52 protein-coding genes and 2 pseudogenes (1 of these 54 only partly in view) are annotated in these 56,712 nt (G+C 74.6%); 23 read left to right on the top strand and 31 right to left on the bottom strand.

The genetic code is table 11. From position 1 onward, the window contains the following. The 4 genes from IEZ20_RS21765 to IEZ20_RS21750 form a co-directional block, all read left to right on the top strand. Positions 1–245, top strand: partial view of an adenosine deaminase family protein gene (locus tag IEZ20_RS21765; protein ID WP_189301292.1) — the end only. The gene continues 1,363 nt to the left of window position 1, outside the view; only the last 245 of its 1,608 coding nucleotides appear in the window; its start codon lies beyond the left edge, outside the window; the stop codon is at positions 243–245. A 139-nt stretch (positions 246–384) separates the two neighbouring features. Next, positions 385–1,041 carry a maltokinase N-terminal cap-like domain-containing protein gene (locus IEZ20_RS21760; protein ID WP_189301290.1) on the top strand — a complete coding sequence of 219 codons (657 nt, stop codon included), beginning with the start codon at positions 385–387 and terminating at the stop codon, positions 1,039–1,041. A gap of 246 nt (positions 1,042–1,287) precedes the next feature. Next, the gene (locus IEZ20_RS21755; RefSeq protein WP_189301288.1) at positions 1,288–3,144 is read left to right on the top strand and encodes a M1 family aminopeptidase; all 1,857 of its coding nucleotides are present in this window, start codon (positions 1,288–1,290) and stop codon (positions 3,142–3,144) included. Between the two features lie 93 nt (positions 3,145–3,237). Beyond that, a complete protein-coding gene (locus IEZ20_RS21750) occupies positions 3,238–4,089 on the top strand; it encodes a lysozyme (protein WP_373303953.1) in 852 nt (283 codons plus the stop codon). A 21-nt stretch (positions 4,090–4,110) separates the two neighbouring features. On the opposite strand, the gene IEZ20_RS39780 is transcribed toward IEZ20_RS21750, so the two are convergent. Both IEZ20_RS39780 and IEZ20_RS39775 read right to left on the bottom strand, forming a co-directional pair. Then, positions 4,111–4,344, bottom strand: a complete 234-nt coding sequence (locus tag IEZ20_RS39780; protein ID WP_229896179.1) for an alpha/beta hydrolase family protein — start codon at positions 4,342–4,344, stop codon at positions 4,111–4,113. Between the two features lie 184 nt (positions 4,345–4,528). Next, a pseudogene (locus tag IEZ20_RS39775) lies at positions 4,529–5,056 on the bottom strand (alpha/beta hydrolase fold domain-containing protein); the annotation flags it as partial. A gap of 377 nt (positions 5,057–5,433) precedes the next feature. On the opposite strand from IEZ20_RS39775, the gene IEZ20_RS21740 reads away from it, so the two are divergent. Further along, entirely contained in the window at positions 5,434–6,627 is a 1,194-nt protein-coding gene (locus IEZ20_RS21740; RefSeq protein WP_189301286.1) for a PP2C family protein-serine/threonine phosphatase, read from the top strand. Positions 6,628–6,931: 304 nt separating this feature from the next. Then, complete coding sequence (locus IEZ20_RS21735; RefSeq protein ID WP_189301284.1) at positions 6,932–7,447, top strand: molybdenum cofactor biosysynthesis protein; 516 nt, start codon at positions 6,932–6,934, stop codon at positions 7,445–7,447. Between the two features lie 25 nt (positions 7,448–7,472). Here IEZ20_RS21735 and IEZ20_RS21730 read toward each other — a convergent pair whose 3' ends face one another. From IEZ20_RS21730 to IEZ20_RS21720, 3 genes and pseudogenes are all read right to left on the bottom strand, one after another. After that, positions 7,473–8,576 carry an FUSC family protein gene (locus tag IEZ20_RS21730; RefSeq protein WP_229896207.1) on the bottom strand — a complete coding sequence of 368 codons (1,104 nt, stop codon included), beginning with the start codon at positions 8,574–8,576 and terminating at the stop codon, positions 7,473–7,475. Positions 8,577–8,681: 105 nt separating this feature from the next. After that, positions 8,682–10,118 (bottom strand): annotated as a pseudogene (locus IEZ20_RS21725) (heavy metal translocating P-type ATPase); the annotation flags it as partial. Positions 10,119–10,214: 96 nt separating this feature from the next. After that, entirely contained in the window at positions 10,215–11,372 is a 1,158-nt protein-coding gene (locus IEZ20_RS21720) for an FAD-dependent monooxygenase (RefSeq protein ID WP_189301280.1), read from the bottom strand. A 106-nt stretch (positions 11,373–11,478) separates the two neighbouring features. On the opposite strand from IEZ20_RS21720, the gene IEZ20_RS21715 reads away from it, so the two are divergent. Further along, positions 11,479–12,036, top strand: a complete 558-nt coding sequence (locus tag IEZ20_RS21715; protein ID WP_189301277.1) for a TetR/AcrR family transcriptional regulator — start codon at positions 11,479–11,481, stop codon at positions 12,034–12,036. Positions 12,037–12,053: 17 nt separating this feature from the next. Here the strand turns inward: IEZ20_RS21715 and IEZ20_RS21710 are convergent, their stop codons facing one another. The 4 genes from IEZ20_RS21710 to IEZ20_RS21695 all read right to left on the bottom strand — a co-directional run bounded on the left by IEZ20_RS21710 (position 12,054) and on the right by IEZ20_RS21695 (position 15,222). Continuing rightward, complete coding sequence (locus tag IEZ20_RS21710) at positions 12,054–13,241, bottom strand: AI-2E family transporter (protein ID WP_189301275.1); 1,188 nt, start codon at positions 13,239–13,241, stop codon at positions 12,054–12,056. A 225-nt stretch (positions 13,242–13,466) separates the two neighbouring features. Further along, positions 13,467–13,928 carry an ANTAR domain-containing protein gene (locus IEZ20_RS21705; RefSeq protein ID WP_189301273.1) on the bottom strand — a complete coding sequence of 154 codons (462 nt, stop codon included), beginning with the start codon at positions 13,926–13,928 and terminating at the stop codon, positions 13,467–13,469. Between the two features lie 129 nt (positions 13,929–14,057). Beyond that, a complete protein-coding gene (locus IEZ20_RS21700) occupies positions 14,058–14,486 on the bottom strand; it encodes a DUF2267 domain-containing protein (RefSeq protein WP_189301271.1) in 429 nt (142 codons plus the stop codon). Positions 14,487–14,730: 244 nt separating this feature from the next. Further along, positions 14,731–15,222, bottom strand: a complete 492-nt coding sequence (locus IEZ20_RS21695; RefSeq protein WP_189301269.1) for a DUF1360 domain-containing protein — start codon at positions 15,220–15,222, stop codon at positions 14,731–14,733. Between the two features lie 160 nt (positions 15,223–15,382). Between IEZ20_RS21695 and IEZ20_RS21690 the strand changes: the two genes are divergently transcribed. Next, positions 15,383–16,663, top strand: coding sequence for an FAD-dependent oxidoreductase (locus IEZ20_RS21690; RefSeq protein WP_256464648.1), 1,281 nt, complete (start codon positions 15,383–15,385; stop codon positions 16,661–16,663). A 15-nt stretch (positions 16,664–16,678) separates the two neighbouring features. On the opposite strand, the gene IEZ20_RS21685 is transcribed toward IEZ20_RS21690, so the two are convergent. Genes IEZ20_RS21685 through IEZ20_RS21670 form a run of 4 tightly spaced genes read right to left on the bottom strand, consistent with a single transcriptional unit; the run spans position 16,679 to position 25,361 of the window. Beyond that, a complete protein-coding gene (locus IEZ20_RS21685) occupies positions 16,679–21,547 on the bottom strand; it encodes an SAV_2336 N-terminal domain-related protein (RefSeq protein WP_189301266.1) in 4,869 nt (1,622 codons plus the stop codon). Positions 21,548–21,549: 2 nt separating this feature from the next. Continuing rightward, on the bottom strand, positions 21,550–22,668 hold the full coding sequence (locus tag IEZ20_RS21680; protein ID WP_189301264.1) for an AAA family ATPase: 1,119 nt from the start codon (positions 22,666–22,668) through the stop codon (positions 21,550–21,552). After that, entirely contained in the window at positions 22,665–24,218 is a 1,554-nt protein-coding gene (locus IEZ20_RS21675) for a VMAP-C domain-containing protein (RefSeq protein WP_189301262.1), read from the bottom strand. The genes IEZ20_RS21680 and IEZ20_RS21675 overlap by 4 nt, the downstream gene beginning before the upstream one ends. Positions 24,219–24,257: 39 nt before the next feature. Then, a complete protein-coding gene (locus tag IEZ20_RS21670; RefSeq protein ID WP_189301260.1) occupies positions 24,258–25,361 on the bottom strand; it encodes a 5'-methylthioadenosine/S-adenosylhomocysteine nucleosidase in 1,104 nt (367 codons plus the stop codon). Positions 25,362–25,718: 357 nt separating this feature from the next. Here IEZ20_RS21670 and IEZ20_RS21665 point away from each other — a divergent pair, with 357 nt between their 5' ends. From IEZ20_RS21665 to hypE, 9 genes are all read left to right on the top strand, one after another. Continuing rightward, on the top strand, positions 25,719–26,243 hold the full coding sequence (locus IEZ20_RS21665; RefSeq protein ID WP_189301259.1) for a hypothetical protein: 525 nt from the start codon (positions 25,719–25,721) through the stop codon (positions 26,241–26,243). Positions 26,244–26,496: 253 nt separating this feature from the next. Continuing rightward, positions 26,497–26,865, top strand: coding sequence for a hypothetical protein (locus tag IEZ20_RS21660; RefSeq protein WP_189301257.1), 369 nt, complete (start codon positions 26,497–26,499; stop codon positions 26,863–26,865). A gap of 66 nt (positions 26,866–26,931) precedes the next feature. Continuing rightward, complete coding sequence (locus IEZ20_RS21655; protein WP_189301255.1) at positions 26,932–28,701, top strand: hydrogenase maturation protein; 1,770 nt, start codon at positions 26,932–26,934, stop codon at positions 28,699–28,701. After that, positions 28,698–29,276 (top strand): hydrogenase maturation protease, encoded by a 579-nt coding sequence (locus IEZ20_RS21650; RefSeq protein ID WP_189301253.1) that lies wholly within the window; start codon positions 28,698–28,700, stop codon positions 29,274–29,276. The genes IEZ20_RS21655 and IEZ20_RS21650 overlap by 4 nt, the downstream gene beginning before the upstream one ends. A gap of 60 nt (positions 29,277–29,336) precedes the next feature. Then, entirely contained in the window at positions 29,337–30,152 is an 816-nt protein-coding gene (gene hypB, locus IEZ20_RS21645; RefSeq protein ID WP_229896178.1) for a hydrogenase nickel incorporation protein HypB, read from the top strand. Then, a complete protein-coding gene (gene hypF / locus IEZ20_RS21640; protein WP_189301251.1) occupies positions 30,149–32,488 on the top strand; it encodes a carbamoyltransferase HypF in 2,340 nt (779 codons plus the stop codon). The genes hypB and hypF overlap by 4 nt, the downstream gene beginning before the upstream one ends. 3 nt (positions 32,489–32,491) lie before the next feature. Then, the gene (locus tag IEZ20_RS21635) at positions 32,492–32,782 is read left to right on the top strand and encodes a HypC/HybG/HupF family hydrogenase formation chaperone (RefSeq protein ID WP_189301249.1); all 291 of its coding nucleotides are present in this window, start codon (positions 32,492–32,494) and stop codon (positions 32,780–32,782) included. Beyond that, a complete protein-coding gene (hypD, locus tag IEZ20_RS21630) occupies positions 32,779–33,915 on the top strand; it encodes a hydrogenase formation protein HypD (protein ID WP_189301247.1) in 1,137 nt (378 codons plus the stop codon). The genes IEZ20_RS21635 and hypD overlap by 4 nt, the downstream gene beginning before the upstream one ends. Further along, positions 33,908–34,990 (top strand): hydrogenase expression/formation protein HypE, encoded by a 1,083-nt coding sequence (gene hypE / locus IEZ20_RS21625; protein WP_308434677.1) that lies wholly within the window; start codon positions 33,908–33,910, stop codon positions 34,988–34,990. Before hypD ends, hypE begins: the two co-directional genes overlap by 8 nt. A gap of 19 nt (positions 34,991–35,009) precedes the next feature. Here the strand turns inward: hypE and hypA are convergent, their stop codons facing one another. The 10 genes from hypA to IEZ20_RS21580 all read right to left on the bottom strand — a co-directional run bounded on the left by hypA (position 35,010) and on the right by IEZ20_RS21580 (position 43,281). Beyond that, entirely contained in the window at positions 35,010–35,366 is a 357-nt protein-coding gene (gene hypA / locus IEZ20_RS21620; RefSeq protein ID WP_189301245.1) for a hydrogenase maturation nickel metallochaperone HypA, read from the bottom strand. A gap of 6 nt (positions 35,367–35,372) precedes the next feature. After that, positions 35,373–35,507, bottom strand: a complete 135-nt coding sequence (locus tag IEZ20_RS40420; RefSeq protein WP_256464647.1) for a hypothetical protein — start codon at positions 35,505–35,507, stop codon at positions 35,373–35,375. 151 nt (positions 35,508–35,658) lie between these two features. Continuing rightward, entirely contained in the window at positions 35,659–35,865 is a 207-nt protein-coding gene (locus IEZ20_RS21615) for a hypothetical protein (RefSeq protein ID WP_189301243.1), read from the bottom strand. 97 nt (positions 35,866–35,962) lie between these two features. Then, positions 35,963–36,553, bottom strand: coding sequence for a DUF5947 family protein (locus IEZ20_RS21610; protein WP_189301241.1), 591 nt, complete (start codon positions 36,551–36,553; stop codon positions 35,963–35,965). Continuing rightward, entirely contained in the window at positions 36,550–37,092 is a 543-nt protein-coding gene (locus tag IEZ20_RS21605) for a NifU-related iron-sulfur-binding protein (protein ID WP_189301239.1), read from the bottom strand. The genes IEZ20_RS21610 and IEZ20_RS21605 overlap by 4 nt, the downstream gene beginning before the upstream one ends. Then, positions 37,085–38,884, bottom strand: coding sequence for a nickel-dependent hydrogenase large subunit (locus IEZ20_RS21600; protein ID WP_189301237.1), 1,800 nt, complete (start codon positions 38,882–38,884; stop codon positions 37,085–37,087). Before IEZ20_RS21600 ends, IEZ20_RS21605 begins: the two co-directional genes overlap by 8 nt. Before the next feature lie 49 nt (positions 38,885–38,933). After that, positions 38,934–40,025, bottom strand: coding sequence for an NADH-quinone oxidoreductase subunit B family protein (locus IEZ20_RS21595; protein ID WP_189301235.1), 1,092 nt, complete (start codon positions 40,023–40,025; stop codon positions 38,934–38,936). Then, positions 40,022–40,567 (bottom strand): hemerythrin domain-containing protein, encoded by a 546-nt coding sequence (locus tag IEZ20_RS21590; protein ID WP_189301233.1) that lies wholly within the window; start codon positions 40,565–40,567, stop codon positions 40,022–40,024. The genes IEZ20_RS21595 and IEZ20_RS21590 overlap by 4 nt, the downstream gene beginning before the upstream one ends. Further along, entirely contained in the window at positions 40,554–42,155 is a 1,602-nt protein-coding gene (locus tag IEZ20_RS21585) for a hypothetical protein (protein ID WP_189301232.1), read from the bottom strand. The genes IEZ20_RS21590 and IEZ20_RS21585 overlap by 14 nt, the downstream gene beginning before the upstream one ends. A 229-nt stretch (positions 42,156–42,384) precedes the next feature. Then, positions 42,385–43,281 (bottom strand): NAD-dependent epimerase/dehydratase family protein, encoded by an 897-nt coding sequence (locus tag IEZ20_RS21580; protein ID WP_189301229.1) that lies wholly within the window; start codon positions 43,279–43,281, stop codon positions 42,385–42,387. Between the two features lie 146 nt (positions 43,282–43,427). Here IEZ20_RS21580 and IEZ20_RS21575 point away from each other — a divergent pair, with 146 nt between their 5' ends. Then, positions 43,428–44,390 (top strand): GlxA family transcriptional regulator, encoded by a 963-nt coding sequence (locus IEZ20_RS21575; RefSeq protein WP_189301227.1) that lies wholly within the window; start codon positions 43,428–43,430, stop codon positions 44,388–44,390. A 249-nt stretch (positions 44,391–44,639) separates the two neighbouring features. Here the strand turns inward: IEZ20_RS21575 and IEZ20_RS21570 are convergent, their stop codons facing one another. From IEZ20_RS21570 to IEZ20_RS21560, 3 genes are all read right to left on the bottom strand, one after another. Beyond that, positions 44,640–45,218, bottom strand: coding sequence for a hypothetical protein (locus IEZ20_RS21570; RefSeq protein WP_189301225.1), 579 nt, complete (start codon positions 45,216–45,218; stop codon positions 44,640–44,642). A 98-nt stretch (positions 45,219–45,316) separates the two neighbouring features. Continuing rightward, positions 45,317–46,555: a PP2C family protein-serine/threonine phosphatase gene (locus tag IEZ20_RS21565; protein ID WP_189301222.1), complete on the bottom strand. Its 1,239-nt coding sequence runs from the start codon at positions 46,553–46,555 to the stop codon at positions 45,317–45,319. Beyond that, a complete protein-coding gene (locus tag IEZ20_RS21560; RefSeq protein ID WP_189301220.1) occupies positions 46,552–47,655 on the bottom strand; it encodes an aromatic acid exporter family protein in 1,104 nt (367 codons plus the stop codon). Before IEZ20_RS21560 ends, IEZ20_RS21565 begins: the two co-directional genes overlap by 4 nt. A 264-nt stretch (positions 47,656–47,919) precedes the next feature. On the opposite strand from IEZ20_RS21560, the gene IEZ20_RS21555 reads away from it, so the two are divergent. Next, complete coding sequence (locus IEZ20_RS21555) at positions 47,920–49,458, top strand: hypothetical protein (RefSeq protein ID WP_189301675.1); 1,539 nt, start codon at positions 47,920–47,922, stop codon at positions 49,456–49,458. 54 nt (positions 49,459–49,512) lie between these two features. Here the strand turns inward: IEZ20_RS21555 and IEZ20_RS21550 are convergent, their stop codons facing one another. The 4 genes from IEZ20_RS21550 to IEZ20_RS21530 form a co-directional block, all read right to left on the bottom strand. Then, a complete protein-coding gene (locus IEZ20_RS21550) occupies positions 49,513–50,715 on the bottom strand; it encodes a class I mannose-6-phosphate isomerase (RefSeq protein ID WP_229896177.1) in 1,203 nt (400 codons plus the stop codon). Position 50,716: 1 nt separating this feature from the next. Further along, positions 50,717–51,130, bottom strand: coding sequence for an SRPBCC family protein (locus IEZ20_RS21540; RefSeq protein ID WP_189301218.1), 414 nt, complete (start codon positions 51,128–51,130; stop codon positions 50,717–50,719). A gap of 76 nt (positions 51,131–51,206) precedes the next feature. Continuing rightward, entirely contained in the window at positions 51,207–51,437 is a 231-nt protein-coding gene (locus IEZ20_RS21535) for a response regulator transcription factor (RefSeq protein ID WP_059247198.1), read from the bottom strand. Between the two features lie 176 nt (positions 51,438–51,613). Next, entirely contained in the window at positions 51,614–52,429 is an 816-nt protein-coding gene (locus IEZ20_RS21530) for a serine hydrolase (protein WP_189301215.1), read from the bottom strand. Between the two features lie 282 nt (positions 52,430–52,711). Between IEZ20_RS21530 and IEZ20_RS21525 the strand changes: the two genes are divergently transcribed. The 4 genes from IEZ20_RS21525 (at position 52,712) to IEZ20_RS21510 (ending at position 55,943) form a co-directional block, all read left to right on the top strand. Further along, positions 52,712–53,749, top strand: a complete 1,038-nt coding sequence (locus tag IEZ20_RS21525) for a permease (RefSeq protein ID WP_189301213.1) — start codon at positions 52,712–52,714, stop codon at positions 53,747–53,749. Next, on the top strand, positions 53,746–54,555 hold the full coding sequence (locus IEZ20_RS21520) for a TIGR03943 family putative permease subunit (RefSeq protein WP_189301211.1): 810 nt from the start codon (positions 53,746–53,748) through the stop codon (positions 54,553–54,555). Before IEZ20_RS21525 ends, IEZ20_RS21520 begins: the two co-directional genes overlap by 4 nt. 153 nt (positions 54,556–54,708) lie before the next feature. Further along, complete coding sequence (locus IEZ20_RS21515; RefSeq protein ID WP_189301209.1) at positions 54,709–55,311, top strand: Rv1733c family protein; 603 nt, start codon at positions 54,709–54,711, stop codon at positions 55,309–55,311. Positions 55,312–55,487: 176 nt separating this feature from the next. Further along, positions 55,488–55,943: a peptidoglycan-binding domain-containing protein gene (locus IEZ20_RS21510; RefSeq protein ID WP_189301207.1), complete on the top strand. Its 456-nt coding sequence runs from the start codon at positions 55,488–55,490 to the stop codon at positions 55,941–55,943. A 98-nt stretch (positions 55,944–56,041) separates the two neighbouring features. On the opposite strand, the gene IEZ20_RS21505 is transcribed toward IEZ20_RS21510, so the two are convergent. Further along, positions 56,042–56,712, bottom strand: a 671-nt coding sequence (locus tag IEZ20_RS21505) for a glutamine amidotransferase-related protein (RefSeq protein ID WP_444545260.1), incomplete at its 5' end; no start/stop codon positions are given.

Below are 56,712 nucleotides of genomic sequence, written 5' to 3'. Positions count from 1 at the left end.
ACCCCGAGCTGAAGGACCTGGCCCGCGCCTCCCTGGAGTACGGCTTCCTGCCCGGCGCCAGCCTGTGGCAGGGCAACCCCACCGCCAAGGGCTACCAGCGGGTCGCGTCCTGCCGCACCGAGCACCCCGGCCTCCCCGTCCGCGGCGCGGCCTGCCGCCATCTGCTCAGCCAGAGCGCGAAGGCCCGCCTGGAATGGCGTCAGGAGGCCGCGTTCCTCGCCTTCGAGGCCACCCACAGGAGCTGACGCCGCCTGGCCGACGCCGGGACCACCCCCGCCTGCCGGTCCCGGCGTCCGGCCGCCGGCCCGCGCCGGGACCCGGAGGAGGGCGATGTGGAAGGCTGAGCAGGGTCAGTATCCGCAGCACGGGGAGGCACCCGCCGGCATGGCCGTCATTCATCAGACCACCCTCAAGCCCACCAAGCTCGAACTGCTCACCGACTGGCTGCCCGGCCGTCCCTGGTACCGCGGCGGCCCGGACGCCCCCGTGCTGGAGAAGTCCGGCGGGTTCCGGCTGGACGACCCCGAGGGCGAGGTCGGCATCGAGTTCATGGTGGCCACCGACACATCGGCCCCGGAGCGCACGGCCTACCTGGCGCCGCTCACCTACCGCGGTGCGCCGCTGGAGGGCGCCGAGCACGCCCTCGTCGGCACGATGGAGCACGGGGTGCTGGGCAGGCGCTGGGTCTACGACGGCTGTCACGACCCGGTGCTGGTCGCCGAGTTGCTGGCGCTGACCGAGGGCAGGGCGCAGGCGATGGCGCAGAGCATCTCCGACACCCCCGACCACGAGGTGACCCGCTCCTACGGCGGTGCCCCGCTGGACCTGGCCGGCTTCACTCCCGAGCCGGCCGACGACCGTGACGGCACCCGCCTCGCCGTGCCCGGGGGCGCGGTCCTGCACGTCCACCGGGTGCTCACGCCCGTCGCGGAGAACCCGCCGCTGCCGCCGCGGGACGCCCTCGGCCATGTCGCGACCGGCTGGCCGGGCCCGGACGGCGCCCGGCTGCGGGCCGTCTTCACGACGCTGCGCGCCGCCTGACCGGGGGCGCCGTCCCGCACATCGGCCTTCAGGAGTGCGGGGCGGCGTCGCCCCGCTCCTCGATCTGGCATGGACCGGTCAAATCTGTCACTCTTTCGGCAGTCGCCGCCCCGACCCCATGAGGGGGCGACGGGCATCCCCGCACCGAGGTCGCGGGGGCCCCGTCCGCGGCCGCCCCGGCGCACCCCGGCCGGACCGGCGGCCTCCGAGCAGGCCGGGATCCCGGCCGCCACGAAGGAGTAGCGTGTGAGACCGACCCCCCACAAGGCCCTCGGCGCCGGCGCACTGACCGTCGCCGCGGTGGCCGCCCTGGTGCTCCCCGGCACCCCCGCCACCGCCGGGCCGGCCACGGCCCCCGCCGCCTGCACCCCGGCCCAGGTGGTCACCAACGGCGGCTTCGAGACCGGCACTTCACCCTGGACCGCCTCCTCCTCCACCGTGATCACCAGCCGCTCCGGGCAGACCGCCCACAACGGCAGCTCCTACGCCTGGCTGGACGGCGCCGGCACCACCCGCACCGACACCCTCAGCCAGAGCGTGACCATCCCCTCCGGCTGCGCCGCCGCCACCCTCACCTTCTGGCTGCACACCGACACCGCCGAGACGACCTCGTCCATCGCCTACGACAAGCTCACGGCCAAGATCGGCGGTACCACGCTCGCCACCTACTCGAACCTGGACGAGAACACCGGCTACGTCCAGAAGTCGATCGACGTCTCCTCCTTCGCCGGCCAGACGGTGACCCTGTCCTTCACCGGCACCGAGGACTCCAGCCTCCAGACCAGCTTCGTCCTGGACGACATCGCCCTCGACACCTCCGACGGCTCCACGCCGCCCGCCACCGACGCCACCCGCACCCCGGCCGCGCCCGCGTACACCGTGAACCTCAGCAGCGACACGAGCGGCACCGTCTGGACCGGGCACGAGAGCGTGACCTTCACCAACGCCTCCGCCACCGCGCTCGGCGAGGTGTACCTGCGGCTGTGGGACAACTACCACGGCAGCTGCGACGCGATGCCGATCAAGGTCGGCAACGTCACCGGAGGCACCGCCGGCGCCCTCTCCGTCGCCTGCACCGCGCTGAGGATCGACCTGCCGAGCCCGCTCGCCCAGGGACAGAGCGCCACCATCGGCTTCGACCTCGGCATCACCGTGCCCAGCGGAGCCGACCGCTTCGGCCACGACGGCGCGTTCAGCTTCCTCGGCAACGCCCTGCCCGTCCTCGCCGTACGCGACGGCGCCGGCTGGCACCTGGACCCGTACACGAACAACGGCGAGTCCTTCTACTCCCTCGCCGCCGACTTCAAGGTCACCCTCGACCACCCCAGCACCCTGCTGGTCCCGGCCACCGGCACCTCCACCGACACCCCCGGCTCCAGTGGCCGTACCGTCACCACGGCCACCGCCGCCAAGGTCCGTGACTTCGCGTGGGCCGCCGGACCCTTCACCAGGATCTCCGGCACCTCGGCCGCCGGCGTCCCGGTCAACGTCTACTCCGTCTCGGGAATCAGCTCCTCCAGCGCCCAGTCGATGCTCTCCACCGCCAGGACCGCGGTCGACGCCCACGCCGCCCGGTTCGGCGCCTACCCGTACGGCGAACTGGACGCCGTCATCGACAACAACTACTGGTTCGGCGGCATGGAGTACCCCGGCTTCGTCCTCGACCTGGTCAGCACCACCGCGCTCACCCACGAGATCGCCCACCAGTGGTGGTACGGCATCGTCGGCGACGACGAGTACACCAGCCCCTGGCTGGACGAGGCGTTCACCGACTACGCCACCGACCTCGCCCAGGGCAAGACCGGCGCGAACTGCTGGAGCAGCGTCTCCTGGGCCTCCAGCGCCGAGAAGATCAGCAACTCGATGGCGTACTGGGACGCGCACTCCTCCCGGTACTCCACCGTCGTGTACGGCTACGGCAAGTGCGCCCTGCACGACCTCAGGCGCGTCCTCGGGGACACCGCCATGGCCAAGCTGCTGAAGGACTACGCGAGCGCCCACTGGTACGGCGTGTCCACCACGGCCGAGTTCAAGGCGGCCGCCCAGGCCGCCACGAGCACGGACCTGACCTCCTTCTGGACGCAGCACCGCATCGAGGGCTGAGCGGCACCCACATGGGTCAACCACCGGCCGTGGACTGCTTCGTCGGGCGGTACCCGGGGTGCGGGACGGCCCGGCCCCGGGTCAGATGGGAACGTGCGAATCCCCATATCCCGTTTCCGCGGCCGGTCCCGCCTCTGTCTCACCGGCGTCCTGACCGGCCTGCTCCTGTTCGTGTCCAGCCCCCCGGCCGTGCCCCGGCCGGCCGGGGGCGCACCCGAGCGCGGCAGCGCCTACATGGGCATCGGTGTCCTCGCCCATGACGGCGACACCGGCACCCGGCCCCCGGACGCCCGCGCCTCGCAGACCGAGGGCGTCGACGTCTCCAGCCACCAGGGCGACGTCGACTGGCAGACGCTGTGGGACAGCGGCACCAAGTGGGCGTACACCAAGGCCACCGAAGGGACGTACTACACCAACCCCTACTTCACCCAGCAGTACGACGGCTCGTACGACATCGGCATGGTCCGCGGCGCCTACCACTTCGCCACCCCGGACACGACCGGCGGCGCCGCCCAGGCCGACTGGTTCGTGGACCACGGCGGCGGCTGGTCGGACGACGGCAAGACCCTGCCCGGCGCCCTCGACATCGAGTGGAACCCGTACGGCGACGACTGCTACGGCAAGTCGCAGAGCGGCATGGTCAGCTGGATCCGCTCCTTCCTGGACCGCTACAAGGAGCGCACCGGCCGGGACGCGGTCATCTACACGGCCACCAGCTGGTGGACCGAGTGCACCGGCGACCACGCCGGCTTCGCCCCGGACAACCCGCTGTGGATCGCGCGCTACGCCTCCACCGCCGGGACGCTTCCCGCGGGCTGGACGTCGTACACCATGTGGCAGTACACCTCCAGCGGGAAGACGGTCGGCGACCACGACCGCTTCAACGGCTCCCAGGACGGCCTGCGGGAGTTCGCAGGCGACTCCTCCGTGAAGGCGGAGGGGTGACGGGCGGCCGGCCCGGCCGGTTCAGGCGGTCAGACGGCGCCGCAGGAAGCCGACGCTCTCCGCGACCACGGCGGGCACCTCCGGGGAGCCGAGGAAGACGTGGTCGGCGCCCTCCACGGGCCGCAGGGTGACCTCCCCGCCCGCGGCCGTCAACGCCCGGGCCAGCGCCTCGCTCTGGCTGTAGGGGACGACCTGGTCCTCGCGGCCGTGGACCAGCAGGAACGGGGGCGGGGTGGCGCCCGCCGCGTACGTCACGGGGCTGGCCGTGCGGGCCCGGTCCCGCCGTTCGGCCGCGGGCCCCCCCGAGCAGGGCCTCGAACGGATGCGGGTACGGCGGCGCGTCCGGCGGGCCGGGCAGGGCCGGCAGGGGCCGCCCCAGCAGCGGCTCGATGTCGGAGACGCCGTACCAGTCGACCACGGCCCGCACCGCGCTGTCCCCGTCCGGCACCCCCTCCCGGCCTTCCAGCCCGGTCCCGTGGACGTCGGCGCGGACCAGGCCGGCCAGCGCGGCGAGGTGGCCGCCGGCCGACTCGCCCCAGGCGCCGATCCGTTCCGGGACCACGCCGAGGACGTCGGCGTACCGGCGCACGTACCGGACGGCGGCCTTGACGTCGTGCAGCTGGGCGGGGAAGGGGGCTTCGAGGCTGTGCCGGTAGTCGACCGTGACCAGGGCCAGGCCGGCGCCGAGGACGGTTCCGTGCAGCAGGTCCACCGGCACCGTCGGCGGCGGGTAGCGCCGGTCGCCCTCCAGCCAGCCGCCGCCGTGGATCCACACCACGGCCGGTACGGGGCGCCGGCCCGGCGGCAGGTGCACGTCGAGCAGGCGCGGCCGGTAGCCGGGCGAGGTGGCGTAACTCAGCCCGTGGAAACGGCGCACCCCGTCGGCGCCGGTCACGGCGGGCAGCGGGGCCCGGAACGGGGGCGGGGGCCAGTCGGCTTCGAGCCGGGCGGGGGCTGCTGAGGTCATGTCGGGGCCTTCCGTCGCTTCGGTCGTCGGCCGGGGCGGAGCCGGAGGCGCGCGAACCACCGGCACAGTCGGGGACGTTGCACGGGTAACTGCCTGTCGGGAGGGTCTGTGGCCATGGTGCCGGGCCGGTCGGGGCACGGCGGGGAGCCGCGCCGCGCACACGCTGCCGGGGCGCGCGCACGGCGCCGCGGGGGCGGGGCGGGCACCGTGCCGCGGGGCGGGGCGGGGCGGCCGCCGCGACGGGCCACGCGGTACGGGTGCGTTCTGGCAGTGGGCCGCGCGGTTCGTACGGGTGCGTTCTGGCAGTGGGCCGCGGTCCGTTCGGGTGCGTCCGGACTGCGTGGCGCGGTGCGGGCGGGAAGACTGCCAGCAGGACGATGGGTGGTGATGGCCAGGTGACGGCAGAGCCGAGCGGGGCGCCGCTGGAGGAGTTCCTCGCCGATCCCGCCAACTGCATCCTGGACCTGGCGACCGCCGTGGCCCACTGCGCGAAGTCGCTGGGCCTGCCGCACGCCGTGGTCTACCTCGCCGACCTCCAGCAGCGCCATCTCGTTCCGCTCACCGACGTGGCCGCCAGCATGCCCGTCGACGACTCGCTCGCCGGGTGGTGCTACCGCACCCAGTCCCTGCGCGTGGAGGAGTCCGACCGGGACGGCATGACGGCCTGGTTCCCGCTGCTGGACGGCGCCGAACGGCTCGGTGTGCTCGCCGTCCACGCACAGGCGATCACCGCGACCTCCCTGCGGCAGGGCCGGGCCCTCGCCGCCCTCCTGGCGATGATGATCACCTCCAAGCGCGCCTACAAGGACTCCTTCGTGCGGCGCACCCGCACCGAGGCCATGCGCCTGCCCGCCGAGATGCTGCGGGCCTTCCTGCCGCCGCGCACCATCGGCAACGGCCAGGTCGTCTCCACCGCCGTCCTGGAACCGGCCTACGACATCGGCGGCGACGCCTTCGACCACTCCCTCACCACCAACGCCCTGCACGCCGTCGTCCTGGACGCCATGGGGCACAACCTGCTCTCGGGACTGACCAGCGCGGTGGCCCTCGCGGCCTGCCGCAACGCCCGGCGCACCGACGCCGACCTGCGCACGCTCGTCGACGGCGTGGACGAGGCGCTCGGCCAGTGGCTGCCGGACCAGTTCTGCACCGGCATCCTCGCCCAGCTCGACCTCAACAGCGGGGTGCTGCAATGGAGCAACTGCGGGCATCCCGCGCCCCTCCTGATCCGCGACCAGCGGCTGATCGGCGACGCGCTGACCCGCGAGGCCGATCCGCCCATGGGCCTGCGCTCCCTGCTGTCCGCACGGGACCGCCGGGTGCACGAGACGCGGCTCCAGCCCGGCGACCGGGTGCTGCTCTACACCGACGGGGTCACCGAGGCCCGGATGGCCGACGGCCGGATGCTCGGGCTGGAGCGCTTCGCGGACCACGTCATCCGGGCCAGCACCACCGGCGAGATCGCGCCCGAGACGCTCAGACGCCTGATCCACTCGCTGCTGGACTCCCATGACAGTCGGCTCCGCGACGACGCCACGATCCTGATGTTCGAGTGGCAGCCGGACCGCTGAACCGCCTCCCCGGGCGGCGGCGCGGGACGGTACGGTCGGCGCCATGGCCGACGCGCGGCTGACCACCTCGTCCTTCCTGGCCGCAGTGTGAACGGCTGCTCGCGGCCGGGCTGTTGGCCGAGGTGCGCCGGGAGAGCGGACGCAACCGCCGGGTGCGGACACCGGCCGACGCGGGCCGGGGCGCCCTGCGCGACGTGCCCCGGGCCCCTGACCCCCAACGTCCGCTGAGCACGCGTCAACGGTGAGACCGTTGACCTCTCCGCCCGCCGGCTCCACCGTCGGTCGGGGCGGATAGGCTCCACCCGTGCCGCACGTCGAGATCCTCCAGCTGCTGGTGTCCCCGGTGCACCGGCTCGCCGGCCGTCCGGGGGACGGCCTGCCCGAGCTGCCGCCCGGCGAACTGGTGACGACGGCCGAGGTGCGGGCGGGCCTCGGCATCGTCGGCGACCGGTACTTCAACCACCCCGCCCACCGCAACGCCTCGATCACCCTCATGGCGGCCGAGCGGCTGCCGCGGCCGGGACCGTACCCGGCCGACCTGCTGCGGACGCGGCGCAACGTCCTGCTGCGCGGTGTCGACATCGACGCCTACATCGGCCGGACGGTCTTCCTCGACTGCGGAACCGGACCGGTGGACCTGGAGGTCCGCAGCGCCGCCCGGCCCTGCGCCTGGATGGACACCACCCTCGGCCCCGGCGCACAGCGCGCCCTGCGCGGCGGTGGGGGAGTGCGCTGCCGGCCGCTGACCGACGGCGTCCTCTCGGTGGGCCCCGCCGTGTTCGGGGTGCGGGAAGCCGGGGACGACGCACCCGGCGCATGAGTGCGGCGCACGGGGGCGGAGGCGCTCACCCGCCGGTGACGGCCAGCTGGTCGGCCAGCCGGTGCGCCTGGGTGAGCAGGGCGCCGTAGGTGGCGAGCTCGTCCGGATCGTCCGTCGTGGAGCGGACCAGGTCCCCGCGCAGCTCCGTGAGAGCGCCGCGCAGGTCCGCCACGGCCTCGCGCAGCTCGTCCTCGCACTCGTCGCCGAACCGGCTGTGGCTGTACAGCCGCAGCGCGCGGGCGGTCCGGCGCAGGAACTCGGCGTACCGGCGGGCGGGGCCGGGGTGCGGCCGGGGCGCCGGGCGGTCCTCGTCGGCGGCCTCCAGCACTGTGCGGGTCACCTCCGCGGTGTGCACGGCCGCGTAGTCCAGCACCAGGAGGGCGTCGTCGTACCCCTTGCCGGGCCGCGGCGCGGCACCGGTACGGCGGCGCGGGTTGGCGCGCAGGCTCTCCCGGCCCCACTCGACGGCCGAGCGCGCCTGTTCCACGAGCCCCTGCAGGCGCAGGGCGCGCCGGTGCCAGGCGTCGGCCTCCTCGGCGTCCCAGCGTCCCGCGGCCAGCCCGTCGGCCACGGCGCGCAGGATGTCGTGGGCCTCCTCGGTCGCGTCCCGCAGCACGGCACGGGTGTCGCGCAGGTACAGCGGCGGCCGGACCAGCGCGTTCACGGCGATGCCGACCACCGCCCCGAACAGGGCCTCGGTGAGCCGGGCCGCGGAGGTGGCGACGGTGACGGAGCCGTTGGTCAGGACGAACAGGGCGCCGGTGGCCGCGTAGATGCCCTGACTGCCCAGCCGCCTCCACTGCCCCAGCAGCAGCACGAGGGGGAGCACCACCGCCATCGCGGCCACCGTGCTGTGCAGCACCAGTCCGACCACGGTGGCCGCGACGGTGCCGGCCGCGATCGCGGCGAGCTGCTGCAGGCCGTGCGCGATCGACCGGTACACCGTCGATTCCACCAGGACGACCGCCACCCAGGGCGCGACGAACGCCACGGGCGCCCGCAGCCACCAGCCGGCCACCGCCCAGGCCACCCACGCGGCCAGCGCCGCCTTCACCGCCTGGACGGCCAGGTCCCGTTCCCGGCCCGGCCCCGCCAGGGCCCGCCGCGCCGCTCGCACCGCGGCCGACAGGTCCCGCCGTACGGCCTCCCGGGTCAGTCGTATCCCATGCACGGCGAGCCGGGTGCCACTTCCGGCGCCGGTCATGCCGCCCGGTCGGCAGCTCGCCGCGCGGGTTCAGGCGTGCTCGGCGCCCGCCCGGGTCGCCCGCGTCCAGGCGGCCTCGCGCAGCAGCCGTAGCCCGTTCAGGCCGACGAGGACCGTGGAGCCCTCGTGGCCGAGGACGCCGAGGGGCAGTGGCAGCGTGCCCGCGAGGTCCCAGACCACCAGCCCGGAGATGAACAGCGCCGCGATGACGAGGTTCTGCACGACGAGCCGGCGGGCGCGCCGGGAGAGGGCGACGACAGCGGGCACCGCGGTCAGTTCGTCGCGCACGATCACCGCGTCGGCCGTTTCCAGCGCCAGGTCGGAACCGGCGCGGCCCATCGCGACACCGGTGTGCGCGGCGGCCAGTGCGGGCGCGTCGTTGACGCCGTCCCCGACGACCAGCATCCGGCGGCCCGCCTCCTGCCGCTCGCGTACGACAGCCACCTTGTCCTGGGGCAGCAGCCCGGCCCGCACGTCCCGGATGCCGACTTCGTCGCCCAGCCGGGCGGCGGCACGCGGGTTGTCGCCCGTGAGCAGCGTGGGGGCGGCCCCGGTCAGCGCGGTGAGGGCGGCCACGGTGGCGCCGGCATCCGCCCGCAGCCGGTCGGCGACCCCGAGCACCCCGACCGCGACCCCGTCCACCTGGACCACCACGGCGGTACGGCCACCGGCTTCCAGTTCCGCCACGACGGCGACGGCGGTGGGGGCGGTGGCCTCGGTGGCCGTCCGGACGGCGGCGGGGGAGCCGGCCCGGCCGCCGAGCGGCGCGGGGGCGGTCACGGGGGCGTCCGCCGTTCCGCGCGGCAGCCGGGCCGGGGAGCCCACCGCCACCGTGTGTTCCCCGACGGTGGCGGTGACGCCGACACCCGGTGCGGAGGTGAAGTCCCGGGCCACGGGAACGGTGAGGCCGCGGGCGCGGGCGGTGTCCACGACCGCGCGGGCCAGCGGGTGCTCGCTCGGGTGCTCGGCCGCCGCGGCGAGCGTGAGAAGGTCCCGTTCGGCGAGGCCGGACCAGGGCAGCGGTACGACGTCCGTCACCTGCGGGGTGCCCTCGGTGAGGGTGCCGGTCTTGTCCAGCGCCACCGCGTCCACCTCGCCGAGGCGCTCCATCACCACGGCCGACTTCACCAGCACCCCGTGCCGGCCGGCGGTGGCGATCGCCGACAGCAACGGCGGCATGGTCGCGAGGACGACCGCGCACGGCGAGGCGACGATCATGAAGGTCATGGCCCGCAGCAGCGAGCCGGTCAGCGCGGCCCCGAAGGCGAGCGGCACCGCGAAGACGGCCAGCGTCGCGGCGACCATGCCGAGCGAGTACCGCTGCTCGACCTTCTCGATGAACAGCTGGGTCGGCGCCTTGGTCCCGGACGCCTCCTCCACCAGGCGCACGATCCGGGCGATCACCGAGTCCGCGGCGTTCCGGCCGACCCGTACGCGCAGCGCCCCGGTGCCGTTGAGCGTGCCGGCGCTGGACGCGCGACGCACGCCGCGGCCTGATCCGGCCTGATCCGCCCTGGTCCGGGCTGAGCAGGCCGGATCCGGACGAAAGTCCCAGTCAGCCGGTCACACCAGGCTCGGCGGGGTCCAGTCGGCGTGCCGCAGGATGGCCCGCATCGTCGCCCGGGACGGGGCGAGGCGCAGCCCCGTGTCGCGCAGGGCGACGGCCAGCGGGTGGGACAGCTGCTGGCCCATCCGGCCGGCCTGCCGGGCGGCGCGGGCGACCGACTGGGCCCGGGGGCGGCGCTCGGCGTCGTAGCGGGCCAGCGCCGCGCCGACCGACGGCTCCCCGGCGAGCGCGGCGGCCAGGGTGGCGGCGTCCTCCAGGGCCTGGCAGGCGCCCTGGCCGAGGTGCGGTGTCATGGCGTGGGCCGCGTCACCGAGGAGCGCGACCCGGCCGGCCGTGAACGCCGGCAGGGGCGTGACCAGCTCGTGGATGTCGTGGTGCAGGACCGCCTCGGGGCGGGTGGCGGCGAGCAGCGCGGGGATCGGCTCGTGCCAGTCGCGGAAACGCTCGCGCAGCACGCCGAGCGGGTCGGTGTGGCGGACCCCGGGCGGCGCGTTGAGCACCGCGTGCCACTCGGCGCGGCCGTCGGCGAACCCGATGTGCCCGAACTCCACCCCCGGTCCCCAGGTCAGCTCGAAGTCGGTGCGCACCTCCACCGGGCCGTCCGTGACGGCCCGCAGCACCGTCGAGCCGCCGTACACCGGGCCGGGATGGTCCGGGAAGAGCAGTCCGCGCAGCCGGCTGTGCACCCCGTCCGCCGCGACGACCAGGTCCGCGTGCAGGACGCCGTCCCCGACGGGCACGCCCACCCGGTCCGGGGCCGACAGGTCGAGCGTGTGCACGGTCTCGCCGACGAGCAGGCACTCGGCGGGCAGCGCCGTTCGCAGCAGGCGGTGCAGGACCGCGCGCGGGATGCCGACGATGGGCGAGCCCAGCTCGCGTTCCAGCAGCGTGCCGTCCATGCGCGCGAGCCACCGCCCGTTCGGGGTGCGGGTGCCGCCGGTGTACTGCGGCCGTGCCGCCGCCCGGACCGCGGCGCCCACGCCCACGGCGTCCAGCGCGCGCAGCCCGTTGGCGTGGAGGGAGATGCCCGCGCCCGCGTCGGCCAGGACGGCGGCCCGCTCCACGACCCGGACCTCCCAGCCGATCCGCCGCAGCCCCAGGGCCGCGGCCAGCCCGCCGATACCGCCTCCGACCACCACCGCCGTACCGCCCATGCCGGCCCCTCCGTCCCTCTGTGTGTCTCCACCCGGTTTCTACACCTGTAGAAGCACCCTAGCGCGGCGTTCTACAGACGTAGAAGCCGGGTGTTAGAAAGAGGAGGTGGCCGCAGACCGACGTACTCTCCTCGCCGACACGGCGATCGCCGTGCTGGCCGACAGCGGCATGCGGGGGCTGACCCATCGCGCCGTCGACCGGGCCGCGCAGCTGCCGCCCGGCACCACCTCGGCCTACTTCCGCACCCGGCAGGCGCTGCTGACCGCGCTGGTCCGGCGGCTGGTGGCGCTCGACCAGGAGGAGCTGGAGGAGGCCGGCGCCCGCACCCCGGTGCCCCGGAGCGCCGAGGACCTCACGGCGGGCATCGCCGAGCTGATCCGGACGCGGCTCACCGGGGAAGGCCGCCGGCGGTCCCTCGCCCGCTACGCCTGTGCCGTCGAGAGCGCCCACCACCCCGAGCTGCGCGAGATCCTCGTGCCGCGCGACAACCAGGGGAGGCGGGTGGTGCGCGCCTTCCTCGCCGCGCAGGGCGTGGCGGACCCGGAGGCCCGTACGGTGACCCTGCTGACCTGCGTCGACGGGCTGGTCTTCGACCGCCTGGTGCACGGCGGCAGCGTCCGGGAGGAGGAGATCCGCGGTCTCGTCGCCGCCGCGCTGCGCTGAGCCGCACGCCGGCGGGATCAGGGCTCGGCCGCCGACGGCGGCTCCGAGCGCAGCGCGTCCAGCACCGCCCAGACGACCGAGACCAGCGGGACCGCCACGACGGCACCGATCACACCCGCGACGATGCTGCCCGCGATCACCGACACCGCCACCACCAGCGGATGCAGCCGTACCGCCCAGCTCATCACCAGCGGATGCAGCACGTGTCCCTCCAACTGGCCGATCACCACGATCAGCACCAGCACGCCCGCCGCCGTCAGCGGCCCCCGCCCGGCCAGAGCGACCACCGTGGCCACCCCGAGCGCGACCGGGGAACCCACCAGCGGGACGAACGCGGCGAAGAACTCCAGCAGCGTCAGCGGCAGCGCGAGCGGCACCCGCAGCACCAGCAGCACCACACCCACCAGTACGGCGTTGGTGCCGGCCACGATGATGATGCCGCGCGTGTATCCGGAGAAGGTCCGCCAGGCCGCCCGCCCCGCCCGGTCCCACACGGGGCGGGCCGCGCTCGGCAGCAGCCGCTCGCTCACCCAGCCCCACAGGCGCTCGCCGGAATGCAGGAAGAAGACCGAGGCGAACAGCGCCAGCGCGCCGCCGGTCACCAGCTCCACCACCCGGCCCAGCTGGCTGACCGCACTGCTGAGCAGCGACGCCCGGTGCGCGGCGACGTACTTCGTCACCTGGCGTTGCAGCTCGGAGAGCGCATCGGGGCCGAGCCGGAACGGCGGTCGGCGCAGCCACTCCTCGATACGGTGGACACCGCCGCGGAACTCACCGGTGAGCCGGTCCGACTCGCCCGCCACCGCGCTGCCGACCAGCGCGAGCAGGCCCAGCAGCAGCACCAGGCTGCCCACCAGGGCGACCGCCACGCTCAGCGGGCGCGGCAGGTACCTGGCGAGCAGATCGGTCAGGGGACGCAGGACCGAGGTCACGACCAGGGCGAGGAACAGCGCGACGGCGATGAGCTGGAAGCTGCCGAGGACGCTGAAGACGCCGTAGACGCCGACGCCGACCACGATCAGCCGCCAGGCGTAGGCGGCGGCGACCCGCAGCCACGGCACCGTCCGCTCGGCCGGCGGCACCCGCTCCGGGCGGGGCGCGGCCGACAGGCGCACCCAGTACGCCGGCCGGCTGCCCAGCACCACACCCGCGGCCCGGCGCCGGCCACCCCGCCCGGCCACCCGCCGGCGCGCATCGCCCACCACGTCCCGCCTCCTCTCCGCCTGCGCCCGTCCGCACGGCGGCCGGTCACCTCCACAGCACCGTAAGCACGCGACGGCGATGGGGCGCGCCCAGCGCACCCCTGTGCGACCAGGCGGGTTCCGGCGGGGTACGGGCAGGAGGGCTCCGGCGGGGCGCGGGGCGGCGGGTCCAGGCGGGAAGCGGCGGTATCCCAGTGCTCACCGTCGCGCTCGTGCCGCTGCCGGGGGTCAGTTCGCTGCTGTACGGGCTGGACCGGGTCGGGGACCGGTGGCTGTTGCGGCCGTCGACGGCCCGTCTGCCCCGGCGGCGCCGCCCGGCGCGGGTACGCCGTCGCAGAGCGCCGCGGCCGTCTCGCCGCACCGGCGGTAGCAGGCGATCGCCTTCCCCAGTTCGGCCCGCTCGGGCTCGGGAAGGGTGCCGCCCTGCGCGTAGTCCAGAATGTGCTCGGCGACGGTCCGCAGCTTGACGTTGGTGCGCTGGGAGACGTCCCGCAGTGCCCGCCAGGCCTCCTCCGGGGCGATCCGTCCCAGGACGACGACGGCGCCGATGGCTTGGTCGATCAGGGCGTGGGAGGTCACGGCGCGCTGCAGTTGCCGGTTCTCTTCCTGCAACCGGTGGTACTCCGACGCCAGGTCGGTGGCGGAGAGCAGGACCAGCGGCTGGTGCCGGGAGAGGGCGAAGAAGGCCATGGAGCACCTTTTCCGGGTGGGGGGCGTCACTGTCACGCCTGCCCCCGGTGAGCACGTGCACACGAAGTGAAGCCGCCCCGCCTTCTCTCCCGCCTGTCCCTCCCGCCTTCCGTCCCGTTTCGGCGGTTCTCAGCCCTCGATGTCCTGCGTCGCCCGGACCACCGGCAGCAGCTCGCGGATGTCCGCGGGCAGCGCGTGGGCCATGCGCTCGGTCAGTTCCGGAGCGAGGGCGGCGTCCAGTACCTCCATCACGGCCGCGGCCTCCCGCAGCGCCGTGTCCTCGTCGGTGCCCGCCCGGACGGCGACGCGTCCGGCGAAGGCGGTCAGCCCGAACCGCTCGCCGGCCGTACCGGAGTCCGGGGCGGCGGACGCGTCGGCGGCCTCCCGCATGGCGGCCGCCATGTCCGGCGGCAGCTGGGCGGCCACATGCCGGGCCAGCCCGGACGGCAGCCGCTCCGACAGCGTGCTCACGACCGCGTGCGCGGCCCGCTCGGCCGTCCCCCGGTCGGGGAGCTGGGCCAGCGCCTGCACCTTTCCGATCATCTCGTCGTGCCGCATGAGACCGGTCCCTTCCGCACGAAGTGCTGACGGTACGCCCGTCACCCGGGCGTAGCGGCCCCCGTCGAGTACCCCGCGGCGGCGCCCGGTCACGGGTCACGGGTTGCGGGCACCGGGCCCGGCGGTGCCGGCCGCCCGTCGCCGGGTGCGCGTCGGCAGCGGAACCCGGCACGGGCGGCACCGCTGGGGGACGACGGTGGCCGACGTCGAGCCGACCGCCGCGACGGACGACGAAGGGCGGCGCTCAGTCCTCGGCCGTGCCCTGGGTCCAGGTCCAGGCGTACTGGAGCCAGTCCGCCACGGCCAGCGCGCCGAAGCCGCCGCACACCAGCCGGGTGAGCCGGGGCGACGCCGCGTAGGAGCACACCAGGGCGCCGGTGGCCCAGGCGGCCGTGCAGAACGGGCAGGCCAGCAGGTCGCCGGTGGCCCGCCGCAGCCCGCTGCCCCGGGGTTCGTCGATGACCTCGTTGCCCTTCCCGTGGCCCGCGCGGCGGGTGAACGGCGCCCGGAGGAAGCTGGTGACCTTGTCCTTGGTCAGCAGCCGGGACGCCTTGTACGCCGCCGTGCCGAGCAGCGCCACGTCCCAGGGCGGCACCTGCTGCGGCAGCTGTACGCCCCGCCGCCGGGCCACCAGCGCGAAGGCGCCGACACCGGTCGCGAACACGGAGGCGAGGACGGCGTAACCGCCCAGGGGGACGTCGTCCTGGTCGTCGTAGCGTGCGGCGTCGGCGCTCATGAGACTTCCCCGACCTCCCGGTGCGTGTCCGAACCTGTCACAGGCGCAACGGGTTCCCCTCGACGAGACGGCGATACGTGACCTTCCCGTCCGGCCCGGGTATAGTATTCATCGAGTGATGAATTTATATTGATCCGCTGCTCGGGAGAAGGGCAGGACCGTGACGGAGAAGACCACCTGTTGTGTCGTGGGAGGCGGTCCGGCGGGCATGGTGCTCGCCCTGCTGCTGGCACGGGCCGGGATCGAGGTGACGGTCCTGGAGAAGCACGCCGACTTCCTGCGCGACTTCCGCGGCGACACCGTCCACCCCTCGACCCTGGCCCTGCTGGACGACCTGGGACTGGCCGAGCGCTTCGCCCGGCTGCCGCAGCGCCGGGTCCGCACCGTCCAGCTGCCGGTGGGCCCCGGCCGCTCGGCGGTCACCGTCGCCGACCTCTCGGTGCTGCCCGGCCCCCACAACTACGTGGCCATGGTGCCCCAGTGGGACCTGCTGGACCTCCTCGCCGACGAGGCCCGGCGCGAGCCGACCTTCCGGCTGCGGACGAACACCGAGGCGACCTCCTTCCTGACCGAGTCCGGGAGGGTCACCGGGGTGCGCTACCGCACCTCCGACGGCCGCACCGGTGAGCTGCGCGCCCTCCTCACCGTCGCCTGCGACGGCCGCGGCTCCCTCGCCCGCTCCCTGCCGGAGCTGCGCCTGCGCCGCTTCGGCTGCCCCATGGACGCCTGGTGGTTCCGCCTGCCCCGGCAGGACGGCGACCCGAGCGGGCTCGTCGGCGGCGCCGGCGAGGGCTTCCTCACCGCGATGATCGACCGGGGCGACTACTGGCAGTGCGCCGCGCTCATCCCCAAGGGCACCGACGCCGAGCGCCGCGCCGCCGGCCTCGACCGGTTCCTGGCCGGCTACGCCGCCGCGGTCCCCTGGATCGCCGGCCGCACCCACGCCCTGCGCTCGTGGGACGACGTCAAACTCCTCGACGTGCACCTGGACCGGCTGCGCCGCTGGCACCGCCCGGGTCTGCTGTGCATCGGCGACGCCGCGCACGCCATGTCCCCGGTCTTCGGCATCGGCATCAATCTCGCCGTGCAGGACGCCGTGGCCGCCGCCCGCCTCCTGGCCGGCCCCCTGCGCAGGGGGACCGTCGGCCTGCGCGACGTACGCGCGGTGCAGCGCCGCCGCCGGCCCACCACCGTCGCCACCCAGGCGCTGCAGCGCACGGCCCACGCCCGCTTCATCGCCCCGGTCCTGCGCGGCCGTCCGCCCCTGGGCAGCGCCGAGCGGGCCCGGCGCGTCGCGGGCCTGGTCGCCGGCTCGCCCCGGCTGCGCCGCCTGCCCGCGTACTTCGTCGCGTACGGCGCCCTCCGGGAACGTCCCCCCGCCGAGGCGGTCCGCCGCCCGGCACCGGACGCGGGGACCGCCACGGGCGCACCGCACCCGTGACCTCGGCCGCCCTCTTCAGGTGACGTCCCCGAGCTCCCGCAGCCGCTCCCGCACCTGACGTGCCTCCTCCGGCGCGTCGGCCTGCTCGTAGGCGGGCAGGGCCTCCTCCCAGGCCGCACGCGCCTCGGCCACGCTGTCGACACCGGCGTACAGCGCGCCGAGGTGGCTGGACGCCTCCCCGACGCCGTACCAGTCGCCGAGCTCACGGCAGATCGCCAGGGTCGTCCCAAGGGCCGCGATGGCCTCCTCGACACGACCTGCTTCGGAGAGGACGAGGCCCAGGTTGAACCAGGCGACCCCCTCGTCCGTGCGCTGTCCGGTCTCCTGCCGGATGTCCCGGGCGCGGGAGAGTGCTGTGATGGCCTCGTCCAGCCGGCCCGCCTCGGCAAGGGCCAGGCCGAGGCCGTTCCAGGCGGCCCCTTCGCCGGTGCGGCCTCCCGTCGCCTCGTGGAGGTGGAGGGCGCGGGTGAACGCGTCGATCGACTCGTCGAGACGGCCGGCCGCCCGCAGGGCCCGCCCGAGGTTGTGGCAGGCTGCCGCCTCCCCCTCGTGGTGGCCGATGCCCCGCAACAGCTCCCCTGCCCGCAGAGCGGCCTCGACGGCCTCCTCCGGCCGCTGGTCCTGCTCCAGCGCCCGGCCCAGTTCGCCCAGGGCGACGGCCTCGGCTTCCATGTCACCGCCGTGCCGGGCCGCCAGGGCGGCACACTCGCTCACCCTGATCCAGTCGGCCGTGAACCCCCGCCAGCTCAGGTACTCGGTGATCGCCAGGGCGAGCCGGATCGCGACCGGGGCGTGCCCGGTGTCCGCGGCCCACAGCACCGCCCCGACAAGGTTGGCACGTTCGCCGTCCAACCAGGCGAGAGCGGCCGACCGGGTCTCGAACCGCCCCGGCAGGGGTTCACCGGGCTGTGCCCGCAACCGTTCGTCGGCCTCCTCCGCCCACTGCGCGTAGAACGCGAGCAGCCGTGAGCGTGCGGCGTCGACCTCCGCGGCCCTCTCCCCGGCCGCCACGCCCAGCGCGTAGACGCGTACCAGGTCGTGCATGCTCCACCGGGACCGATTGCTGCCGCGCGTGACCAGGTGGGCACGCTCCAGCCCGGCGAGGACGCGGAAGGGCGGCGCGTCCTCGCCCAGCAGGGCCGTGAGCGCCTCCGTACTGAGGTCCGGACCCGGGGCGGCGGCCAGCAGACGCAGCACGCGGGCCTCTTCGGACGTCAGACGGCGGTAGGACGAGTCGAAGACGGAACGCACATCGCGTGTGCCGTCGGAGAGGCTCTCCAGCCTGTCGTGGGACATCTGCAGTTCGGCCACCAGCTCCGCGATGCTCATGTGCGGGTCGGCGGCCAGCCGTGCGGCGGCGATCTGGAGGGCCAGGGGCAGCCGGCCGCACAGCTGCGCGAGGGCATCGGCGTCCGCGGGATGGCGTGCCACCCGGTCGTCGGAGGGGCGGGCGATGCGCAGTGCGTTGTCGAGGAGGTCCGTAGAGGCTTCCCGGGACAGCTCGCCGAGGACCAGCGAGCGTGCATCGAGGCTCGGCATCCGGCTCCGTGAGACCACGACGAGACGGTGCCGTGGGTCGGCCGGGACCAGCGGGGCGACCTGCTCGGGCGAGGAGGCGTTGTCCGCGATGATCAACAGGGGCTGGGTGGCCCGGGCGAGGAGCGTCCGGTAGAGCGAGAGCCGGGCATCGACCGTGCTCGGCAGGTGGTCGGCCCACGCCCCCAGGGCCTCCAGGAGGAGGGTCACGGCCTGGTCGGCGGTGACCGGATCGTCGCTGTACCCGCGCAGGTCGAGGAACAGGGTGCCCCCGGGGAACCAGCCGCGCTCGCGGGCGGCGTGCGCCGCCTGCACGGCCAGCGCCGTCTTCCCGATGCCCCCCAGCCCCGCGATGGAGGTGACGACCACCGCGTCACGGGGCGGGACGGTGGGGGAAAGGGCGTCGAGCAGCGTGGCCATGGCGTCGGCGCGCCCGGTGAAACCGCTCGTGGGAGGGGGCAGGGTGGCGGGCACGACCGTGGGCGAGGTCGGCTGGCGACCGATCACCGCGCCCGTGAACGTTCCCCCGCGGAAGTCGATGTGGTCGCCGCCGAAGACGGCCGCTCCCAGCTCTTCGGCCTGCTGAGCCGTGACGGTGGCGAGCGGGGCCGTGAACGCCGCGGTGCCGGACCCGGCGTCCGGGACCGCCAGCCGGCCGAGCACCGCTGCGGCGGCCTGGGCGGCGGCGCCGGCCGCCTGCCGCCGGACGGTGTCCGCGTCGTCGACGCGCCGGCCGTCGGCCGTGTCGCTGATGCCGCGGACGGTGAGGGCCGGAAGCGCGGTGGCGGCGGCGTAGGAGATGCCGGCGGACTCCATCTCGACGGCCACCGCGTCGTCGTACCGGCGCAGCAGTTGGTGCAGCAGGCTGGACGTCGGGTGGTTGAGCAGCACTTCGGTGGCCGCGATGGGCTTGAAGTGGACCCGGCCGGCCGGCGGCCGGTGCCGCAGGGCAGCCCGCGCGGTCTGCAGCAGGAGGTGCGAGGCGGGCCACGCCGAGGGCCTGGACTTGTATCCCTCGGGGGTCGAGACCACCCCCTGGAACGCGTACACACGGGTCGCGACGACGACATCCCCCAGAGCGACGTCGTCGGTGACGCTGCCGGCCAGACCGACGAAGAGCAGGACGTCGGGCCGCACCCAGTCATGGGCGCGTGCCACGAGGGTGGCGGGGGCCTGGTTGCCCGCGCCGGCCTCCGCCAGCGCGACCTTCCAGGGGGTGCCGGGCAGGGCGCCCCGTTCGAGCAGGGTTCCGCTCGGGTGGACCAGCAGCTCCACGTCCACGAGGTGCTGCCGTACCGCCTCGTACTCGACCGGGAGCCCGGTGACGACGAGGGCGGTGCCTGACGGTGTGTCCCCGGGCGGCGGCGCGGGCGCGGCGGCAGGGGACGGCGCCGGCGACGGGGGCTCGGGATCTGGGCCAGGGGGCGGTGCCGTGGACGGGACCTCGAGTGCGGGTGCGGGTGTCGGCTCGGCCGACGGGGGCGGAGCCTGCTCGGGTCCCTGCTCCGGGCCTTGCTCCCGGTCCTGCTCCGGGCCTTGCTCCCGGTGCTGCTCCGGGGCTTGCTCCTGGTCCCGATCCGGTCCCTGCTCCTGGTCCCGATCCGGGCCCTGCTCCCGGTCCCGCTCCGGGCCCTGCCTCCGGTCTCGCTCCCGGATCTGCTCCTGACCCCGCCCGCTGCCGAGGGCCAGTGATCGCCTGATCCGCTGTGCGGCGGCGCCATGGATGCCGCCCGCGCTCTCCAGCACGGTCAGCGCGACCCTGGCGAACGGGACGCTGTCGGGCGGCAGGGGGGAGTCCCACCCGGCCGTGGCCGGGTCCGAGGAGGCGAGCGAGGCGAGGGCGCGGAAGCCGGACGCGCCGCCGAAGACCCGGGACACGCGCTCCGACACCCTGGTGAGCACGTCCCCGAGCACCGTCAGCGAGTCGTGCGTCGTCACACAGCCCAGGAGTTCCTCGCGCACCCCGGGGTGGAAGTCGTACAGGACCTCGTCGGGGTTCTCGCCGGGACGCGGCGGGTGGACCCGGCGGAGGACGCCGGACAGGAAGATCTCCGCCAGCTCCGTGAGCGTGGACCGGGGCAGCATCGCCCGCTGGACGAGCTGCATGATCGGCAGGGTGAGCGGGGCGGCCGCGAGATAGCAGGCGAGCTGGAACGTCCCGGGGGACACGCTCTCCCGGAGGTGGTGCACGCCCTCCACCGGGTCGTCGGCGGGCGTGGGGCCGAACGGTGGAGCGGTCGGCCAGTCGACGGTGGTGAGGGGAGTGGCCAGCAGGGGCGTCCAGCCGGGGGCGTGGCCGGAGAGGAGACGGGCCCAGGGGGCGAGCCAGTTGGGGCGGATCTCCATGACCGGCAGCCACGTGATCTTCGCGCGGTCCTGTGCGTCCGGGGGAAGACCCGGCAGCGGCGCCGTGCAGCGGTAGGAGGGCACGGGCGGCGCCCCGCCGTTCTGTTGCGCGGAGACCGGGACGGTGGGCAGCGCGGTGCGGTGCCACAGCCTGCGGGGCAGCACCTGGAGCACGGCCACGGGCTGCCGGCGCGCCCGTTCCGCGAGGGCCGACTTGAACTCCGCGTCGCGCCACACGCGCCCCACCCCGTCCGTCAGGAGGACGATCAGACGCCGCCCGTCGGGACCGGCCAGGTGCCGGAGCCGGTGCACCGGGCCGGTCTCCTCGTCCGGCCGCGCCCTGCCCTGACGGAACGGGAAGAGCACCGGGGTGGCCGCGTCGGTGTCCAGGGCCCACGTCCGTACGTCGCGGAAGGCGCCGTGCCGTTCGAACATGGCCCGGAGTTCGGCACCGGTGCGGTGCCACACGGCCATCGTCGTGCCGACGTCCACCACCAGGTCGACGGAGAACCGCCGCTCGGTGGGCTCCCGCCACACGGGCAGGAGCATGCCCGACTCGCCGGCGGCGTGCGCGGTGCCGTGCTCGTCGAGCGCGGGCCTGCCGGGCCTGACGACGTCCTGCCGGAGCGGGCGCAGCGACCGGGCCAGGCCGAGTCCGTCGGAGAGCAGCGGCAGGAGCGGTGTCTCCAGCGGGATGCCGCTCCGTCCGGCCTCCCCCTCCGGGCCCCCGCGGTCGGCCGCCCCGGCCGGCGGATGGAGTTCGGCCTCCTCCTCGTCCGACGCGTCCTCGATCCGGGCCGACGGACCGTCCGCACGGCCGTCGGAGGGGTGCGGGGGCTGCACGGGCGGGGGTTCGCCGGCGTGGTCGGCGGGCCGGGCGGAGGGCTCCAGACCGGCCACCGAGGCCATCCAGAGCACGTCCGCCACGAGTTCGGCGTCCGGGCCGGACGAGCAGCCCTCCCGGAGCATCCTCGCGAGGTGGTCGCGCAGGCCCTCGCCCATGGTCACCCCTCGTTGAGAGGATGCAGGACGTTGTTCTCGATCACCTTGCGGCTCTTCGGATCCGACCACAGCCCGTGGGAGGCCATCAGCAGCGCGTTGAGCAACTGGTCGCTGGCGAGTTCCGCGCCCCGGTCGCGCTGCTTGGCGACGAACTCCGCGACGACGTCCGCCCGTACGGCCTCGGGCAGGCTCTCCAGGCGGTCCGAGCCGGAGAAGTGGGCGGTCACCATGCCGGCGATCTTCTTGTCGCTGGGCGCCGCGATCTCCAGACGCAGACAGCGCCGCAGGAACGCCGGGGGGAACTCCCGCTCCGAGTTGCTGGTGAGGACCATCAGCGGGAACTGCGCACAGCGCACCTGACCGCCCAGCACGGTGACCCAGGCTCCGTTGTCGGCGGACATGATGCTGGTCGGCGTCTCGCCCAGCCGGGACAGCTCGGGAATGGTGAACTCGCCGTCCTCGAACACGTTCAGCAGGTCGTTCGGCAGGTCGATGTCGCTCTTGTCGATCTCGTCCACGAGCAGCACCCGCGGGAACCTCCACGGCAGCAGCGCGGTGCCGAGCGGACCGAGACGCAGGTACGGCCCGATGTCGGGGGGCGCGGCCGCCTCCGTCTCGCCGGCGCACCGGAAGCGGAGCCCGGCCTCCTGGAGCCGTCCGATCGCGTCGTAGTGGTAGAGGCCGTCCTGGAGGGTCGACCGGCTGGTGATCGGCCAGCGCAGTACGGGGCCCAGCCCCAGTTCCCGCGCGATGCTGTACGCCAGTGTCGACTTGCCGACTCCCGGCCTGCCGGTGACCAGCAGCGGCCGGCGCAGGTACAGCGCCAGGTTGACCAGGTGGATCTCCCGGTCGTCGGCCCGGTAGGCGGCCGCCTGGCGGGCCCGGCCGAGCTTGCGCTCGGACAGCGCGTCGGCGTGGTGGGGAGGCGCCGGCAGCTCGGCGTCGCCGTCGAGGGCGTCGAACGCGCGCCACGGCGGCGGACCGGGCAGCCTGCGGATGCCGTCGTGCGGCTGGCCCGTGCCCTGGTAGATCCACCAGGGCGGCGGCGCCGCCGTCTCCTCCTCGCCGGTCCCGGACGTCCCGGCGGTTCCCTCCGCGGTCCCGTGCTCGTCGTTGCTCACCCGACCCCCTGATACATCCCGTGCTGGAGTTGCGCCACGCAGTTCGGGTCGTCCCACAGCAGCGTGATGTGACGCCCCAGGTCGTTCGCGGGCCTGGTCTCGGCCGCCTCCCGCAGGCTCTGGGTGCCCACGGGGAGTTCGTCGATCCGGCTCAGTGCACGGCCCCGCAGCGCCGTGTCGAGTTCGCAGGGGTCCCCGTCGTCCCGCCGCCACACCAGGACGGGGATGCCCTTCGCCACGGCCTCCTCGATGGCCTGTTGCGCGAGGGCGTCGGGATGGCCGTAGGCGAAACCGACACCGACGCACGCCAGTGAGGCGTGCGCCTTCAGCCACTCGGTGACCTCGCCCACGCTGCTGAACCGGAGCGACGGGAAGCGGCGGGTGCCGCCCGCCGGCACGGACCGGTCCGTGAGGTGGGTCATCCAGGCGATGTGGTCGGTGGCGCTCGCGGGCGGGGGCGGGCAGCCCTGGGCGGCGAGTTCGTCCCAGCGCCTGCGCCACATCCCGTGCATCCAGAAGTTCTTGTGCCGGTCCAGCGAGCGCACGACCACCGGGTACTGGTGCCCGAGCACGTACGGGGTGACCGTCCACAGGTCGACGGCGTGATCGAGCAGCGACCAGGGGAGGAGGAACTCGAAGCGCACGCGGGTGCGGTAGTCCCGTATCTCGTAGGCCAGGTCTCCCCAGCCGGACAGGAGGCTGCTGCCGTGCTGGAGCAACTCCTCCTCGGTCACCTTCCTGTGGTCGATCCAGGAGTCCAGTTCTCTGAGGGAGCCCTCCTCGTGGCTGTAGAAGGCTCCGTGCACCTGGTAGCGGGGGGTCTCGGACGGCGCGGCGTCCACCTCCTCCAGCCGGAGCTGGACGATGATCTCCACCGGGCGCAGCCGCGGGACCGAGGCCGGCAGGGGGCCGCCCGCCACCTCCAGCAGCGCGGAGGCCGCCGGCTCGGGCACGTCCTGGGCGAGGAGCTGCAGGAAGCGGTGGATCGCGGGCCTCGTGCCCGGGCCCCGCTGGGCGTCGTTCAACCGCTCCAGCGCCCGGAAGAGATCGGTGGGGCCGGCCAGCGGGACGTTCAGCCGGGCCGCGCGGCACGCGTCCGCGTACCGCGCGACCTCCAGCGACTCCGGCAGCCGCTCGGTCCTCCGCAACGCCGTGAAGATCCGGTGCATCCGCCGCGTGCCGAGGATGCCGGGCGAGACGACGGCGTGGGCGCACAGGCCGAACCAGGCGACCGAGCGTTCGTTGCCCCGCCGGTCCTGGAGGAAGTCGGCGACGGCGGCCAGCGCCGTGCGCGGCTGACGGTACGTGCGGCAGGCGTGCACCAGCTCCGCGATGTCGTCCTCGCCGCGGGTGCGGTCCGCGGGCGACTTCCAGTCGGGCAGGTCGGCACGGTGATGCAGCGACCGCAGCAGTTCCCGCCGGAAGTCGGCGTTGCCGCGCATGTCGTCCACGTCCGTCAGGGCCGCTTGCAGGACCTGGGAGACGGCGTCGTCCCAGGCGCCCGCCTGACAGGCCCGCCCTCCGTCACCGACCGGTGCGCACTGTTCCACGTCTGTTCCCCGCAGCTCCACCATCAGGACCCGGCCGCCTCAGAGCCCCAGCACCTCGCGCAGCCGCACGAGCGCCTGCTCGTTCGGGCGCAGATCCGCCATCACCTCGTACAGCGCCCGGTGCGCCGAAGACGGTTCACGGCTCTGCCGCAGACCGCGCGCGATCAGCACCAGGTGGTCCCGGGCCACGGTCTGCTCCGGGATGCCCAGGGGGTGTTCCAGGGCGAGCCTGTCCTCCACCAGGGCGAGGACGGTACGGCGGAACTCCAGCCCCGCCATGCCGGTGAACGCCTCCAGCGCGTCGGCGACCCGCACGTCGGAGGACGGGGTGCGGGCGGGGGCGGCCGGCGCGGAGCGGGTCGCGGCGGGCCGGTGCCGGGCGAACTCCGTGATCACGGCCATGACGGCCGCCGCGGCGTGGGCGGCGGCACGCTCCTGGTGGCCCTGCCGGTCGGTGTCGTACTTGGTGCCGTCGGCCCGGTCGCTGATACCGCGGATCGCCAGGTGCGGGAGGTCGGCGAGGTGCGCGGCGTGCGCGAAACCGGCGCTCTCCATCTCGATGGCGACCGCGTCGTTGTAGGTGTGGTGGAGCTGCTCGCGCAGCGGGCACTCGGCGGAGTTCAGCAGGACGTCCCCCGAGGCCAGCGGTCTGAAGTGGACCTTCGGCGCGGCCGTGGGGGCCGGCGGGCCGGTGATCACCCGGTCGGTCCAGCGCGAGCTGCCGCGGCGCAGCGCGGACCGGGCGGCCTGTTCGAGGGCGTGCGCCGGCCGCACGCTGTCGGGCCGCGCCAGGAAGCCGTCGGACGTCACCTTGCCGCCGCCGTAGGCGTGGACCTTGGCCGCGACGACGACGTCACCGAGTGCGAGGTCGTCCTTGAGGCCGCCCGCGATGCCGACGAAGAACAGCGCCTCGGGCTCCAGCCAGGTCGCGATCCGCTCGGTCAGCGTGGCCGCGGTGCGCCCGCCCTCGCCGCACTCCGCGATCGCCACGGGCCAGGGGCACCCGGGCAACTCACCGACCTCGACCACGGTGCCGAGCCGGTGGACGCGTGTCTCGGGCCGTACCAGATGAGAACGGACGGCCGCGTACTCCTCCGGGAGTGCCGTCAGCACCGCCGCCATGCGTTCCGCGTCCGCCACCACGCCCCCCGGGTCCCGCGTCCGGAGGCTCAACCTAGTGCATACGCGGAGGGCACACCCCGACTTGTCACCAGATCACCGCCGATCCGAGACCGGCGGGGCAGCGGGAGGCGATCGTCGGCGGGGGTCGCGGGAGGCGATCGTCGGCGGGGGTCGCGGGAGGCGATCGGCTGCGTGGCGCGGCCGGCTACGCGGCGCGAGCGGCTACGCGGCGCGACCGGTGCGCCGGGGCCGCCTCCGTCGGCCGCGGGCGTGGGTCACGTCACATATGACCTGATTCGCACTCCCTCCCGGCCGTGCCCGGCTCCGGGCTACGGTTGCGTCGAGCCCCTGTACCCCTTCGCATCGGACGGCCCGGCTGTGCTCACTGACCTGTCTCCCCTGATCGCCGCGACGGCTCGCTGGCTGACGGTGGCCTACCCGCCGTCCGGCGGCGCGCTGGCCTCCGCGCTGTGCGAGGCGCAGGCCCGGCAGGCGGTGACGGTCGCCGCCTGGCTGCGCTATCCCACCGAGATCGACGCCGGTCTGGTCACCATGGCGGGCCCCGGCGGCACGGGACGCCTCGACTGGATCACCGGTGCCGAGGCGGCCGGCGACCACGCGGCCGAGGAGTGGGCCTGGCGGACCTGGGTGGACGAGGTGGTGGCCAGCTGGGCCGCCGCGCTGCTCACCGACGCGGAGCTGGCCGGGCTGGCCGTCGCCGGGCTGGCCGGCAGCGAGCACATCGCCGGGCCGGCCGAGTTCCGCCGGCTGCTCGCCCCGGACGACGCCGACCGCGACGCGGCGGCCCTGCTCCGCCACCCCGACCTGCTGGCGCCCGTCGCCGGACTGCACCGCGATCAGCTCCTCACCCGCCTGGACCCCGGCCGCTCCCTCGCGGCCTGAGACCGGGGCGCCCGGGGCCGTCGAGGCGCGGGCGTCTTCGCGCACCGTCGGTGCACCCCGTCCCGCCCGGCCCCGCCACCGAGCCGCCCCCTCCGCCGCCGGTGTCGTACACCCCCGCACGGGTACTGCGGACCTGACGCGCCAGCCGGCCACCGAAGCGGTGAGTCCCTGCGGCGCGGCCGTCCCGGGGCCGTGCCGCGCCCGGACGGGGGCCCGCGGCCGACCGCCGCTCACCGTGGGGAAAGGCTCGGCCATGACCTTCAAGAATCCCGTTCACCGCGGCGGACCGAGCCGCAGCCGGTTCGACCAGTTCGCCGAATACGCCTCGAACTTCACCAGCTCGCCGCTGTTCTTCCTGTTCTGCCTGCTGCTGGTCGGCTTCTTCGCCGCCGCCCACATCGCCCATCTGCCGTCCGAGCTGCTGCTGCTCGCGGGCGAGTCCATGACGGCGGTCACCCTGCTGCTCCTGGCGCTGCTGAAGAACGCCGAGATGCGCGCCGAGCACGCGATCCAGCGCAAGCTCGACGCGATCGCCGGGGCCCTGCTGGAGGCGCACCGGGACCAGGGGAGCCAGGCCTTCGAGGATCTCCGCAATGCGATCCGGATGGAGGAAGAGACCTGAGCGAGGCCGGCGAAACGCCGCGGCGGTTCTTCCCGGCACCCCCGCGAGCGACGACCATGCCGTGTCATGAACATTCTGCTCGTCGCCAGCGCGTTCAACAGCCTCTCCCAGCGCCTGTACGCCGAACTGTCGGACCACGGGCACCAGGTGGACGTCGTCCTCGCCGCGCACGGCCCCGAACCGGTCAGGGCCGCCGTGCACGAGACGCGACCGGACCTCGTCGTCGCGCCGATGCTCCGCACGGCCCTGCCCGAGGACGTGTGGCGGGAGCACACCTGCCTGATCGTGCACCCCGGCCCGCCCGGCGACCGCGGCCCGTCCTCCCTGGACTGGGCCATCGCCGACGGGGCGGAGCGGTGGGGCGTGACCGTCCTGCAGGCCGAGGCCGGGATGGACGCGGGCCCCGTCTGGGCGGCCGAACCGTTCCCCGTGCCGCCCGTCGGCAAGAGCGACCTCTACCGCAACGAGGCCTCCGACGCGGCCGTCACCGCCGTCCTGACGGCCGTACGGCGCTACGCCGAAGGCGCCCACAAGCCGCTCCCGCAGACCGACCCGTCGGTCACCGTCGTCTGGCGCGACTTCTACCGGCAGGAGCGGCGCCGGATCGACTGGGAGCACGACGACACCGAGACGGTGCTGCGGGCGCTCCGCGGCGCCGACTCCCAGCCGGGCGTCCTCGACGAACTCCTCGGCCACGAGGTGTTCCTGCACGGCGGGCACCCCGAGGACCGGCTGCGCGGCCGTCCCGGCGCCCTGCTGGCCCGGCGCGCGGGCGCCGTCTGCCGGGCCACCCGCGACGGCGCCGTCTGGATCCCCGAGCTGCGCCCCCGCCGGAACTCCGGCGACCCGGCCCCCTTCCGCCGGCCGGCCGCCTCCGTCCTCGCCGCGTACGAGCCCGGTCTCCGCCTCCCGGAGGACCATGTTCCGCTGGAGCTGCCGCCCGGCCGGCGCACCTGGACGGACATCCGCTACCGGCAGCGCGGCGACGTCGGCTTCCTCGCCTTCTCCTTCCCGGGCGGCGCGATGAGCACCGACCAGTGCCGCAGACTGCTCGCCGCCTACGAGTACGCGCTCACCCGGCCCACCCGCGTCCTCGTCCTGGGCGGCACCCGCGACTTCTTCTCCAACGGCATCCACCTCAACGTGGTCGAGGCGGCCCCCGACCCGGCCCAGGAGTCCTGGACCAACCTCAATGCCATGGACGACCTCGTGGAGGCCGTGCTGCGCACCACCGACCGGATGGTGGTGGCCGCCCTCGGCGGCAACGCGGCGGCCGGTGGCGCCATGCTGGCCCTCGCCGCCGACGAGGTGTGGTGCCGGAGCGGCGTCGTCCTCAACCCGCACTACCGCCGCATGGGTCTGTACGGCTCCGAGTTCTGGACGTACACCCTGCCGCGCCGCGTCGGCCCGGAGCAGGCCGGCCGGCTGACCACCGAGGCGCTGCCGGTCAGCGCCGCGTCCGCCGAGCGGCTCGGCCTGGTGGACCGCCTGGTGCCGGCCGCACCCGCGGAGTTCCCGGCCGAGGTGGAGCGGCTCGCGGCCGGCCTCGCCGCCGCCCCGGACCTGCACCGGCGGCTCGCCGCGAAGGCCGCGGCCCTCGCCGCCGACGAGCGGGCACGGCCCCTCTCCTGCTACCGGGAGGAGGAACTGGCCCGCATGCACGCCATCTTCTTCGACCCCGACGCCCCGTACCACGCCCTGCGCTCGGCCTTCGTCCGCAAGACCCCGGGCGGCTCCCCGCGGCCCCTCGCCCCGGCCGGCCCCGCCCCGGCCGGCCCCGCCCCGGCCGGTCCCACCGCGGCCGGTGCCGCCCCGGCCGCCGGAGGCCTCCGGTGACGCCGTCGCTCCTGGTGGCCGGCGTCGGCAACATCTTCCTCGCCGACGACGCCTTCGGCCCCGAGGTGATCCGCGCCCTGGAAAGCCGCCCGCTGCCGGCCGGGGCACGGGTCCGCGACTACGGCATCCGCGGCCTGGACCTCGCCTACGACCTGCTGTCCGGCTACGCCACCGCCGTCCTGGTCGACGCCGCCCCGCGCGGCCACCGCCCCGGCACCCTCTCCCTCGTCGAGGCCGAACCCCCGGAGGGCACCGTCCCGCCCGAAGCCCACGGCATGGACCCGGTGAAGGTGCTGGCCCTGGCCACCCACCTGGGCGACGAGCCGCTGCCCCGGGTCCTCGTCCTGGCCTGCGAACCCGGCGTGCTGCCCGGTGACGACGACCTCCTGCCGGGACTCAGCGACCCGGTGCGGGACGCCGTCGGCCGGGCCGTGGACGCCCTGCACACGCTCGTCCCCGCCCTGCTCGCCGACCCGGCCCGTCCCCTGCCCCCGTTGGGCCGCCCGGTGGAATCCGGGACCGCGTACGCGGCTGCGCTGCCCGGCGCGGCGGCCCGCGCGGCCGAAGATCGGTGAGACCCCGGGCCGCACCCGATGCGGCCCGGGCCCCGTCACCGCATCCGAGGAGCAGCGCCCATGTGCCGGTCCGACCTCAGACAGGCCGTCCTGGCCAAGAACGACGGCCTGGCCGAGGGCCTGCGCGACGACCTCGCCCGGCAGGGCGTGACCCTGGTGAACCTGCTGTCCAGTCCGGGCAGCGGCAAGACCGAACTCCTCGCCCGGGTGCTGGCCCGGGCGGGGGAGCGGGGCGTACCGGTGGCCGCGCTCACCGCGGACCTCGCGACCGAGAACGACGCCGAGCGGCTGGCCCGGTCCGGGGCGCCCGTGCGGCAGCTGCTCACCGACGGCCTGTGCCACCTGGAGGCCCGCCAGGTCCGCGCCCGGCTCGCGGACTGGCTGCCGCCGGACACCTCCGTGCTCTTCGTGGAGAACGTCGGCAACCTGGTCTGCCCGGCCGCGTACGACCTCGGGGAGACGCTGCGGATCGTGCTGATGGCGGTCACCGAGGGCGAGGACAAGCCGCTGAAGTACCCGACCGCGTTCGGTTCCGCCCATCTCGTCGTGATCACCAAGACCGACCTGGCCGGACCGGCCGGCTTCGACGAGAGCCTCTTCCACGAGAACGTGCACCGGGTCAACCCCGGCGTGGAGATCATCCGGTCCTGCGCCCGCACCGGCACCGGCGTCGGCACCGTACTCGACCGCGCCCTCGCCGCCCGCGACGGCACCCCGCCCCACCACCCGCCCCTCGCCCCGCACCCGCACCACCACCCGGCGCCCGTCTCGGACCCGCACCACGACCCGGCGCCCGCTCCGGACCCGCACCACCACGACCACCCGGCGTCCGCTCCGGACCCGCACCGCCCCCCGGCGTCCGCCCCCCTGTCGTGACCGCGCCCGCCACCGGCCCCGTCCGGCGTCGGATCACCGTGCGGGGCACGGTGCAGGGCGTCGGATTCCGGCCCTACGTCCACCGGCTCGCCGCCGGCTTCGCGCTCGCGGGGTTCGTGAGCAACACCGCGGACGGTGTGCTCATCGAGGTCGAGGGCCCTTTGGAGGAGGTGGACCGGTTCGCGGGCCGGCTCATCGAGCAGCCGCCCCCGCTCGCGACCGTGACCGGCGTCGGCAGCGAGGACGTGCCCGCCACCGGCGCCCCCGGCCCCTTCGCCATCCGACCCACCGAGCGGTCCGCGGGCCGCACCCTGCTCCCGCCCGACACCGCGACCTGCGCCGACTGCCTGCGCGAGCTGGCCGACCCCGGTGACCGCCGGCACCGCCACCCCTTCGTCACCTGCACCCACTGCGGCCCCCGGTTCACCATCGCGACCGGGATGCCGTACGACCGCCCGGCCACCACCATGGCCGGCTTCCCGATGTGCCCCGCCTGCGCCCGCGAGTACGGCGACCCCGCCGACCGCCGCTTCCACGCCCAGCCCGTCGCCTGCCCCGACTGCGGTCCCCGGCTCGCCCTCGTCCCGGCCGCGGGCCCGGGAGTCCGCCCGGCCCGGGACGCGGAGGCCCTCGCCGCGGCACGCGCGCTGCTCGCCGCCGGGCGGATCGTCGCCGTCAAGGGCGTCGGCGGCTACCACCTGGCCTGCGACGCCACCGACGACCGGGCCGTGGCCACCCTGCGCGCCCGGAAGGAACGCGGCGGGAAGGCCTTCGCGGTGATGTGCGCGGACCTCGCCACGGCGGAGCGCGTGGCGGTGCTCAACGCCGCCGAACGGGACGCGCTCACCGGCGCCCGCCGCCCCATCGTCCTGCTGCGCCGCCGCACCTCCCCGGACCGTCTGCGCCTCGCCGACCAGGTGTGCCCGGGCAGCCCGCACGTCGGTCTGCTGCTGCCCTACACCCCCGTGCACACCCTGCTGTTCGGGCTGCCCGGCGATCCGCCCGGCCCGCGGGTGCTGGTCATGACCAGCGGCAACCGCTCCGGCGAGCCCATCGTCACCGACGACGCCGAGGCGCTGACCCGGCTGGCGGGACTCGCCGACGCCTGGCTCACCCACGACCGGCCCATCGCCTGCCCGTGCGACGACTCCCTGCTGCGGGTCCGCCCCGACGGCACCGAACAGGTCCTGCGGCGCTCCCGCGGCTACGCCCCCCGCCCGCTGCGCCTCCCGCTGCCGGTGCGGCCCACGCTGGCGGTCGGCGGCGACCTGAAGAACGCCCCCTGCCTCGGCGAGGGCGACCAGGCCTGGTTCGGCCCGCACATCGGGGACATGGGCGAACTGGCCGCCCTGGACGCCGCCGAGCGGGCCGTACGGCACCTCGCCCGCCTCACCGGAGTCGTCCCCCGGCGGGTGGCCGCCGACCGCCACCCCGGCTACCACTCGACCCGTCGGGCCGCCCGGCTCGGCCTGGGCGAACCGGTGCGGGTCCAGCACCACCACGCCCACATCGCCTCGGCGATGGCCGAACACGGCCTCGACGGCAGCACCCCCGTGATCGGCGTCGCCTTCGACGGCACCGGGTACGGCGACGACGGCACCGTCTGGGGCGGCGAGATCCTCCTCGCCGACTACAGAGGCCACCGGCGCCTCACCCGCCTGGCCCCCGCCCCGCTGCCCGGCGGCGACGCCGGCGTGGCCAACCCCTGCCGGATGGCCCTGGCCCGGCTGTGGGCGGCGGGACTGCCCTGGACACCGGGCCTGCCCAGCGTCGACGCCTGCACGGAGACCGAACGCACCGTGCTGCGGCAGCAGTTGAGCCGACAGCTGGCCTGTGTGCCGACCTCCAGCATGGGGCGGCTCTTCGACGCGGTGTCCTCGCTGGTGGGGGTGTGCCAGCGCGCCGGGTACGAGGCACAGGCGGCGCTGGAACTGGAGGCGGCGGCGCTGGAGGCGCGGGAGGCGGACGCGGTGGCCTACCCGTTCGGGTTCACCGCCGGCGGGCGGGACATGGACCCGGCCCCCGCCCTCCGCGCCCTGCTGGACGACCGGTCCCGCCGCACCCCCGTACCGGTCATGGCCGCCCGCTTCCACCGGGGCGTGGCCCGCGCGGTGGCGGAGGCCTGCCGCCGGGCCCGTACGGAGACCGGCCTCACCACCGTCGCCCTCACCGGCGGTGTCTTCGCCAACGCCCTGCTGGAGGAGGAGACCGCCGCGCTGCTCACCACGGCCGGCTTCCACGTCCTTCGGCACGGCGAGGTACCCCCGAACGACGGCGGTCTGGCACTCGGCCAGCTGATGGTCGCGGGAACAGCAGCCCACCACGAGACGGAGTGACCCATGTGTCTGGCAGTGCCCGGCAAGGTCGTGTCCATCGACCACCGCGCCGACCCGCTCACCGGCCTGATCGACTTCGGCGGCGTACGCAAACAGGCCTGCCTGGAGTACCTGCCCGACGTCCGGGTGGGAGAGTACGTCATCGTCCACGTCGGCTTCGCGCTGCAGCGCCTGGACGAGGAGTCGGCCCGGGCCTCCCTGGAACTGTTCGGGCAGCTGGGGCTGCTGGAGGAGGAGTTCGGCGACGCCTGGGAGCAGGCGGCGCGGCAGGAGAGCGGAAGTGAGGCCCGGTGAGGTACATCGACGAGTTCAACGACCCGGAGCTGGCGCGCCGGCTGCTGGACGAGATCCGGGCCACGGTCACCCGGCCCTGGGCCCTGATGGAGGTCTGCGGCGGCCAGACCCACTCCATCATCCGCCACGGCATCGACCAACTCCTCCCGGAGGAGGTGGAGTTGATCCACGGCCCGGGCTGCCCGGTGTGTGTGACCCCGCTCGATGTCATCGACAAGGCCCTGGAGATCGCGGCGCGCCCCGGGGTGATCTTCTGTTCCTTCGGGGACATGCTGCGCGTGCCCGGTACCGGCCGGGACCTGTTCCGGGTCAAGGGCGAGGGCGGTGACGTACGCGTCGTCTACTCGCCGCTGGACGCCGTGGACCTGGCCCGCAGGCACCCCGACCGGCAGGTGGTGTTCTTCGCCATCGGTTTCGAGACGACCGCCCCCGCCAACGCGATGGCCGTCCACCAGGCCCGCCGGCTCGGCCTCGCCAACTTCAGCCTGCTGGTGTCCCACGTCCGGGTCCCTCCGGCGATCGAGGCCATCATGACCGCCCCCGCCTGCCGGGTACGGGGCTTCCTCGCCGCCGGGCACGTGTGCAGCGTGATGGGCACCGACGAGTACCCGGACCTCGCCGAGCGGCACCGCGTCCCGATCGTCGTCACCGGCTTCGAGCCGCTGGACATCCTCGAGGGCATCCGCCGCGCCGTCCACCAGCTGGAACGCGGCGAGCACCGGGTGGAGAACGCCTACCCCCGTGCCGTGCGCGAGCAGGGCAACCCGGCGGCCGTCCGCATGATCGAGGAGGTCTTCGAGGTCACCGACCGCAACTGGCGGGGCATCGGCCGCATCCCCGGCAGCGGCTGGCGGCTCGCCGACGCGTTCCGCGCCTACGACGCCGAGCACCGCTTCGACGTCACCGGCATCCGCACCGAGGAACCCGCCGAGTGCCGCGCGGGCGAGGTCCTGCAGGGCCTCATCAAACCCACCGACTGCGCGGCCTTCGGCACCACCTGCACCCCGCGCACCCCGCTCGGCGCCACCATGGTCTCCAGCGAGGGCGCCTGCGCCGCCTACTACCTGTACCGAAGGATGACCGACAGCCCGGCACCGAAGAGTGCCGCACAGGAGATGAACCCCGTTGGCTGACCTCGCCACCGAATCCCCCGAAGCGGTCGTCGACCCCGCGGACTGGACCTGCCCCGCCCCCCTGCGCGACCAGCCGGTCGTCGTCATGGGCCACGGCGGAGGCGGCGCCCTGTCGGCGGAGCTGGTCCAGCAGATCTTCGCCCCCGCCTACGGCAACCCCACGCTCGCGGCCCTCACCGACTCGGCCGTCCTGGACCTGGGCGGGGCCCGGCTGGCCTTCTCCACCGACTCCTACGTCGTACGGCCGCTGTTCTTCCCCGGCGGCAGCCTCGGCGACCTCGCCGTCAACGGCACCGTCAACGACCTGGCGATGAGCGGCGCCCGGCCCACCCATCTGTCCGCGGCCTTCATCCTGGAGGAAGGCGTGGAACTGGCCGTGCTCGCCCGCGTCGCCCGCGCCCTGGGGGCCGCCGCCGAGGCCGCCGGCGTCACCATCGCCACCGGCGACACCAAGGTGGTCGAGTCGGGGCACGGCGACGGCGTCTACGTCACCACCGCCGGTGTCGGCCTCGTCCCCGCGGGCGTCGACATCCGCCCGCAGCGCGCCCGGCCGGGCGACGCCGTCCTCGTCAGCGGCCCGATCGGCCTGCACGGGGTGGCCGTGATGAGCGTCCGGGAGGGCCTGGAGTTCGGTGTGGAGACCACCTCCGACACCGCGCCGCTCGCGGACCTGGTGGCGGCCATGCTCGCGGTCACCCCGGACATCCACGTCCTGCGCGACCCCACCCGGGGCGGTCTCGGCGCGTCCCTGAACGAGATCGCCCGCGCCTCCGGCACCGGTGTCCGGCTGCGCGAGCGGGCCGTACCGGTCCCGGACGAGGTCGCGAACGCCTGCGGCTTCCTCGGCCTGGACCCGCTGTACGTCGCCAACGAGGGCCGGCTCGTCGCCTTCGTCCCCCCGGAGCACGCCGAAGCCGTCCTCGCGGCCATGCGCGCGCATCCGCAGGGCACCGACGCGGCCCTGATCGGCGAGTGCGTGGCCGACCACCCGGGGATGGTGGTCGTCGCCACCGCTCTGGGCGGCACCCGGGTGCTGGACCTCCCGCTGGGCGAGCAGCTTCCCCGGATCTGCTGAACCGCCCCCGGCCCCGCCGTCAGGCCGGGGCCGGGGCCGGCTCGACCCCCGTGATCTCCAACTCCCGTCCGCCGCGCAGCTCCTGCGACGGCCGGTCGCAGCGCGGGCACCAGAAGAACGGCGGCATGCCGACCGCGAACTCCTCGGCACACCCGCCGCACCAGGCCCGCGCCGGCACCTCCTCCACGACCAGCCGGGCCGTGGCCAGGGCCGTGCCGTCGCGGGCCACCTCGAACGCGAAGTGCAGCGCATCCGGGACGACACCGGCCAGCTCGCCGACCCTGACCGTCACCGACGACACGCCGTCCGCGCCGTCCGCGCGGGCGATCTCCGCCGCCTGCTCCACGATCGCGGTCGCGATCGACAGCTCGTGCACGCCGGTTCAGTGCGGGCGCTGGGCGCCGGAGCGCACGTTGATCATGCGCCAGATGCGCACCTCGCGCCGGATGCCGGGGATCTCCCGGACGAACAGCGCGAGCGCCAGGCCGCCCACCACGGCGGCCTCGGCGACCAGCACCCGCCGAGCCGTCCTCCCGGCCCGCATCCGGGCCGCCGCGGCAGCGCCTGACGCTCCTGCTCGGTACAGCCTCATCCCGGTACCTCTCCGTTTCCGCCTGTTCCGCCTGTTCCGCCTGCAGCTCATTCCGCTCATCGCGCTCGACCCGCTCTCATCCCGGCGAGATGTTCGGCATGATCTTCATGATGGCGTCGTGCCGCTTCCAGTGGATCCCGGTGGAACGGCGCGCGTCGGACGTGCCGTCCCTGTGGTGTCCGGCCTGGTGCTTGGCGGGGCCCTTGTTGCCCTGGTGCAGCCCGAACACGTGCCCGGGCGTGTCGGGTTTCACGTGGGGGCGGCCCACTCGGATGGTGCTCATCTGGATCTCCTCTCAGGTCCTCACGTCGGGTCCTCACGTCAGGTCCTCGTGTCAGGTCCTCACGCCGGCTCATCGCCGCTCTCACGGCCTCCCGTCCTCACGACCGCTCGGTCAGCTCCTCGAAGAACCGCTCGACGGCCGGCCACACCCGGCCGCCTCCGGCGAGGCCCCGCCACTCCCGGCGGACCAGCGCGACCATGCGGAAGCAGTCGTCCACCGGCACGATCCAGTGGTGGTCCAGGCCCCGCACGGTGTTCACCAACAGAGCCTCCACCTCCGGTGCCATGGTCACCAGCGGGGGGCACACGGCGCGCATCCGGGCCCAGCGGGCCGCGTCGACCTCCCAGCGCATCGCCCCGGCGGGGCTCGGCCCCTGCGCCGTGACCGTGCCGTCGGTGTGCGGCACGAAGAAGACCAGGCCCACCGGCACCCCGAGCGGCCCGGTGTCCACCGGCTCCAGGCGTACCCGCCGCCTCGGCACCAGCAGGTACCGCCCGCCGCCCGCGCCGTCCCCGGTGAACAGCACCGTGCACGCGCCGCAGGCGCACAGCAGCTCCTCGCGCTCGGCGGCGTACAGATGGCGGTGTTCCTCCGGTACGGGCTCCGCGCACAGGTCGCACCGCTCGCCGCCGTCCCGGTCGGCGGCGGCCGAGCGGATGACCCGGGCCAGCGCCCCGTCGACGCTCACCGGGCCTCCCGCACCAGCAGCGAGTCCAGCGGTACGAAGGCCGGTGGCGCCGGCGTGGGCAGCTGTTCGACCTCGGTCAGCTCCGGTGCGGCGGTGAGCACCGCCTCCCGTACCGCGTCCGCGACCGTGGGCCCGCCGCCGCAGCCGGCCCCGCAGCCACCGGCCTCGCTCACCCGCACCCGGGCCACCCGTCCCTCGACCTCGACCAGCTCCACGTCGCCGCCCCGCTCGCGCACCGCGGGGCGGAGCCGGTCGACCGCGCGCTCGGCCCGCCGCCGCGCCGGTTCGGGGTGGAGCCCGTGCAGCACCAGCAGATGGTCCAGCAGCTCGTCCTCGGCCAGCCGGGCGGCCAGCTGCCGCCCCGCGAGGTCGAGGACCCGGCCCAGCGCCTCGCCGTAGACCTCGGTCAGCACCCGTACCGCCTCGACGGCCGTGGCGCCCATCGGTCCGGGCGCGGTCTCCAGGCGGCCCAGCAGGTCGTCCAGCCGCGCCAGCCGTCCCTCCACGTCCGTGTCGGCGAGCCGCCCGGCGTCAGCCATGGTTCGCCCCGTACGTCGGCGAGTGCACCGTCGTCAGCGTCTTCCCCTTGCCCATGTACATGTGCACCCCGCACGGCAGACAGGGGTCGAAGCTGCGCACGGTCCGCATGATGTCGACGCCCTTGAAGTCGTCGGGCCCGTTCTCCTCGAAGATCGGCTGGCCCTGGACGGCGTCCTCGTAGGGGCCCGGGGTGCCGTAGATGTCGCGGGGGCTGGCGTTCCAGGGGGTGGGCGGGTACGGGTGGTAGTTTGCGATCTTCTTGTCCCGGATCACCAGGTGGTGGGAGAGGACGCCGCGCACCGCCTCGTGGAAGCCGCAGCCGATCGCCTCCTCCGGTACCTCGAAGTTCTCGAAGACCTTCGTCTCGCCGGCCCGCAGCATCCCCATCGCCTCCTCCAGGAACTGCAGGGCCATGGCGGCGGCGTAGGCGACGAAGTACGGCCGGGCGCGGTCCCGTTCGATGGTGTTGCTCCACTTCGGGATGTGCCACTCCAGGGTCGTCTCCGGCAGCGTGTCGCCCTTGGGCAGGGAGATGCGCACGCTGCTGCCGGTGGCCTTGACGTACGGGGTGTCGACCAGGCCGCTCAGCGCGGTCGTCCACAGCCGGGCCAGCGGCCCGCCGCCGGTGTCCAGGGCGAGGTGCTGACCGGTCTCCGGGTGGTACCAGCGCGGGCTCATCACCCAGCTGTACTTGCCGTCGAAGTCCCGTTTCTGCGGCACCGGGACGGTCGTCTGGTTCCACGGGTGGCGCATGTCGACGGGGTTGCCGAGGGGGTCGTGGGTGACGAAGGGTTCCTCGTTCACCCAGTCCTCGTAGTAGGAGCTGCCCAGCATGATGCGCAGACCGAGGTTGATGTCGACCAGGTCGTTGGTGACCAGCTTGCCGTCGACCACGATGCCGGGGGTCACGTACATCGCCCGGCCCCACTCGTTCATCGTCGCGTACCGGTAGTCCACGACGTCCGGGTTCTGGAAGGCGCCCCAGCAGCCGAGCAGGACCCGGCGCCTGCCGACCTCCTCGTAGCCGGGCAGGGCCTCGTAGAAGAAGTCGAAGACGTCGTCGTTCATCGCCACCGCCTTCTTGACGAAGTCGATGACATGGATGAGGCGGCTGAGGTAGTCGGTGAAGGTGTTGGGCTGCGGCATCGTGCCGACACCGCCCGGGTAGAGCGTGGAGGGGTGCACGTGCCGCCCCTCCATCAGGCAGAACATCTCCCGGGTGACCCGGGAGACCTTCAGCGCCTCCTTGTAGACCTCGCCCTCGAAGGGGTTGAACGCCTTCATGATGTCGGCGATGGTCCGGTAGCCGTGGATGTCTCCGCGCGGCGCGTCCGTGCGTTCGGCGCGGGCCAGCACACCGGGGTTGGTGGCCTTGACCATCGCCTCGCAGAAGTCCACGAACACCAGGTTGTCCTGGAAGATCGTGTGGTCGAACATGTACTCGGCGGCCTCGCCGAGGTTGGTGATGTGCTCGGCCAGCTTCGGCGGCTTGACGCCGTAGGCCATCTGCTGGGCGTAGTTGGAGCACGTGGTGTGGTTGTCGCCGCAGATGCCGCAGATCCGGGACGTGATGAACCCGGCGTCGCGCGGGTCCTTGCCCTTCATGAAGACCGAGTAGCCGCGGAAGAGCGAGGAGGTGCTGCGGCACTCCACCACTTCCTGGTTGGCGAAGTCGATCTTCGTGTAGATGCCGAGGTTGCCGATGATCCGGGTGATCGGGTCCCAGGACATGTCCACGATCTGCGCGGGCTTGCGCCCCGGGGCCCGGCGCCGGTCCTCGGTTGTCGTCATGTCGTTTCCTGCCCCTCGTTCCTTGTACGCACGGTCGCTCGGGTGCCGTTCAGGCACGCCAGTACGGGTCGTAACCGGTGGTCAGTTCCGGGCCGTTGTGGTGCCACTTGGGTTCGCGGTTGACGGCGACGCTGGTCAGTCCGCGCAGCCGGCGGATGACGGCGCCGTACGGCTTGATCAGCATCGCCGACAGGGCTCCGCCGGTCGGCTCGTCCATGAACGGCATGAACGCGTCCGGGAAACCGGGCATGGTGCAGCCGATGCAGATACCGCCGACGTTCGGGCAGCCGCCGATCCCGGCCATCCAGCCCCGCTTGGGCACGTTGCAGTTGACCACCGGTCCCCAGCACCCGGACTTCACCAGGCACTTGGGGGAGTTGTAGTCCTTGGCGAAGTCGGCCTGCTCGTAGTACGCCGCCCGGTCGCAGCCCTCGTGCACGGTCTTGCCGAACAGCCACTGCGGACGCAGCATGTGGTCCAGCGGGGGCGGCGGCGCGGCTCCGGCCGCGTGGTAGAGCACCCAGATCAGGGTCTCCATGAAGTTCTCCGGCTGGATGGGGCAGCCGGGTACGTTCACCACGGGCAGGGCGCCCTGGGACCTGAAGTCCCAGCCGAGGTAGTCGGCGAGGCCCATGCAGCCGGTCGGGTTGCCCGCCATCGCGTGGATGCCGCCGTACGCCGCGCACGTTCCGGCGGCCACCACCGCCCAGGCCTTCGGCGCGAGCTGGTCGATCCACCAGTTCAGGGTCTGCGGCTCCCCGGTCTCCGGGTCGTTGCCGAACGACGTCCAGTAGCCGTCGCCCTCGATGATGTTCTGGTTCGGGATGGAACCCTCGATGACGAGGATGAACGGCGACAGATCGCCGCGGGCGGCCGCCCGGTAGGGGGCCAGGAAGTCCTCGCCGCCCAGGCTCGGGGAGAGGACCTTGTTGACGAGGTTCACCTTCGGCAGACCGGGGATCAGCCCGAGCACCACGTCCTCGATGGAGGGCTGGCCGGCGGCGGTCAGCGAGACGGTGTCCCCGTCGCAGCTCATGCCTTCCGAGATCCACAGGATGTAGATTTCCTCCAGCCCGTCTCCGCGCGCCTCGGTCCGGCCGGGTTCACGGCTCACCTCGGTGGTACCGCTCTGTGTGGTCATGTCGTGGGCCTCCGCTGCAGTCGGTCTCGGAGTCGGTCGTATGCCGCGGCCAGCGGGGCCGCCAGGCTCAGGGCCGGGGGCTTCTCGGGGGCGTTCGGGTGCGGCCGGGTCGGTGCGCCCTGCCTGGCCCGGGCGATGGACCGGCCCAGCTCGTCCAGTTCCTGCCGGGAGACGGCCTCGCGCAGCCGGGGCATCATCACGGCCTCCTCCTCGCGGATGTGCTCCTCGACCTCCCGGCGCAGCTGGTCCACGAGTTCGTCGGCGCGCGGGTCGCCCGCACCGAGCCGGTCCAGTTCGAGGAGGGTCTTCTTCACCGCCAGGTGCTCGCTCAGATGCTCGTCCACCTCCTGTTCGCCGTCCGGGAGTACCTTCCTTGCCAGCGGGTAGACGAGCATCTCCTCCAGCGCGGCGTGCTTGGACAGCTCACGGACCAGCAGCTCGGCGACGCCGCGCCGCTGCCGGTCGGAGGCTGCCGCGTGGTAGTCGCGGAACAGCTGCTCGACCATGCGGTGGTCGTGCGCCAGCATCTCAAGGGCATCCATCGAACCGTCCCTCCTCCGGCCGGTCGGCCGGACGCGCGGGCCGCGGGGACTGCGGCCGGGGTGGTTGGGCCGGACCCGGTGTCTCGGCCCCGCCGAGCGGTGCGACCTCGTCGGGCCGGAAGTAGTGGAACCTGCCGTACCAGCCGTGGAGTTCGGCGGCGGGATCGTCGTCCACGGTGACGGCCAGGTGGACGCCGCCGTCCACGTCGGGAAGGACCGCGGCCACCCGTGCGGTCCGCCCGTCCAGGAACATGTCCTGGGCGTCGGCGCCCCGGCCGCGCGGACACAGCAGCACCCGGCTGCCGCCGCCCACGGGCACCCCGTCCACCAGCACGGTGTCGGTCGACGGGGACAGCCCGTCGTCGCCGCCCTCCTGCCACCAGACGGGCCGCCCGGTGGCGGGGCTCGGTGCGGGGGGCAGGGTGGCGGTGCCCTGTGCCGGGGTCGGGGCAGCGGGGCTCTGTGCCGGTGTCGGGCCGGCCGGGCTCTGTGCCGGGGTCGGGACAGCGCCCTGCGCGGGGGTCAGGGAGCGGATGGCGCCGTGCAGCCGGGCGAAGACCTCCCGGGGCATGGTCTCCACCCGGTCGAGGATCCGCGCGGCCCGTGGATCGGTGGCCCGGGCCTCCGCCTTCTCCTCGTCGGTCAGCAGCATCGTGCGCAGCGTGAGGATCTCGTCGATCTCCGCCGCGTCGTGCAGATCGCCCGGGCTCTCCGGCGCCACCTGAGGGTGGTCCGGCAGGATGATCGGCGCCGACAGCAGCAGCGGGCCGGTCGCCCCGTCGTCGCTCGCCGGGTCCGGCGATGCCCCGCCGAGCACGGGGAACGTGAACGCGTTGCGGCAGCCGCGCGCCTGCTCGGCGAGGCCCGCGGGCGGATCGATCAGCGACACGAACTCCGCTCCGTCGCCTTCGAGGAGGGTGTGCGTGGCGAGCAGCGCCTGCCCCAGCACCGCGGCGCGCGGCGCCCCCGGGTCGGCCCCGTCGGCGGTGTTCTCGGTGCGCACCCGCAGCCGGTACAGCCCCGGACCGAGCGGCTCGGCCACGACCGAGGTCTGCGCCCGGACCTGCCGGCGCCGGCGCACGATGCGCCCCGCCCCCGACGGAAGCGGTTCGTACTCCGTGCCGGCCGGCGCCCCCACGACGGCGGTCCGCCCGCCCCGCACCAGCTCGGCGAGCGGGACCACCACCTCGGTCTCGCGGGGCACCGCCTCCTCGAACGACAGGTGGGTGACCCCGTCCGCCGTCCGCAGCGACTCGACCGGGCGATGCCCTCCGTCGGTGTCGGCCGTCTCCACCTGCTTGTGCTGCAGTTGCAGGTACCGCACCCGCACCCGCAGCGCCGCGCCGGCGTGCCGGGCCCGCACCAGGCACTCGGTCCGCTGGTACCAGGAGTCGGCGGAGCCGGAGACACCGGGCTTGACCGGTCCGTCCCGCTCCACCCAGTTCCGCGGGAGCAACACCCCGAACTGCCAGCGGACCCGGTTCTTCGCCGAGGAACGGCGATACGGGTAGAGCAGATAGCCCTCGTACAGCACGGCGTCCGCCACGGCGCTCAGCTGCGCACAGCCCTCGCCGACTCCGTTCGCCATGCCCGCTCCTCGCCGCTCGTGTCCGCCGACCTCTCCCCACGGTCACACTCCTCACGCCGGCCCGCTTCCCCGGCGCACCGTCATTGGGCCGGACAGGGGAAGGGGCCCCACCGCTCGCACCATGAAGGACGGTGCGCACGATCTTCACCTGCGGCTGCTTCGCCGGCCCCGCCCCTGCCTGACCGCGCTGTTCGGGCGGGCCGGGAGATCCGGCCCGCCCAGCGCGGCATCAGGCCGCCAGCGCTTCGCGGAGCGTCGCGGGCCGCAGCCCGAAGGTGTCGCGGACGTCGCTGTCGTCCACGAGGAACGGACGCTCGGACATGTAGCTCATCTCGGCGAACTCCCGCCACAGTGGATCGGTGAAGGACAGCAGCGCCAGATCCCGTTCGGTGAGCGGCTCCAGGCGCGGTTCGGGCGCTCCGTGGAGTTCGGCGACGACCGTCGCGGCCTGGCGCTGGGTCGTGGTGATGACCGGGGCGTGCCAGGCCCGTCCCCAGGACCGCTCGTCACCGCTGACCGCCACCAGCGCCGCCGCGACGTCCTCGGTGTACGAGAACGAGTGCGCCGCGTCGGGGTTGCCGTGGACCAGAGCCAGTTCGCCCTCGCGGACCCGGGGCGCGACCAGCAGCGTGAACGCCGAGACCGCTCCGGGGCCCAGGTACTGGCCGGCCCGCACTTCGGTGACCCGCAGCCGCCCTTCGTCATGGGCGTCCTTGGCCTGCCGCCACAGCTCGGCCCTCACCCGGCCCTTCCGGGTGTCCGGGGCCATCGGGGTGCGCTCGGTGACCGGCCCGGTGGTCTGCTGATAGCCGTAATGGTTGCCGAGCATCACGTAGTCGGCCCCGGCCCGCTCGGTCGCGGCGAGGATCGAGGCGAACAACGGCGGCAGGGTCTCCGGCCAGGTCTGGTAGGCGGTCATGGCGGCGTTGAAGACCGTGGTCGCCCCGGCCAGTGCCTCGGCCAGCTCGTCGGTGCGGCCGGCGTCCAGGGCGATCCTTTCGATGCCGGGGTGGTCGGGGCCACCGCCGCCGCGGGTGATGAGGCGTACCCGCTTGCCGCCGTCGGCCAGTTGCCTGGCGGTCGCGACCCCTGTCGCGCCTGCCCCGATGACGACTGATTCAGCCATGACGTGTCTCCGCTGTCCGTAGGAATGGAACGCCGCCCCTACCGGGGAGGCGTGGTGCGCGGGGGCCCGACCGCTCGCCCCACTCTGCCGTGCGGACGCACGGTAGGGTCACTGGCCTGAAAGCCACGAGATCCAAGGATCCAGCCATGCATCGTGTCGCCGTTCTGGCCGTCCCCGCGGTCAAGCCCTTCGACCTCTCCATGCCGTCGACGTTGCTCGGCGCCGCCGAACTCGCGGGACGCCCCGGCTACGAGGTGACGGTGTGCACCGCCACGCCCGGTACGGTCGCCGCCTCCGGTGGCATCGAGGTGGTGATCCGGCACGGCCTTCAGGCGGTCGCGGCCGCGGACACGGTGATCGTCCCCTCGACGGCCAGCCGGCACGACGCCGAACCGGCCGCACTGGACGCCCTGCGGGAGGCGGTCGCCGCGGGCAAGCGCGTCGCCTCGATCTGCAGCGGCGCCTTCGTCCTCGCGCAGGCCGGGCTCCTCGACGGCCGTACCGCCACCACTCACTGGGCCCTGGCCGAGGAACTGCAGCGCGCCTTCCCCTCGGTGCGCGTGGACGCCGACCGGCTGTTCGCCGAGGACGGACCGATCATCACCGGTGCGGGCTCGGCCGCCGGGATCGACCTGTGCCTCCACCTGATCAGCTCCGACCACGGCGCGGCCGTGGCCAACGCGGCGGCCCGCGCCGCCGTCGTCACCCCCGTGCGCCACGGCGGGCAGGCGCAGTTCGTGCAGACCCCGCTACCGGCCGAGACCGACTCCTCGTTGGACGCGGCCCGCATCTGGGCACTGCAACACCTGGACCAGCCGATCTCCCTCCACGACCTGGCCGGTCGGGCCAAGGTCAGTGTGCGGACCCTGACCCGCCGCTTCACCACCGAGACCGGCGTGACCCCGTTCCAGTGGCTGCTTCAGCAGCGCCTGCTGCGGGCCCGCGAGCTGCTGGAGACGACCGACCTCACCGTCGACCACGTGGCCCGCCGCAGCGGCCTCGGCTCCGGCGAGTCGCTCCGCCAGCACCTGAGCCGTCAGATCGGCATGACCCCGGCCGCGTACCGCAGCGCCTTCGCCCACCGACCGCGTGTGCAGACGGGTCGGTGACCGGCTGGTGTCCGCCTGCGGCGCCCCGCGGGCTCCCCGGGCCGGACCGGCAGCGCCGAGGCGGCCGTCCGGCACCGCGCCGCCCGCGTTCACCGCGTGCCCCGACTCGCCGGGGCGCTCGACGTGCCGGACCCCGCCGTACGCAGGCCGGGGTCCGGGAGTCCGCCCGCGAGCGCGGCAGGACCATCGGTGGCGCGGGCGGTCGCGGCCCCGGCGCTCACGCCGGCGGCGCGCCGGTGACGGCGTGGTTCAGTGCGGCAGCAGATAGCGGGTCACCAGGGACCGGGCCCGGTGGGCGTCGACGCCGAGGGCCCGGCCGAGGTCCTCCCAGCGCTGCTCGCCGTCCTCCTCGATCAGGCAGGCCGCTTCCCGTCCGGCCCGCCGGGTCAGCCGGTCCAGTGCGGTGACGGCCCGCAGCGCGGCGGCCGGCGCGTCCTCGGCCAGCGCGAACAGCTTGTCCTCCAGGGCGGCCAGCAGGTGGGCCAGCTCGTCCGGCAGCGGCACCGTCCGCCGCTCCACCGTCCGGATGTGCTCGCTCCAGTCCCGGCGCGGCCCCGAGACGTCCAGCTCCTCCAGACCGTCCCGGTCCAGCTCGTCCCAGTCGAGGGGGCTGCTCGGCCCGCGCCAGCCGCAGCTGCACGAGGCGCGCACCGCCGTCGCCCGCGGCCGGCTCATCCGGCCGTCGTACGCCCACCACTCGCAGGTCCGGTACGTCTCGGCGCCGCTGCCGACGTCGACGTACGCGGGCTTGGGCTCACTGCCGTCGGCCAGGACGGCTCCCACGATGCCCTCGTGGGCCTCCCCGAACTCCTCGGTCGTCCACCCCACGGCCGTCTCCCTCCCCTCGCCGGCTGCGTCCCGCCCATCATCGGCGACCCGGTGCCCGGCCGGACGGGGGACGGGAAAACGGTCCGAAAGGGGACCGTTCACGGACCGGGGTGCCGGTGGCCGGGTCCCGGTGGCTCCGGGTCCTCGGACAGCCGCTCCAGCGCCACCAGCGCCGCGTCGTCCCCGAGGTCGCCGTGCACATGCCGGAGGAGGTCCCGGCGCAGACCGGCGACCATCGCCTCCAGGGGCCGGCCGGCGTGCGCCTCGACGTGCGCGGTCAGGTCGAGGAAGCGGCCCCGCCGGTCCCGGGCCTCGATGAACCCGTCCGTGTAGAGCAGCAGCCGGTCGCCCGGGCCGAACGGCACGTTCTGCGCGGCCGGTTCCGTCTCCAGCAGGTCGCCGAGTCCGAGCGGGGCGCCGGGCCGGTCGGGGAGCAGGCCGTGCACCTGCCCGGCGCGGACGAGGAACGGCTCGGGGTGCCCGCAGTGCACGAGGCGGGCCACGGGCTCGCCGGGCGGGAACTCCACCAGGAGCGCGGTCGCGAACCGCTCGGTGAACAGCGACCCGGACGCGTCCGGCCGTTCCTCGCCGACGAGCGCGTCCACGGCGGCGATCTGCCGCCGCGCCCGCTCGTCCAGCCGCTCGGCGACCCGGGTCAACGACCGCTCCTGGAAGGCCAGTTCCCGGAACGCGCCGAGCAGGGCGGCGGACGCGCCGACGGCAGGCAGCCCCTTGCCCCGGACGTCGCCGATCAGGACCCGGTTGCCGTACGGCGTGTGCAGTGCCTCGTAGAAGTCGCCGCCGATCCTCGCCTCCGACTCGGCGGGCAGGTACACCCCGCGCAGCGCCAGCGGGCCGAGCCGGTGGGGGAGGGGGTGCATCAGCGCCCGCTGTGCCGTCTCCGCGACCGAGCGGACCTGCTGCAACTGGCGTTCCCGGCGCCCGCGCAGCGAACAGGCGGCCATCGAGGTCAGCCCGACCACGAACAGGCTGAACAGCACGACGTCGGAGTCCGGATGCCCGCACTGGCCCGCGTCCGCCTGGAGCAGGGCGGTCACTGCCAGCGCGGCGCAGGCGAGGGACGCGGTGGCCCACAGCGGGAGCAGCACCGAGGCCAGCACGGGCACGGCGGCCATGACCGGGGAGACGTGCAGCCAGTCGGGGGTGAGCAGATCGGTCACGGCGACCACGGCCATCAGCAGGACCGGGGCCGCCGCCGGCAGCGGACGGGCTCCGGCGAGGCGGCCGCGCGGGGTCCGGGCCGGTCGCCGGGGACCGGCGCTCGCGGGGGTGGCGGGCTGAGGGGCGGTGTGCTCGGACGTGGTGTGCTGGGTCATCGTCGCGTGGGGGGCCGTAGCGGGCTGCGTGCCCGGCGGCGGGTGGTGCGGGCGGGAGGGGCGGGGGCCGGGGCCGACAGGCAGGACAGGGCCGACTCCAGGTGCCGGAGCAGGCGGCCGGCCTCGGTACCGGCGGCCGGGGGATCGCAGCCGGCCGGGCCGAGCCGGTGCAGGGCCTGCCGGGTGGCGGGCAGGGCGGGGTGCGGCCGGCCGCCCCGGCAGGAGTAGGCGCACAGCGCGGTCGTGCGCAGCAGCCGGGCGTACGGCTGGGCGAAGCGGGTTCCGGGAGCGGCGGCGCCGGGGTCCGCGTCGAGGAGCCGGCCCTGGGCGGCCAGCTCGCGCGCCACGTCGGACAGGGTCCGCAGCACCCGGCGGTCCAGGTGCCAGCGGCGGCGCCGGGCGACGGGCCGCACGTTGAAGCGCATGCTCTCGTGCGCCTCGTCCACGGCCGTGCGGGCGCGCTCCAGCGCCGTGTCGAGGTCCCGCTCCCAGCCGGGACCGAGCACGTCCCGGGGCCGCCGGGCCACGACCGTGTCGGCCAGCCCGTCGAGATACCGGGCGACCAGCGCCCGCAGCTCCTCCAGTGCCCGCTCGGCGGACCGTACCCGCACGGCGGGGAGCAGCAGCGCGCTGCACGCCAGGCCGAAGGCGATGCCCAGCACGATCTCCCCCAGGTGGGAGAGCAGCTCACCGGGGTGGTGGCCGCGCACCAGGGCGAACGTGATCAGCGCGGTCGTCGGCAGGTGGATGCCGTGGTGCCCGAGGAAGCCGTGCCGGGCCGGCAGCAGGGACGCGAAGACGACCAGGGCCAGACCCGCCATGCCGGGCCGGACGTACAGGGCACCGGGTACGGCGATGACCACGCCGAGCAGACAGCCCGCGCCGTAGCGCAGGGCCGCGGAGACCGTGCGCACCACCGTCGTCTCGACGATGAGCAGCGCCGCCACGGCCCCCGCGTACGGGGCGGACGTGTGCAGCAGCGCCGTACAGGTCTGCCAGGTCAGCCCGGCGGCCACGGTCGCCCGGGCGGCCCCGGCGCCGTCGGTCCGGGCGATCCGTCGCATCCGCGCCGGCAGAGCGGGCCACCGTGCGCCGCGCATGCTGTCCTCGCCCCCTTCCTCGTCGGGATCCGCGGGCCGCTCGGTCGGCCCGGCACGGCCGCCCAGGATAATCGGACAAATGGGGCGCATGGCAAATAAAGGTTGTGTAGGAAACAGTGGTCCTGTGTACCTCTGTCGGGTACGTGCCTCCGCCCGTACACTGCCAACCCACAGACATGCGGGCGTAGTTGACCGGGGGGAGCCATCATGTCCGGAGGTCCGTACGGTCCGAACCAGGCATACGGCGGGCCGCCGCTGCCGCCCATGCCGCCGAGTCCGCCGCCGAGACCCGCCGGGCCGCCGCCCGCGCCGCCGGACGCCGTGCGGGCCGTCGCGATCGCCCTGCTCAACCTGAGCGGTCTCGGCCTCGGTTACGCACTCCTGCGCCGCTGGGTGCTCGCCGCCGTCTGCTGGACGGCGACCGCCGTGCTGCTGCTCGTCGCGCTTCCCGCGGACGCCGACGGCGTTCCCGCGGCCCTGCTCGCCGGCTGTGCCGCGTTCCTGCTGGTGACCGCCGTCCACGGCGCGTTCGCCGGCCTGCGCGCCCGGCCTGCCTGGCCGGGCCGAGCGCCCCTCGCCCTGCTGCTGGGCGTGCTGCTGCTCGCCGTACCGGCCGGCGGCGCCCTCTGGTACGAGGACGCCCACGACGAGGCCGTGGAGCAGGCCCTGCTCGGCCGCCTGGAACGCGCCGACGACCTGGTGGCCACGAGCGGCCGGCGGCCGTTCGGCTCCGCCCGGGCGGACTACGGCACCGCCCTGGAGGTCTACCGCGACATCGCCGTCCACCACGCCGGCTCCCGCGCGGCACACCGCGTCCCCGCCAGCCTGCGCACCTACTACACGACGGTCGGCGCGGCCTACGGCCACCGCGACTACTGCGCTGCCGTGGAGCCGCTGACGTACCTGCGCACCGTGCCGGACACGATGCCGAAGGAGCAGCTGGGGTCGCTGGCCGGCTGGCCCGACGACCGGCTCGCGAACGCCCTGTACGAGTGCGGTGCCCGGCAGCTGGCAGGCGGCCGGACGGACTGGGTCACCCGCTTCGGCGACCTGCTGGACACCTTCCCGCGGTCCGCGGCGGCGGCCAGGGTGGTGCCCGCGGTCGACGCCGCGGTGGGGAAGGCGGAACGGGCCGTCGGCGGCGACGAACCCTGCACCGCCGTCGAGCAGTTGCGGGGCCTCGGCACCCGGATCGGCGACCTGGCCCGCTCGGCCGGTGACACGGACGGCAGGCTGGCGAGGGCCGCGGGCAGGGCCGGGCGCAGCGGCGACGCCGGCGCGTACGCCTGCGGTGTCGACCAGTACGAGGACGGCGACTTCCAGGCCGCGCAGAAGACCATGGAGCAGTTCGCCGCCGGTCACCGCCACGACCGGAACCGGGCCCGCGCCGAGAAGATCGCCATAGCCGCCGAGATCGCCCAGACCCTCCCCGCGGCGGGCAGGAAGCTGCCCACCACGGCCTCCGGCGGCAGCATCTCCGTCACGGTGAAGAACGACAGCCCGGACGACATCACCGTCCTGTACACCGGCCCGGTCACCGGCAGTCTCACGCTCAAGGGCTGCCGCGGCTGCAAGGCGTACACCCTCGCGGACACCGTCTTCTCGGGCTTCAAACCCTGCAACGACAGCAGCAGGCACTACCCGCAGCGCACCATCAGCCTGCCCGTCGGCACCACGTACTTCGTCCACAGGACGAAAGGCGGCAGCACCGCCACCCCGGCCTCGGACACCGCCCGGCTCAGGTCCGGCTACATCTACACGGAGTGCGCCTACACGACGCAGAAGCTGGGGACCGGGTACTGACCGCAGGCCGCACAGCGGCGGAGCCGGGACCGGACCGGCGTCTGGGCGCCGTGCTCAGAGGCCCTCGCCGAGGGCGGCGATCACGGCCGGTCCGTGTCCCGCGGCGGTCAGCGGGGCCCGGATGTCGTCCTCGAGGTCCGGGACGTAACCGAACAGGACATCGGCGGGCCCGGCCACCCGCACCTCACCGAGTGCGGCGGGCAGCAGCAGGGTCCGTGCCCGGTCGAGCCGGCCGGTCCAGCCGTTGCAGGCGACGGTCACCGGGGCGCCCGCGTTGCTGAGGACCTGCGCCGTGGTGAACGCGCGGGAGATGCGGGCGGACCGGCCGGCGGTCCAGCGTTCCAGGGCGAAGTACGGCCCCGCGCACAGCACCGTGCGCACCACCGAGTCCTCGACGGGGACGCTCAGCCCCGGCTGGAACTCCGGCCGGGGCTCCGGCCGCCACTCCTCCAGCAGCCGTTCGATGTTCGCCGCCCGCTCCCGCTCGTCCAGCGGCGCGCCGTCCTCCATCCGCCAGGGCATGGCGTGCTGCTGGATGTCGGACGTCTGCTCGATCTCGTACACCAGGGTGCCGGGCCCGAAACTGTGCAGGGTCCCGCCCGGCACGTACACGGTCTGCCCGGCGCGGACCGGCAGCCGGCGCATGACCGCGTCGAAGTCCTGCGCGAGCAGCGCCCGCCGAAGCCGCTTCCGGTCGGTGCCGGGCCGCACCCCGACCAGCGCGGTGGCGCCGGGTACGGCGTCCAGCACGTGCCAGGCCTCGGTCTTGCCGTTCGGCTCGCCCTCCAGGCGCCGGGCGGTGGCGTCGTCGGCGTGCAGGTGCACGGGCAGCGCGTGCGTGCCGTCGATGAACTTGGTGAGCAGTGGGAAGCGGGGCCCGGGCGGGTGGGAAGAGCGGGGCCCGGGCGGGTGGGAAGAGCGGGGCCCGGGCGGGTGGGAAGAGCGGGGCCCGGGCGGGTGGGAAGAGCGGGGCCCGGGCGGGTGGGAAGAGCGGGGCGCGGGGGGCCCGGGTGGGTGGTCGCCGAGCAGGCCGTGGGGGTCGTGCGCCAGCAGCTCGCGCAGGGACCGCCCGGCCAGCGGGCCCTCGGTCACCGTGGCGCCCTCCCCGTCGACGTCGCTGACCTCCCAGGTCTCGGCGACCGGGCCGTCGGGCAGTCCCGTCCGGCCCAGCCGGTCGGCCAGGGTCCGGCCGCCGAAGACGTGCTGTTTGACGGGGGTGCTCAGGCGCAGCGGGTACCAGTCCGCCGGGTGCGCCATGTCAGCCGGCCGGGTTGTCGACCCGTATCCGCACCTGTTCCTCCAGCCGGCGCAGGCTGCCGTCCAGGGCGTCGCACACCGCTCGCTCGCCCGGGTCGTGGCCCTCGTCGAAGAAGGACAGGTGCACGGTCACCTCGCTGGCTCCGCTGCCGATGCCGGCCACCTGGAGCCAGCCGGCGTAGCTGCCCTGCTCGCGGGTGCCCCACTCCAGGCGCATCTGGTCGGGCTCCGCTCGCAGCAGTGCCGGCATGTCCTCGCCGGACCGGTCCTCGTGGACGGTCACGGCGGGCGGGTCCTGGACGTCTACGTGCAGTTCGCCCGGGAGCCAGGCGTCGAGCTGGGCGGTGTTGGCCGCCTGGTCGAAGACCTGCTCGGGCTGTGCGGGCATCGTGCGGGAACGTTCGTACTCGGCCATCGCGGTACCGCTCCTCGGGTCGGAAGTCGTACCCCGACCGCGTGCCCCTTCCTCGGCGGCCGAAAAGCCCCGGCGGTCACAGACCCAGGGCGATGGCCATGCGGGTCAGCTCGGCGGTGTTGGTGATGTTGAACTTGGCGCGGATGCGGCGCAGGTAGGCGTCCACGGTGTGGGTGGACAGTCCCATGTGGCGGGCGGTCTGCAGGTAGGTACGGCCGGCGGCGATGTGCCGGAGCGTCTCCCGCTCGCGCGGAGCCAGCGCGGGGGCGGGGGCTTCGGTGGGCGACGGGGCGAGAGTGGCGCTCATGGTGATTCCTCCGGCGGAACGGCTGAGGGAGCTGTCCGTTTAGGGCGATTTGCCCTTGTTTCTCCAGACTGCTCGCCGGACTTCATGAGGCTGTCCGCCAACTGTCACAGGCGCGTCACAGGGGCGGGGAAACGGTGTGGGGCGCCCAAGGAGCCGCCGCTCCGCCGGAGGCTCCCCTACGCCACCGCCGCGCGAGCCGTCCGCTCCACCAGGGCCACACCGTCGCCCATGGACGCGCTGCCGTTCGTCAGGACCGCCACGAGGTACCGGTGGCCCCTGACGGTGATCTCACCGACGCTGTTGACGTCCCAGAGACCCGTGGTGTTGCGCTGCAGCCAGCCGTTCTTCAGTGCCTGCCGGGAGCCGGTGGCGCCGGCCGCGGAGACGCCCCAGCGCTGTTCCGCCACGACCTGACCCATCAGGGTGCGGAGGTAGGCGCGGGAGTGCGCGTCCAGGCCGCCGGTGCCCCTGCGCACCGTGCCGCCCGTGTCGAAGACGGCCCGCAGCAGCCGGATCTGGTCGCTCGCGGTCGTCCGGGTCAGGCCCCACTTGGCGCCGGGGCCGCCCGTCGTCGACGTCAGTCCCAGGCGCTGGTTGGCCGCCGCCAGCCCGGACGCGCCTCCGATCTGCCGCCACAGGGCGTTGGCGGCCGCGTTGTCGCTGCGCCGGATCATCGGCTCGGCCCGCTTCCGTTCAGCCGCGGTGAGCTGCCGCCCCTCGTCCTGCGCCTGGAGCAGCAGTGCCGCGAGGATGTCGACCTTGACGATGCTGGCGGTGTCGTACGCCCCGTCCTCGCCGTGGATCACCGGGGTACGGCCGGTGCCGTCCAGGTCGAGCACGGCCGCCGTGGCGTGCGTCGGGGCGTGTGCGGAGGGTGCGGTGGCGGCCGTCGCCGGCGACGGGTGCAGCAGGCCGGCGGAGAACAGGGCCGCGGCCGAGGCCAGCAGGGCGCCGGACTTGGTCCGCGCGGTGCGGGAGCGGTGGAACGACATGGGTCACGAACGTAGCCACCGCGCGCTCCCGGCGACGTGGCACCGGTCACCTTCGTCCCTGAATCGCCCCGAATGTGAGAAGAGCCACCGAGGGGTGGGGGCGGTGAGGGGGCGGGGGTGCCGGAGCGAGGCCGGGGAGTCGCCGAAGCGTCGTGCGGGAGCCTTCGGCGCGCCCCGATGGGGTGCATTGTGCCGCCCGGCTCGCCCCCGCGGCGGCGTGTACGCACGGCCGGGCCGCCCTCCTCGCCTATCGTCGGCCAGACACCGACATCCGGAGCGATGATGGAAAAAACGGATGAACTGGTGGGTGTGGCGGAGGGCGCGGCCACCGTGGCCCTCGGTCCGCCCGTACGCCGTGTCCGGCCCCGGCCGCTCGGCGCCGCCCTCGCGCTCACGGCCGGTGCCACGGCCGTGCTCCTCCTCGCCGGCACCGCGTGGCTGCACCATCCCGCCGTCCAGGCCTGGCACACCGTCTGCCTGGCCATCACCGTCCAGGCGCTGCCGTTCCTGCTCCTCGGCACCGCCCTGTCCGGCGCCATCAACGCGTTCGTGCCGGCCGACCTGTTCACCAGGGTGCTGCCGAAGCGGCCGGCCCTCGCCGTACCGGTCGCCGGCGCCGCCGGTGCGATCCTGCCGGGCTGCGAGTGCGCCTCCGTCCCCGTCGCGAGCAGCCTGATCCGCCGGGGCGTCACCCCGGCCGCCGCCTTCGCCTTCCTGCTCTCCGCCCCGGCGGTCAACCCCGTCGTCCTCACGGCCACCGCCGTCGCCTTCCCCGGCAGCCCCGCGATGGTCGCCGCCCGGCTCGTCGCCTCCCTCGCCACGGCGGCCCTGATGGGCTGGCTCTGGCTCTGGCTCGGCAAGGAGGAGTGGCTGCGCCCCCTGCTGCGCCACCGGCACACCGGCCACCGGCACGGCCACAGCCGCTGGACCGAGTTCCGGCTGGGCTTCCAGCACGACTTCCTGCACGCCGGCGGCTTCCTCGTGCTCGGCGCCATGGCCGCCGCCACCTTCAACATCGCCGTCCCGCGCTCCGTCCTCGACACCTTCTCCGGCTCACCCTGGCTGTCGGTGCTCTTCCTGGCCGGCCTCGCCGTGCTGCTCGCCGTCTGCTCGGAGGCGGACGCGTTCGTCGCGGCCTCCCTCACCGGCTTCTCGCCGACCGCGCGGCTCGCGTTCCTCGTGGTCGGCCCGATGGTCGACGTGAAGCTCATCGCGCTGCAGGCCGGGACCTTCGGCCGCGCCTTCGCCTGGCGGTTCTCCACGGCGACCACCGTCGTGGCGGTCGCCGTCAGCGTCCTGACCGGAGGCGTGCTGCTGTGAAACGCCCCGTCCAGACCCTGCTGCTGGCCCTGACCGGCGCCGGCCTGCTGCACACGGCCCTCTTCACCGACATCTACCTGCGCTACGTCAAGGCCGGACTGCGTCCCCTGCTGATCGCCTCCGGGGTGGTCCTGCTGCTCCTCGGCCTGGCGGCGGCGGTCACCCGTCGCCCTGCCCCGGAGGACCCCGAAGACGCGCACGGCCACGACCACGTCGGAGACGCGCACGGCCACGACCACGTCGGAGACGCGCACGGCCACGACCAAGTCCGGGACGCGCACGGCCACGACCACTCCGGCGCCCCGCGCATCGCCTGGCTGCTGTTCCTCCCCGCGCTCAGCCTGCTCCTGCACGCCCCGCCGGCGCTCGGCGCCTACACCGCCGCCCGTTCGAACGACAAGCCCGTCGCCGTGCAGAAGGGTTTCGCGCCGCTGCCCGCGACCTCACCCCTGCCGCTGACCCTGACCGACTTCACCAAGCGGGTCCAGCAGGACCGCGGCCGGGCCATCAAGAACCGCGCCGTCCGGCTGACGGGCTTCGTCACCCCGGCCGGCGAGGACGGCGGCTGGTACCTGACCCGCATCATCTTCTCCTGCTGCGCGGCGGACTCGCAGACGGTCAAGGTGCGGGTCTACGGCTCCGAGGCACCGCCCGCCGACACCTGGCTGGCGGTGACCGGCACCTGGCACCCGCGCGGCACCCTCGGCACCAGGACAGCGGAGGCGGCCCTCGACGTCCGGGACGCCCGGCCGGTCGCCCCGCCGGTGAACGCCTACACCGACGACCTCCCGCTCACGCCGTCCTAGGACCTTCCGGACAACGGCCACGCCCGGCAGCGGACGTCCGGCGCGCAGAGGTGCAGGATGGTGTCATGACCCTCGCGCGGGCGTCCCGGGTCCGGGAGGCCGCGGGGGCCGCCCCGGCTTCGGGCCGCCGGTGTGCGAGAGGAGGCGGTGACGATGACACGGACACCCCCCATGACGGTCACCCGGGTGCGGCTGTGGCGATGGCGGCGCAACCCGCTCCGGCGGCACAGCGATGTCGTCGAGGCCTGGATCGTCCTCGCCGGCTGGGTGCTGGCCCTGGTCGCCGGGGTGTTCGCGGGCATGGTGGCGGCCCGGACCTCCGACGCGGCGTTCACGGCGCGGCAGGCCCGGCTGCACCCCGTGTCCGCCGTGCTCACCGACGACGCGGCGCGGACCCCGGCCGCGGGCACGGGCTACGACGACGGGCGGGTGTGGGCGGCCGTGCGCTGGACGGGCTCGGACGGCTCGGTCCACACCGACCGGGCGAAGGTCTACCCCGGCGCCCCCGCCGGAACCCACCTCACGGTATGGACGAACCAGACGGACCGCGTCGTGCCCGCCCCCGTCACCGGTGCGGCGGCCGGCCTCCAGTCGGCGCTCACCGGCGTCCTCGTCGCCCCGGCGGCCGGCGCGCTGGTCTGGGGCGCGGGATGGCTGGTCCGCGGCCGGCTCATCCGGCGGCGCATGGCCGAGTGGGACGAGGAGTGGAAGCAGATCGGGCCCCGGTGGGGGAACCTCAGCGGAGGCAGGGGCTGACGGCGCACGGCGATCGGCGCGCGCCCCCCTTGGACCTACCGCGGAGGTTGTACACCGGCCCGGAGCTACCGCGGCCGGTGGAGCCGGGCATCAACTCCCGGGTTGGCGACGTGCCGTGCCCCGGCACGTAGCTTGTATGGCGTGCCGACAGGCACTCGTCAACCAGGGGGAAAGACATGCGGACCAACATCTTCAGCAGGACCCTGCTCGCAGCCGCGACCACCGTGGCGCTGGCCGCGGGCAGCCTCGCGGCCGCGGGCACCAGCTTCGCCGCGCCCGCGCCCGCGGCGGCCCAGCCGGCGGCGGTCAGCGAGGCCGTCACCCCGCAGGCGGTGAACAACCTGGGCCTGAACGCCACCCAGGCGAAGAAGGTCCAGCGCTGGCTGAAGACGTACTGGAACTACCGGGGATCCATCGACGGCAAGCTCGGCACCAACAGCTGGAAGGCCTTCCAGCGCTGCCTGAAGAAGTACTGGGGCTACACCGGCCCGATCGACGGCGTCGTCGGCAAGGGCACGATCAAGGGGCTCCAGCGTCTCCTGAAGGACAGCTACGGCTACCGCGGTGCCATCGACGGGATCGCCGGCGCCGGGACGAAGGCCGCGTTCAAGCGGTTCGCCAACGCCCACTGAGGCGGCGGCCCGGCGGCCCGTCCGGAGCACCTTCCGCCCCGCTGTGGGGGAGGGCTCCGGGCGGGCCGTCCGGCATGCGGCGCGCCGGTCGGTGACGGTCAGCGGGTCCGGCCGGCCGCGGCGCGGGCCAGGGCGGCGCGGACCAGCCCGGCGAAGAGCGGGTTCGGGCGGGTCGGCCGGGAGCGCAGCTCCGGGTGCGCCTGGGTGCCGACCAGGTAGGGGTGGAGGTCCCGCGGGTATTCGAGGTACTCGATCAAGGTGCCGTCGGGGGAGGTGCCGGAGAAGACGATGCCGGCCTTCTTCTCCAGTTCCGCGCGGTAGGCGTTGTTGACCTCGTAGCGGTGCCGGTGGCGTTCCTCGACGTACTCCTTGCCGTCGTAGACCTCGCGGACGATGGAGCCCTCGGCGAGCTTGGCCGGGTACATGCCCAGGCGCATCGTCCCGCCCATGTCGCCCTCGCCGGCCACGATGTCCAGCTGCTCGGCCATGGTGGAGATCACCGGGTGGGCGGTGCCCGGGTCGAACTCGGTGGAGTTCGCGTCCGGGATGTCCGCCAGGTTCCGGGCGGCCTCGATCACGATGCACTGCAGGCCCAGGCAGAGCCCCAGCAGCGGGATCCTGTTCTCCCGGGCGTAGCGGATCGCGCCGACCTTGCCCAGCACGCCGCGGTCGCCGAACCCGCCGGGGATGCAGATGCCGTCCACGTCCGCGAGCTGGGCCTGGGCACCGGCCGGGGTCTTGCAGTCGTCGGAGGTCACCCACTTGATCT

The sequence above is a fragment of the Streptomyces cinerochromogenes genome (assembly GCF_014648635.1).
Taxonomy (GTDB): Bacteria; Actinomycetota; Actinomycetes; order Streptomycetales; family Streptomycetaceae; genus Streptomyces; species Streptomyces cinerochromogenes.
Note: the sequence above shows the minus strand (reverse complement) of the source record. Positions and strands in the feature narration are given on the sequence as shown.

Coding starts and splice junctions, on each gene's coding strand:
- IEZ20_RS21760 (WP_189301290.1), top strand. CDS start 385: ATGGCCGTCATTCATCAGACCACCCTCAAGCCCACCAAGCTCGAACTG.
- IEZ20_RS21740 (WP_189301286.1), top strand. CDS start 5,434: ATGGGTGGTGATGGCCAGGTGACGGCAGAGCCGAGCGGGGCGCCGCTG.
- IEZ20_RS21720 (WP_189301280.1), bottom strand. CDS start 11,372: ATGGGCGGTACGGCGGTGGTGGTCGGAGGCGGTATCGGCGGGCTGGCC.
- IEZ20_RS21705 (WP_189301273.1), bottom strand. CDS start 13,928: ATGGCCTTCTTCGCCCTCTCCCGGCACCAGCCGCTGGTCCTGCTCTCC.
- IEZ20_RS21700 (WP_189301271.1), bottom strand. CDS start 14,486: ATGCGGCACGACGAGATGATCGGAAAGGTGCAGGCGCTGGCCCAGCTC.
- IEZ20_RS21695 (WP_189301269.1), bottom strand. CDS start 15,222: ATGAGCGCCGACGCCGCACGCTACGACGACCAGGACGACGTCCCCCTG.
- IEZ20_RS21685 (WP_189301266.1), bottom strand. CDS start 21,547: ATGGGCGAGGGCCTGCGCGACCACCTCGCGAGGATGCTCCGGGAGGGC.
- IEZ20_RS21660 (WP_189301257.1), top strand. CDS start 26,497: ATGACCTTCAAGAATCCCGTTCACCGCGGCGGACCGAGCCGCAGCCGG.
- IEZ20_RS21655 (WP_189301255.1), top strand. CDS start 26,932: ATGAACATTCTGCTCGTCGCCAGCGCGTTCAACAGCCTCTCCCAGCGC.
- hypB (WP_229896178.1), top strand. CDS start 29,337: ATGTGCCGGTCCGACCTCAGACAGGCCGTCCTGGCCAAGAACGACGGC.
- IEZ20_RS21635 (WP_189301249.1), top strand. CDS start 32,492: ATGTGTCTGGCAGTGCCCGGCAAGGTCGTGTCCATCGACCACCGCGCC.
- IEZ20_RS21615 (WP_189301243.1), bottom strand. CDS start 35,865: ATGAGCACCATCCGAGTGGGCCGCCCCCACGTGAAACCCGACACGCCC.
- IEZ20_RS21605 (WP_189301239.1), bottom strand. CDS start 37,092: ATGGCTGACGCCGGGCGGCTCGCCGACACGGACGTGGAGGGACGGCTG.
- IEZ20_RS21600 (WP_189301237.1), bottom strand. CDS start 38,884: ATGACGACAACCGAGGACCGGCGCCGGGCCCCGGGGCGCAAGCCCGCG.
- IEZ20_RS21595 (WP_189301235.1), bottom strand. CDS start 40,025: ATGACCACACAGAGCGGTACCACCGAGGTGAGCCGTGAACCCGGCCGG.
- IEZ20_RS21590 (WP_189301233.1), bottom strand. CDS start 40,567: ATGGATGCCCTTGAGATGCTGGCGCACGACCACCGCATGGTCGAGCAG.
- IEZ20_RS21585 (WP_189301232.1), bottom strand. CDS start 42,155: ATGGCGAACGGAGTCGGCGAGGGCTGTGCGCAGCTGAGCGCCGTGGCG.
- IEZ20_RS21580 (WP_189301229.1), bottom strand. CDS start 43,281: ATGGCTGAATCAGTCGTCATCGGGGCAGGCGCGACAGGGGTCGCGACC.
- IEZ20_RS21575 (WP_189301227.1), top strand. CDS start 43,428: ATGCATCGTGTCGCCGTTCTGGCCGTCCCCGCGGTCAAGCCCTTCGAC.
- IEZ20_RS21565 (WP_189301222.1), bottom strand. CDS start 46,555: ATGACCCAGCACACCACGTCCGAGCACACCGCCCCTCAGCCCGCCACC.
- IEZ20_RS21560 (WP_189301220.1), bottom strand. CDS start 47,655: ATGCGCGGCGCACGGTGGCCCGCTCTGCCGGCGCGGATGCGACGGATC.
- IEZ20_RS21555 (WP_189301675.1), top strand. CDS start 47,920: ATGCCGCCGAGTCCGCCGCCGAGACCCGCCGGGCCGCCGCCCGCGCCG.
- IEZ20_RS21550 (WP_229896177.1), bottom strand. CDS start 50,715: ATGGCGCACCCGGCGGACTGGTACCCGCTGCGCCTGAGCACCCCCGTC.
- IEZ20_RS21540 (WP_189301218.1), bottom strand. CDS start 51,130: ATGGCCGAGTACGAACGTTCCCGCACGATGCCCGCACAGCCCGAGCAG.
- IEZ20_RS21535 (WP_059247198.1), bottom strand. CDS start 51,437: ATGAGCGCCACTCTCGCCCCGTCGCCCACCGAAGCCCCCGCCCCCGCG.
- IEZ20_RS21530 (WP_189301215.1), bottom strand. CDS start 52,429: ATGTCGTTCCACCGCTCCCGCACCGCGCGGACCAAGTCCGGCGCCCTG.
- IEZ20_RS21525 (WP_189301213.1), top strand. CDS start 52,712: ATGGAAAAAACGGATGAACTGGTGGGTGTGGCGGAGGGCGCGGCCACC.
- IEZ20_RS21515 (WP_189301209.1), top strand. CDS start 54,709: ATGACACGGACACCCCCCATGACGGTCACCCGGGTGCGGCTGTGGCGA.
- IEZ20_RS21510 (WP_189301207.1), top strand. CDS start 55,488: ATGCGGACCAACATCTTCAGCAGGACCCTGCTCGCAGCCGCGACCACC.